Genomic DNA, 43,949 nt, shown 5'->3' with positions numbered 1-43,949 from the left:
TCATGTTGAAGTTAATCGTATTATTAGTAATTGGAGCTATACTCAAGAACACATTTAAATACATCTCATGTTGAAGTTAATCAGACATGCAGCAACAACTTAAAGTAAAGAGAATTATATTTAAATACATCTCATGTTGAAGTTAATCCAGTAGTGTTAGCATTAGTATCTAATTGTAAGGCATTTAAATACATCTCATGTTGAAGTTAATCAGTGAATCCTATGAAGGTGTAAACCATTCATATATATTTAAATACATCTCATGTTGAAGTTAATCTAAATACATGGTTAAGGATAAAGTAAAGACGATTGAATTTAAATACATCTCATGTTGAAGTTAATCAGATAATGTTCCATCATACCCCTGGTTATCTGCCGCATTTAAATACATCTCATGTTGAAGTTAATCACTACTGCAATTCCAATCATCATATCAGTTTTTACATTTAAATACATCTCATGTTGAAGTTAATCTAAAGAATTTATTTAAGTAGAAGGGACAAAGTTTTAATTTAAATACATCTCATGTTGAAGTTAATCAACGAGATATTTAGACCACCTTGCCTTTCTCAATCTATTTAAATACATCTCATGTTGAAGTTAATCGTCGTTCCTGTAATTCCCATTTCAGTTTGAACTGCAATTTAAATACATCTCATGTTGAAGTTAATCCAAAAGCACCTTCTAGGTCTGATAGCCTGTAGGGATTTAAATACATCTCATGTTGAAGTTAATCCTATTCTTAATTGCATTTCTAACTTCCTCGTCCATCATTTAAATACATCTCATGTTGAAGTTAATCTTTACTCCTCTTGGGTGTAGTAAGAAGTGTTGTCTATATTTAAATACATCTCATGTTGAAGTTAATCATGTAGTTTGTGCTGATGGACTCTCATTTAACTCTGATTTAAATACATCTCATGTTGAAGTTAATCCTTCATATGCAGGAAAAGTACACACACTAACTTCAATTTAAATACATCTCATGTTGAAGTTAATCCTACTGGATTTAAAAATGAAATATCTTATACTGTATTTAAATACATCTCATGTTGAAGTTAATCAAGAAGGTGGTTAAAATTATGAAAGACATTTGTTTATTTAAATACATCTCATGTTGAAGTTAATCATTAGATAAGCCAATTAAAGAAATATCTCAAGAATGATTTAAATACATCTCATGTTGAAGTTAATCGAACATCTGTACTCACGCAAAACGTGCAAACCCTATTTAAATACATCTCATGTTGAAGTTAATCTAATATTGAAAATGTTGAACCGCTCGACCAATTCTAATTTAAATACATCTCATGTTGAAGTTAATCATTGATAAATGTAATACTTCTATGTATATTAGAACATTTAAATACATCTCATGTTGAAGTTAATCCATCAATGGTGGTTGTTTCGATGTCGAATGACGCATTTAAATACATCTCATGTTGAAGTTAATCATGTTCATATTCAATATTTCTATTCCATTCATCCAATTTAAATACATCTCATGTTGAAGTTAATCTTCCTTCTCGTTCGTCAAAGTCATCTTGTATTCGCATTTAAATACATCTCATGTTGAAGTTAATCGTTAATATAAGACCCAAAATGACAGATAATAATATAATTTAAATACATCTCATGTTGAAGTTAATCCATTTTCATTTTCAAAAGTTCTTTCATTAGTTGTATTTAAATACATCTCATGTTGAAGTTAATCTTAAATATGGCTCTAAAGAAAGCATAATTAATTCATTTAAATACATCTCATGTTGAAGTTAATCTTATCACGCCTTTTATATTTACGGCTGTTTTAGTATTTAAATACATCTCATGTTGAAGTTAATCCTAATATTTTAATTTCATATTTCTTTTCTATATTCATTTAAATACATCTCATGTTGAAGTTAATCATTAAGACAAGCCTTTTTATCATGGCAAGGAATTACATTTAAATACATCTCATGTTGAAGTTAATCCAGGATTACTCAACGCCATTGCTGAACCAAGCATATTTAAATACATCTCATGTTGAAGTTAATCTAACATCTTTGTCAGCAAAGCCACTTGAAACTATATTTAAATACATCTCATGTTGAAGTTAATCATAATCATTCCCCGCAAAATTTGCTTGTGGTAAATCATTTAAATACATCTCATGTTGAAGTTAATCAGAAATATATTTCTCTAAAGTAGCAACAGAGCCACATTTAAATACATCTCATGTTGAAGTTAATCAGGATGGCAACAACACATATCAAGTAATTTTATCTGAATTTAAATACATCTCATGTTGAAGTTAATCACAAGGATTCCTCACTAAAAATTTGATTATGGAAAAATTTAAATACATCTCATGTTGAAGTTAATCGCAACTTTAGAAACGGAAACAAGAGCCAATATGTAATTTAAATACATCTCATGTTGAAGTTAATCAAGTATATAACAAGACTAGTTTTAGTATTTTTGATTATTTAAATACATCTCATGTTGAAGTTAATCTAGCACTTTTCAAAGTGAGTGCTACGATAAATGAGGATTTAAATACATCTCATGTTGAAGTTAATCAGGAGATCAAGTATACCTTAGATGATATAATAAAGTATTTAAATACATCTCATGTTGAAGTTAATCGCCCATATAAGTAGTACTGGAAAGTATTCTTTGGATATTTAAATACATCTCATGTTGAAGTTAATCGCAACAGTAACTAAGGGGCAGTTCTTAAAGCAGATATTTAAATACATCTCATGTTGAAGTTAATCTAAAATCTCATTTGTAAACATTACTATCCTCCTTTATTTAAATACATCTCATGTTGAAGTTAATCCATTTCGACAATGTCAACTAAGAGAATATATGAAAATTTAAATACATCTCATGTTGAAGTTAATCTAATTTATCAGTCCTCTATTCAGAGTTAGATATGTAATTTAAATACATCTCATGTTGAAGTTAATCGTTATCTGCTTACTTTTTTAATGCATTTATATATATTTAAATACATCTCATGTTGAAGTTAATCGTAAAATGGATAAAGATAGTTACGGATCTATTTGAATTTAAATACATCTCATGTTGAAGTTAATCTAGGTGCTAATGTTTCTAATATAATGCCACCAACCTCATTTAAATACATCTCATGTTGAAGTTAATCCATTAAAACTCATTTTATATCTATTTATCGCTAATATTTAAATACATCTCATGTTGAAGTTAATCGAAGCATTAATGGCCAATGCTGACAATATGAGTGCATTTAAATACATCTCATGTTGAAGTTAATCACTATTGATTGATAATATCCACCATTTTCATTTCATTTAAATACATCTCATGTTGAAGTTAATCTAGACAAGCTGAATGGAAAGGTAAGGATCCAGCACATTTAAATACATCTCATGTTGAAGTTAATCCATTGTAATCAAGCCATTGTCTAAAATAAATATATTCTAAACTCCTTGTAAAATCAAGGTTCTAAAATATTTTACCAGCCAAATTTATTTTATTGATATATTAAAAAAAAATTAGTATAAGCTATTGAAACTACTAGACTTTTAGAAATTAATACAGTAATTTACCTGGTAAATTATATAATTAGGTCTTCTCCTGTATTGTTTCTTTGATTGCCCAATATTTCTTCTCCATATACATTGTCATTCATAAGTTTTATTATGCATATGAAATCCTCATCCTCATCTATTATCTTATTTAAATCCTTTTTTAATAATATCAATTTAGATGGTGTAAGTTCTCCCCTAAAAACAGAGTTTTGAAAGTGTGATAGATATTTCTTACACACCTTAAAGACTTTATTTACCCTTTTCTCATTTACATCATAAAATAAAAATGCATAATTGTAATTTAAATTTTTAGCTATATTAAACACCTTCCTTTAGATTAAATGGAGTAAATTCTTTATCCTCCATTATAAACTTTATTAGTTTATAAGCATCCAATTTTATTGCAGTTCTATAACTTACCTTTCTTTTAAGTTTTGGATGAATAAATACACTTTCTAGTCTTTCCTCAAAGGCCTTGATAAAAATGTTTCTTCCCTCTTCATTTAGTAAACAATAATTAACCTTTTTATCAAAATGCTTAGATACCTGCAGTTTTTTATTATTAACAAGTTCAAAAATAGTTTTATATACTATAACCGGTTTAAATACTTCACTTAAATCCAAGCTTAAGGAGAATCTTCCTTCTGAAGGTTCATGTAAAAAACTTATCCTTTGATCAAGGTGAGTTCTATAAATTCCAGAAATAGTTTTAGTATAAAGAAGAGAATTACCAAAGGATATAAGGGCATTTATAGGATTATCTGGCGGTCTCTTCACACGTTTATTCAGTATAAAATCTTCTGGTAATATATTTTTAAATTCACCATAAAATCTTTGCCATACTTCTCCTTCTACAGCCATGAGTTCTTTTATTCCTGGAGCATTATCTACTCTAACCTTAAAATCACCTCTTATCCAATCAATGGTACCTTTTACTTCTTTTTTATCATGTTTATAATAATGATATAATACTTCACTTATATTTACTCCAATAGTTCTTACTATGGATTTAGCTATAGTAAGTCTATTATTATTAAAAGCTTCTACCTGTTTTATAAGTAGTTTCCCGCTATTGTATTTATCTTTTGGATAGAAGGTGCCGCTATATCCTTCATAATAATTGAAAAAGTGAATTACTATGTTATTACTTGAAATAAAGTCTAATAATTTAGTATTAATAGTTACTTCGGATAAACAATATATCTCAGTGGTATTTTCCACTGGAATATAGACGTTCTTTCCATTCTTTCTAAAACAAAGTGAGTTATCTTTTCTTGTTAGCTCCCCCATAGATGTTATATATCGTGTACTTCCCATTTCCCCCTCCTAAATATAACAATACTCATAATAAGCACATTTTTTGCAAGTAGACTTATTAATTGCACTTGGTATTTCTTCCTTATAAATCAAATCTTCTATAGTTTTTACAACATTATCTAACTTAATTTCTGATTCCTCATCCAGTTCCACATATAAGGTTTTATTTTTGCTTTTGTTCTTTTCAACAAACTCCAATTTTCCTTTTCTATCTATACCCTTTCCTTTTAGTATTTTTAGATAAAGTAATAGCTGCCACTTTGATGCTTCTACATCTGCATCTGACTTTTTAACTTCTACTAGATATTCATTAGTTAATTTATCAATCTTTACATTATCTATTGTTAACTCTGTATTTTTCCCTTGTTCTGCCTTTTCTTCATGGATAGCTTTTCCTATCTTTACTACTTCGCTATTGTCTTCTAAATTTAATCTATTACCATGAAGCCAGCATTGCCTCTTACAATGAAAATAATAATTAATCAATGTTCCATTAACTTTCATATCTTTCTCCTATATAAAATCACCAATACCTGTAATTAATTTTTCTTTATCTATTTTTCCATCCTTAAAATACTTCTCTCCATCTTCAATATAGTAAAGTTCACCAAGTCTATCATTATATATAATATCTGATTTCTTTACCTGATATATAAAGTAATTAAGAAGAGCCCTTATTTCTGATAACTTTACTTCCTTCTCAGCGTAATCCAATGAATTATCACTAAGCAATGGCCTATAACTTTCCCAAATTTCTCTTCCATCTAAAATAGTTTTATTTTGTGTTTCTAGCTCTCTAGCAATAAATACAGAAATACTCCACATATCATCACTGATAAGCTCCATTCTCTTTTCTATTTCAAGAAATCTCAATTTACCTACACTATTTTTAAAAAAGTCTTTTAAATTACTATCACTAAAGGACTTATTATATTGTTCTCTTATTCCCTTCAATACTGGTTTGTAATATTCACAAAAATTCTTATCTACTAAAATTTTTTTCATTCCCTCATTTAATAAGCTATAGTCCTTATTTGCTCTAACATCATCCCTGTAAATTCCTTTAGTCTCATCATAATTAAAGAAGTAAACTATACCATCCTTTTTACAAGAACGATTAATCCTTCCCATAAACTGTTCATCACTATCCAGCTTTGAAATATCTTTATATCCTATATCCATGTCAATATCTACACCAGCCTCAATAACTTGCGTTGCAACAAGAATTATGTTAGGAGTCTTAGTGACCAATTCTAGAATTCTCTCCCTCTCAATTGCATTATCATCACCTGATATTAGTTCTACTTTGCACTGTATCTCTTCATCCTCCTTTAATCTATTAAAAAAGTCATAAGCAGATTTTTTCTTAATGAACTCAACTAAAAGCTTCTTTCCTTCTAAACTTTTATTTTTCACATGATTATATACTTCATCAATGCCTTTATCCATAAGCTCATAACTAATAGTTACTCTATTTTTAAATAATGGATTACTAAAATATTTTTCTCTATCTTTAATTAAGTTACAGGTATTTGTACTGCTTCCTGTTAAATAATTCAAATCTGGTAACGTCGCTGACATTATAATAACCTTCATGTTTAATATCTTTGCAAACCCCTTTAAGAAAGTGATAATTTCACTCCAGATTATATTTTTATAGCTTTGTATTTCATCTAAAACCACTACACTATTTGCAAGTTGATGAAAGGCAAAAGAAGATTCCTTGGATGAATTAAACATGGTATTAAATAAACTCACATGAGTAGTTAAGATCATAGGATAATTTAAAAATTGCCTATTTAAAAGTGCCTTCGAATAATATTCAATTTTCCCGTCCTCATCCTTATCATCCATTATTTTTTCTTCCATCTTAACAGGAGTTATTGAGTTAATTACTGCAACCTTATTTGTTATTTCACTTTCTTTACCAAAGATTTTTTCCATGGATATCTTATTTTGTTCAACTAATGTATTGAAAGGATACACATAATAAATTTTTCTAAGACTGTTCCTGTCTTCCAGAAGCTTAAAACTTAAGTTTAAAGAAACATTACTCTTGCCACTACCCGTCGGTGCCTCTAAAAAGAATATGTTATTATCAATATTTTTAATTAATTCCTTTTCTGCATCTAGAAACATTTCAGTCCTTAAAACATTGATATTCCTCTCCTTTAGTAAATCCTTTGATTTTTCATACTTATTATTCTCATAACTTCTAATGGAATTATATACTTCTGTTTCTTTATATTTATTATAAAATTCATCTATACCATGTATTTCTCCAAAATTCTCTAACTTAGTTCCACTCATAAATTCTGAAGTTGCATAGAAATCACTAGCTACTAAAAGTGAAAATACAAGTTTAACATATATGTAGGTGTTAATAGCGCTTTCTAAATCCTTTTCACCTTTTAAGAACTTAACTATTCCTTTAAATTTTTTAATGCCCATCTTATATTCTCTTTTATAGAAATCTATATTATTATTTGAAAAAATTTCAACACATGCCTCAGCTTCATCTCCACTATCCTCTAAGAATCTATCCAAAAACTTTTCAAAGCTATCTAAACCACCATGATGGCGTGAAATTACATAAGCATTTAAAAATAAATACTCAATGATAATATTTTTACTAACTCTATCCAGTTTTTCAACATCACTGATAAAATAATCAATATATAAAATAGCTGATAAAATTGAATGCTTACTATGCACATCTTGAAACATATTAGTATTTCCTATATCATTTGTCATTTTTCTAAGCTGAAAATTTGGATTAATCTTACCTATATCATGGAAGTTAAAAGTATTAATAAGTAACTTTCTAAATACTTTCTTTCCCTCCTCACTTAAATCTTCTAGACAATTCTCCTCATAGTTTTCAAATATCTTATCTATATTTTTTGCATTAACTATTTTCTTAAGATACTTATTTACTAGATCGGTATGCTCCTTTAAAGTTTCCTTTTTCTCATCTTTTAAATGGGCATAAAAAGTATATTTATCAATAATCAATGATGAAATTTCTATTAAATTACTATTATTAAAGTATGTCATAAAATCCTCCTATGTTTAAAGGAGGGCTTCCCCTCCTTTTTAAAAGAAAACAATATTCTTATTTTTAACTCTATAAATATCCTTGGATTTTATATCTTCCACATTCATATTGCTGTAGATAAAACTTTTCATTTCATAGAGATTAGTATCTTTATTTAATGCAAAAGGTAAGCTTTCTAGGTACTTAAATACTTCTTCAGCCTCATATTCATTGCCCCACTCTTGTTCAGGTATTGATAATACCACCTCTTCTCTAAAGCAAAGAGAATTAATTTTTTCTACCTTATCTGCTTTAATACAATCTTCATATAATTCAACCTCAGAAATATTTGCATAGTGATCATTTTTACCTAGATATGGCTGATATACTGCCTTATTATTTAAAATATAATCTGCAACCTTCTCTGCTTCCTCGTTGTCAATAAGTATATAAATATTCCATGATGGATTCTCAAGCCATTGTTCTTTTACAATAAGGTTTCCACCCATTTCCTTTGAAGCATATCCTACAGAATTATTAAATACTTGAACTTTTTTATTTATTACTGCACCTTCACAAGTCGGCTCTATAGCAACCTTCAAGCATGCCAGTCTTTCATAAAATTCTGGATATTCATTTTTTATTTCCTTATGGTTACGTTTTTTAAAATCAAATTGATTATATCCTCTATATCCAACTACAGCTCCAAGTAACCCCAGTAAGGCCACCTTATGAATATTTCCATAAGTAAAATATAAATAAGTATTTACCTCAGGCTTTTTAAAAAATGCTGTTCTTCCCCATAATCTAAACTTTAAAATTTGCATATTCTACACCTCTTTTTGTGTGAATATATTATATTCCTTAACTCCTTCAATTTCTGATTTAATTATTGTAGTATATGGATTGTAATAAATCTCTACTTTTTCTACTCTATCTTTAAGAGAATTAATTAAATCTGAGCATTTAATTTCAATGATATTTTTTTCTTCACCCTTAGTAAAAACAATATACTCAGAAAGATTAGGAAGATATAAATCACTTTCAGTTTCAACAAATAGTGCAAATTCATTTTCACATCCAACTTTTGCATTGGTAGCAAAGGATGTAGCTGAAACTAATGCACCTTCTTTAAACTTATTATAATCCTCTTCTGTATAACCATCAGTAACTTTTAATTCAACAAATTCCTTGTAGGCTAATGGATTTATAGTAAACGGATAAAAATAATGTGCTTCATTACTAACTATCTTTGTTCCTAAAGTAGAGTTTTTAGCTTCCTCTGAATCTGGTTTTGCATTATCCTTTGAACCATCTCTAAATGGTGAAAGTATCTGCTGCTCTTCTGGATTTGTATACTCATACTTATTAAAGCCTTGACCTATTTGAACAGCTCCTGTAATTGAAATGTTATTTCCTTCTTCTGCAAAGGTAGCTCCAAAATTCTTTACATCTACTGCTTTAAATAAATTAGTTAAAACCTCTGAGGTATTCTTACACTCCTTTAAATCCTTAATTCCAAATAGATATTCATATCTTTCTTTTAAAGATCTAGGAACAACCGTAATTTCTCCTTTTTTACCCTCTGAAATCTTCATAGATTTTATATATAAAACTTTATTACCTTGATTTTCCCACATCTTTTTCATTGGATATTTTAATGCCTTATCACTACCAAAAGTGCTTCCATCCGAAGTTGTTTTTGGATATCCTGTAAAATCAGCATTCCAATTTGCCATCTTTGAAGAAATTCCAATAACCCCATAAACTCTCTTATCCATTTTATTTAGCCTCCTCTTCTTTCTCATATACTAAATTGCTACGTAGATATCCTGCTAAAATCATATCTTGATTTACTTTTCCCTCTGGTTCATAGGAAACAATCATTCCATAAAGATTATTGAATCTCTTTGCATACTGCTCTATCGTGTAATTATACTTTAAGTAAAGAGCCCTAAGCTTCTCTTTAATAATCCCATTATTTTTAGCATTCATAAAAGGATTCAATAAAGATTGTGGTTTGCTTTTTCCCTTACTTAAAGATAAAAAATAGTTTGCCAATTGACCTACTGCAAAATAATATTCATCATCACTTTCAAATTTTCCAGTATTCTCTGCATTAATTTTAAGTCTTAATTTATTCTGCATTTCATAAACTATTTCTGCCATATCTACACCTCCATTAAAATAATTTTGAAAAGACCATCTTAAATTAAATTGATCCTTTGCTTTTTTAAAATATCCTCTTTCAATTGAGCCCTTAACTAGATTTAAGGAAACCTTACTAAGTAATTTATCAATTCCATTTTTATTACCTTTATATAGCCAATTAAATATTCCATCTCTAGATATAAGTAGATTACTTTTTAGTACCTCATTATTAATTGATATATCTCCAGCATCAGTAAAGTAATTATTGATTAAGTATTTTGAGAAATATACATTATCAATGACTTCCTGCATTCTCTTTCTATTTCCACAAGTGCCATATAATTCAAAGGACTTATCATCTAACTCATCCCCTAAAGCATTTTTAAAATTGAATTTTTTAGGTAAATTAAGTTTATAGTTAGTTATTACATCATAACCTAGGATTTCCACTTCTTTACCTTTCTTAATTCTTATAAATAATCCTTCAAAGTCTCTCTTCGGCATATCTCCACTTTTTAATGCTATTATTCCATTTTCATCTAAATATATATTTACCTTACCTAAAGTAACTTCATTCAATAAATAGTCAAAGAACTTTTTCTGAAGAATTACTTCTTCGCTATTAATTAAATAAGGCACTTTAACCTTCCTAGTCTTACTCTCTAAATAAGGCTTTTTTGAATTCATCCCCATGTTATCATTAGGCAATCCAAATATCTCACCAGAAATCTTCATATTGAAATCATTACTGTTATATATATTGGGAACAAAATATCTTTTTCCTTCTCTAATATAGTCATCTTCACCATACTCAAAGAAAATTTTCAAATAATCTTTTCCTGTATATTGATTACCAAGTTTAAAAATATTTTCTTTTATCCAACTTTTAATCTTTTCAACTAATTTCGTATCAACTTTACCAATTTCAGTTTCTAGGCTTTTATAAACGTCATGAGCCTTCACCTTTGATTTAGGATATTTAATATAAGGATTTAATAAGATATCATAATATCCATTTATAATTTCATTTGTAAGCTTGCCATTAGAAAAACTTTCTTTTTTAACAAAAAAGCTTAAGTAGTTATTACTATGAATTATTTTCTTTCCATCAATAGGCTTATTCATATCAACAAGCTTACTATTATAATCATAAGTACATAACTTACTAAAGTAATTGCTACTCTTATCAATAGTTTTAGTTTTTTTATCTAGCTTTATATTAATTACTTCTTTAACTTCATAAAAATCATCCTTAGGTGCAACAATTATATATGTACCATCTGCTGGTACATAATTATCTAAAATTAATTTATCACCTTTTTCATTTAGTTCATTTTTAAAGCTTTCTAGACATTCCTTAAGCACTTCGACTTACCTCCCTTACATCCAACGATAGTTGGCAAACCCACATCCCCTGCTATTCATTTCAGCAAGCCCTGTCCCTAAACTCATGTATGCCAACTCCTGAGATATAGGATCTTCTGAAAGAACTAAACTAATCTTATCTCCTAACAGTCGTTTCCCTTTGTACATTATGGCAATAGGCTTTTTATTTTTTATCTCTATAGCTGTATATAATTGAAAATCCTCATCAATTTTTATATCATTAATCGCATTATATTTCTTGACAAGATTTTCTTTTATTCTTCTTTCAAAGTCTTCAAAAGTTAAGGAGTTTTTCCAATATCCATCATGGTTTTTAATAACTAATGGAGTTATGTTGTAAAGCTTTTCTATATGTTTTTTAGGAATAACCCTAATGTCAGCAACTAATCCTTTAATAAAATCTGTATACTCATTAATTAAGGTTTTATTAAAATAATCGGCCAGCTCTTTATCTATTGTTCTAATCTTAATGTCATATATGTTCCCAGCTTTATATACTCCATCTTTTTCTAATGGAAAGAATGAATTGAAGCAATAATTTTTAAAACAGTTTCTTATATGAAAATCTAAAAATTTTTCATCTCTAGTTAATGACTTATCAATTAATTCTGCTATTCTCTGTTGTGACTCTTCTACTGTAATATTTCTAATTAGATACACTTTTTGAGTTATTTCATACACCTTCACCAAATCCCCTCCTTTTATTACTTAATTATACTATATTTCCATGATTTTATATATGGGTATTTGCAATATAGTATCACATCTCATGTTATGGTTAATGCATTTATATAAGCTATATATTCTTTATATAAATTAAATTTAAATACACCTTGTGTTTCTAAGATTATCTTATATTAATGTTAAAATAATTTTCTTTTTATCTTAAATCTTGGTTATTAACTTATAGCCACCATATCTTCCTCTTATTGAACTAATATAATATCCTGCTAATTCTAAATCTTGTATATAAGTTCTGATCATTCTCTTTTCTACCTCTACTATATTAGCTAACTCGTTTCCACTGTGAATTCTTCCATCGGATAATATTTTTAAGACCATCAATGCATTAGATGTTTTACTCATTTGTTATTTCCTTTCTTGTTATATCGCTTAATATATTCTTTATATATATTAATGATTATTATGGATTACATAATCATTGTTGCCAGTTTTCTATTTACTATTCATTAATTTAATTATAAATGTTAATTAGGAACTATATCTGCACATTAAAAAATACACCATAGGTAATTTTTCACTTATGGTGTATACAATATATTCTTACTAATATTATTTATTTTTATTTCATCAATAGCTATTCTTTATATATGAATATAACTCCCCTTTAAATTTATAACCTATTCTCCACCCTTACCCAATTCTGAAGAATCCCCACTTTCAATGACTTCTCCAGTAGCTTTATCTTTAAAGTTCACTATGGTTTTTGCTGTATCAAAAGATTTTCCATTCATAGCTTGATACATATTCCCAGACATATAAAATCCTACTGCTACAAAAGGTTGAAGTCCACCATAGGATGCTTTATCAACCATAATATCAAATTGTGTCAAATCATCATTATATTTTATCTCTGCAAAAGAAGGATAATTTTCTTTATCAGCTAAAGTCTCCTTAATGCTGTCGTCTACTGCCTGTTTCATGCTTGCTAATAACTCTTTGTGAGTTTTCTTATCCATAATGTAGGTTACAGAACCATCTTCATTGACTTTGACTTCATGTACCCCTTTTGCTTTTGCTTCTGTCTCTATAGTAGTTTTATCACTTCCGTCAAAAAAGGCTGCAGGCAGTGTTACTTCTACATCAAATAAATTTTTTTGTGAAGACATCTCTCCCCCGTTACTTTCCGTTTTCTTTTCTGCCTTATCTCCATGGTCTGAGTCCTTTACACCACAGCCTACCATTGTAATTGCCATTGTAGTTACAAGTAGTAATGCTAAAATTCTCTTCTTCATAGATTTTTACCCCCATATTTAGCTAATTGTAGCCTTATTTTTATGTTCTTTAACATAATTTTTATAATAACTATGTAAAAACATTATATTATTTATATTATATTTAAAATATTAACATAAATAATATTATATATCATTAATTTTACTCAAAAGGATAAATTCACTACTTATTTTTTATTTTTCTTTATCCAAAATCCCACAGAACTAATAATTAATATAACACCTAATGTTATAAAGATTACATTAGTAAAGTTTTTTGTTGAGTCTTTCTTAGTAACTGTATTATTTTCTTCAACTATAGCATTTTTGCTAGTATTAGTATCAACAGCCTCAGCTGTAGTATCCTCTTTCTTCTCTTCTGTTTTAGTTGTAGGCAAAATCTCTTTTTTATCACTGACAGCTGCAGTTTCTTTATCCAAATCTAAAGCCTCTTGTACCCTATTAGTACCATTACTTAAATTAGTATTACTATTGATATAAGAGTCAGTACCCTTACTTGCATTATCCCTATTGTTTAAATCAACATTATTATCCTTAACTTCATTGGTATTATTGCTTACATTATTATTATTACTTACGCTAGTATTAGCATTGTTACTTGAATTAGTATTGCTATTTTTATCAGTATTACCATTGGTATCTGTATTGCTATTATCCCTTGGTTCTTCATTCGAATCTTCTATAGATATTGGTGTATATCCTACCCCTACCATACCATATGCAACAAGATGCTTATCATCATAAACATTAATACCTTTCATATGTTCCTTAACAATATATTTCTTTACTAACTTATCATTCTCTAACTTAGAGATGACACCGTTGTCATTTGTCCATAAATTTCTATTGGAATCGAATGTTACTCCAATAGCCTCATCTTCAAAGCTATACTCACTCTCTAACTCAAGTATATCATTATTTATTTTATATTTCCTAACATTAAATTTTCCTTGTTTATATCCACTTTCTGTTTTTATAAATTCTCTAGTGCCTACAAACAATGTATTATCTACTCCAGGTGTTACAGATTCTATTAAACTATTAGTATCTATTGAATATTCTTTAATATTATTATCTTTTGATATCTTATAAATTTTATTATCTTTACCATATTTGAAGGATTTGCTAAACCACAAACCTTGATCTGGTCCCTTAACAAGTTGTCCATAAGTATCATAAGTTGTTTCACTATCCTGTAACCTTAAGACTTCATGTGAAAATCCTTTATCATTGTATATTATATATTTGGTATTATAATCTATAATTCTTCCTGTTGAACTATATATTGGTATATTGGCTTTTATTGCTTCAAACCAAAATACTCCATTTGAATCTATTGTGCAATTTGTTATGTATGCTTTTCCATCTACATAAGTTGGAACATCCTTTACAAACTCCATTTTATATGTATTCAGGTCTACTTTATATATAGATTTCTTTTCATTCTGTTCTGAAACTACATAAGCATTATCATTATATATTCCAATAAAATCCAGAAATCTTATAAGATCAAAATCTTCAGATTTTATATGTTTTTTCCCGTTTTCTTCAACAAAAAATTTTATATTGTTATCAAAAATAACCGCGTTATTAACAATAGTCTTATCTTTATACTGATATGCAAATCCTACAGTCTCTTTTCTTACCTCCATAAATTCTTGTACCGATGAATTATCCTCTTCTATTGCCTTGACTTCCCTTGATAAATTCGCTGCATACATGAATTGAACTAAAAGCAAAACTAAAATAATCTTACTAAATGTTTTTATTTTCTTCATCCATTACTCCCCTTTTCATTAATAAAAATCGTCAAAAAATATCTATAGACATTATTTTTGAAACTGTGCTATACACCTCCAAACATATCCATAGATATAAGTTGCATTTATTAATGTAGTGAGTTTATTTAACAAAAACACAAAAATATATACTCTAGGCGACTTGGCTGCCATAGTTTAGTAAAACCTTAGGCCCGTAGCTTTGCGTCTCTACCTTTCGATAGATTTGCCTTTATCTATGGCATAATATATTGTTAAAAAATTTTGGTCACTATGTTAAATGTTATAAAACTGTTACAATTTTGTCAAGTAATTGTGAACATTTTATTTAGAATTTAGACTCTTTTTTATATAGTTTTAAAGTTGAGCACAAAAAATATAGGCAGCATTTGCCACCTATAATATTCAATATGATACTAATATATACATAAAGTTATTTTACTAATCACTTATACATCTATATCATCAATGTCATCATCCACATAAAATTGCAGTGGTTTCAGCTTCCATAATCCAGATAAAATAGTTGCCGGAAAGCTTGCAATACCAACATTATAATAAGATACATATTCATTATAACGTACTTTAGAGTTCATTATAATATTTTGTGATTCTTCTAGCTGGTTTAATATCTTTGAAATATGATTGTCAGATTTTAAATCTGGATAACTTTCTACAGTTACCTTTAAATCTTTCAGGGAAATTACTGACCCATTGTTATCTTTCTCTTCATTATATCCTTCTTGTAGCCTTCCACTTCTTAAAGAAGTTACTGATTTTTGAATATCGCTTTCATGTTGAAAAAATTTAAATACAATTTCTTCAGCTTTAGATAATAGTTTTCTTTCCCGTTCTTTATATACACTAATATTACTTTTCAAAGAAGCAGATGTTAACTCTAATTTTTTTAAATAATTAAACTCTGATACCAATTCAAAAATTATCATTGTTAATAATGAACATGCCCAAGCCAATTTTCCCTGAAAATCTGATAATGGTTCTACACCTTCTCCACTGGCAAAAATAAATAAAAAGACAAACCATCCGAGAACTAATCCTATAATAAAGGTTGAAAACTTCTTCAAGTATGTTCTTTCTTTAATTTTCTTCATCCTTAATAAATCCCCCTGTCTATATAAAATCATGTATTTTTTCATAATTGCTACATTTACAATTATCGTTTATAAACATGTTTTCTTAAGTCTTAAGGATTTTCAAGAATATGAACCATAAAAACAAAAAAATATCTATAGACATTATTTTTGAAACTGTGCTATACACCTCCAAACATATCCATAGATATAAGTTGCATTTATTAATGTAGTGAGTTTATTTAACAAAAACACATAACCTTAATTACCCTTTTTAATATTTTCCAAAATGATTTTTGTAACCACCATAGAACAAAATAGCATTAAAACAAGTGGAATAAGATCAATAAATATTCCGCCAACTAAAGCAGTTACAAGGGCTCCAATAAAACATATTATATTAACATAACTTAAAGCAGTAACTACTTTAATTGTGAATTCTTTTTTCATCTTCATACCTCAATTTGTATTGTAATTTATCATTTTTTAGTATATTCAGAAATATCTTTATTATATACACTTTCATCTATTGGAATATTTACTTCCAAACTAGTACATTCTAATTTGTGTTTTACATTTCCATTATCATCAAAGGATAGAAATTGAAGTATTATTCCAGTTTCCTTATCCATAATTAAAGAAAACTTACCTTGTTCCATATTAGATAGTGCTGGATCAATTACTCCTTCTAGCTTATACACATCTCTTTGTATAAAAGTTGACTCTGTATAATCCCAATCTTCATAAATAAATAAAGTATGGGGAAGTGAATTCGAAGAAATAATATACTGGCTTACCCCTAAATATCCAAGGTCTGCTCTGCTTAGATCTGGTTTTAAATATAATCTAATTGGTCTTACTATTGTAGGTTTTCTCTTATTTTGAATTTCTTCAAATTCTCTATAGCTTTTATCATTATCATCAAAAACTTTTCTTTTATCATCATGATAAATTAAAGTTATAGGCTCTTTTCCTTCAGAATTATCTACACTTACAGAAGTTTTATTTTCTGTATCAACTGCAAAGGTGCATTTCATACGAGAGTTTCCACTGGACCTTTCTTCAATAAACTCTCCCTTACATGTCTTAAAATTGTCTACAGCATTAAGCATTTTATAATGTATCTCTTCCTTATCAGAATAATTAAAACTTTTTTTTATTTTTTCACCTATAGGATCTTCCTTTAACATCGCTTCTTCTTCTTGTGATAATTTTACTTCCTTGTTATCATTACTTACTTTCTTTTCCTCTTCCCATGGTATAACTTCTTCTTCCTTATTAAAAATACTAAGATTAACTCTATTTGATTTAATTTCATACACAACAAGGGATGCCGCTATTATTGTTAATACTATTGCTATTATATAACCTTTAGATTTTTTATTCATATTTTCCCCCTAAACCTTTAGTGCCTTTCTATATCTAATGCCTTCATGAAATTTTTCCTTTATTTCATTAGGATATAGCTTTGTGCCTAAATACATATACACACTCTCTTTTCCTTTTTCATATCGTTCCTTTTCAAGAGTATACACCTGTGTAACTAATAGTTTCTCTCCTGGTTGAATATTTTTCAAATCACCTTTATCTAGCTTTACAGGGCCTGCATAGGCACTATAACAATCTATTACTATTGCAGATTCTTGAAAAGTATTAGCATCTTTCACCTCAGATGTGGTGTTCACAATTTCTGAATTCACTACAAGTTCTATAAACTCTGTTCCGATTTTATTTGTAGCATCAGTTTTTCTAACTTCTGTTGAAAGTATTTTTACTTCAAGGCCTTCACAATCTGCATAATTTCCATTTTCGTAATATTCCATTGTATATTTTAAAGGAACATTATGATTAACCTTATAATAGCGATATCCAAATATTAACAAGACAATAATTAATAAAAATATTGCTATTTTACTTTTTTTCATTACTGCTCCTCCCTTAATATTTCATGATTAACAATAGAACCATTTTCTATATAAAAAATTTCATCTGATAAAACCTCTAATTCTTCTTTATCATGACTTGCTAATAAAATTAACTTATTATTATTTTTCATGTTGATAAGTAATTCTTTAATCAATAATACTGCATCTGAATCTAATGCATTGGTAGGTTCATCCAATATTATTAGCTCTGGGTTTTCCATTAGCGCCTGTGCTATTCCTAGGCGTTGTTTCATACCTAAAGAGTATTTTTTAAACTTCTTCTTATCCTCAGGATCTAATCCTACAGCTGATATAATTTCTTTAATTTCCTTAGCTCCTACTTTATTATTAATTTCAGAAATAAGCTTAAGATTTTCATAGCCGCTTAAGTTTGGTAAAAAACCAGGATATTCAATAACAACCCCCACACTTTCAGGAAATGAAATATTCTCTCCTAATACTTGTCCATCAATTTCTACTCTTCCCTCTGTGGGCTTTATTAACCCGCACAAAGCTCTAAATAACATAGTTTTTCCTGAACCATTTTTCCCTCTAAATCCGTATATTTTTCCTTTATTAAGGTTTAAATTTATATTATTAAGAATTCTTGCATTCTTTATTTCTTTAGATAGATTTTCTACCTTTAAATAATAATTTTCATTCATAAATACACCTCATTATTATATAAAATCTTTATGTTTTAATAATTTATATCCCAAAATCATCAATATAACACTTATCAATATTGTATAAATAATTGAAAATGTTATTGATAACCCAATTTCAATATTAAAATAATTATGTCTTAAAACCATAGAATGAATTCCTATAAGAAATTTATTTTTAGATACTATAGACATTGTTAAAATTACAGTTGTTATAAAAAAACAATATCTAGAATTTACTACTATTGATAGTGTACATTGCATAAATACCAACGCTATGGTTGTTAATATATATGTTGTAATCATTGACATAAGAATAGTAAAATGGGGTACTTTAATAGCTAATTCATTATCTATTAAGCTACTATTTCCTAAACTAAATCCTAAAGCTGCTCCCCCTAATAAATAGGTTAAACCCATTAGTACTAAATATACAAAAATCACATTTATAACAATCCAAGTACACTTTGATATCCAGTATAAAAAAATTTTTTTGCTTCTAAGTAAAATATAGTTGGAATCTTTTTTAATATTTTCACTAATAAAATCTCCTAAAATGAATACTAAAAAAACATTTATAATTAACCAATTTATAGGAATATCTAGTGATGTTTCATTAAACCATAAATCTTTATATATAGTGAAAAATAAATCCATTAAATTTCCATTATAATTATTTATAGTTCCTATATATCCTATATTCAAAATAAGCATGATAGCTAAAAATAATATGAGTTTTTTCTTATAAAAATTAAATCCATGAATCAAATCTAACTTTAATATATTTTTAAATGATTTTAAATTATCCATTATACTAATATCCTTTACTTATAAAATCTTTATTCTTATAAATCTCTTTACCTATTAAATAAAGAGCTATATGAAGGAAAATTAAATATATAATATTTATTAAAAAATAACTAGGATTAACCCAACTCTCTATGCTCAAAGAAAACTTGTCCATAAACAGTATGCCATTTAAAAATTCAACATCTATAAAGGGAATGACCAATACTGCTATACCTAATACTCCACTGTTATTTATAACACTTCTTAATATTAAAATAAAAAATCCTAGTATAGAAAGTCCCATGAATTTTAATATAAAGGTTTTTAAAATCACCATATATATTGGTATAGAATTTAAAATTTCAAGTACATTTAAATTTCCATACTGTGGCGATGCGTATAAGGGATCATTTTTAGGCCATAGATTTTTAAAACCACTTGCATACACCCCTCCAATACAATATCCTAAGCATATTATGAGCATAGATATAATGATTGAAAGAGCTATTACAAAAATTACATGACTATAAAATATATTCTTACGATTCTTCATCTTTATTATGAAGCTTTCCTTCTCACTACTTTTTATGTGAGAATTAATTCCAAAGAATAAAATAGGTGTATATAAATATATAAAGGCTACAGCTCCTGCCATTCCACCTTGTCCATTTAAGGTTGAAATAATACTTATTACTGCTTTATCTTCTATTGAATACATCATAAAATAAAAAGCTAATGAATAAATTAAAATAAATATTGTAACTAAAATAAAATATTTTTTTTTATTCTTAATTTCTCTTTTTAAATTATTAAATAAGCTCATTTTTCATTCCTCCATTTATAAATATGGAAAAACAAGCTATGATTAGTATAAGTGGAATAGCTATAAATATATGATTATACCCTGTAGGACTAAATAAAAATATCATTGGAGAATATCTATAGTTTAATACCATAGTGATTATAACATCCATTGCTATATAAACTATAAAAGGAATAATTGTAATAACATATTTATTTCTAAAATATATACTACCAGCTAATGCAATACTGCTAAAGGTTCCTGCATATATAAATAACAAGAAAATTCTTAAAAATACATGTAGTAATGGAAAGTTAAAGTATATATAGGGTAAAAAATCTCTTGGTTCTAAAACTGATGAACTAAAAAATACTTTCGGCTCTATACTAGGAATAAAAGATGCATATAACATATAATTTATTATCAATGGAATACTTATAATTAATCCACTGACAACAAAGTTTACCAAAAACCTATTAATTAAATACTTCTTCTTGTCATATCTTGTGATTATATTTTTTATAAAACCACTTTTTACATCTTCTAAATAAGCATCTGCAAAAGCAACAGTAACAATTAATGGAAATACCATTTGAAGCATTCGTACATACTTTCCAATATTATATAACATTAAATTATTATAAGCTCCATTTGAAAAGTCTATAAAATCCTGTGAACTTAATCTTATATGATTATTACTAAAAACTTCTAAAGAAGCTATTGTTATTCCTACTAAAAGAGCTACATAAAAGGATGTTCTTTTAAATATTCTTTTTATTTCAATCTTTATCATAAACTTCTCCTATCAGAATTATGCTATACCAGTTTTAGCTGGTATAGCATAAACTTTTTTTTTAATTTCCTCCAACTGAATCTGGACTCCATTCTCCACCAGTACTCCAAATTCCTGATGATACTGCTCCTCCATGACCTTCGCCTCTTAATTTAACCTTTACTCCATATCCTCTATCCTCATAAGCATAGTTAGGGATCCACTCTTCTGTTCCATTTGGTACATATTCATTAAAAGATCTACTCCACCAAGTTTTTGAAAAATCATTACTATTTTCATCAACCACTTTTACATGGTATCCGCCTGCACCATCTTGTATCCAACCAAACTTCATATAAGCAGAAGTTGAATCATATTTTGCTCTACGTTCTGTATGTGCAACACTACCCTTCATACTAAAATAAAATTTAAATGGTCTATCACTTATGTCTCCAGCCTCTGCATTTGTTGCAAATCCAGTAATTCCAAGTCCAGCTACTAGTAGTAGACTTAGTAAAATTTTCTTTTTCATGTAATTATTCCCCCTAATATTTTATTAATATATATTAATGTGCGCACATTATTTTTACATAATTGTTTAGCCTAGATTTAATATAACGAATTACATATTACTAACTTGTTACTATTGTATCTTATGTTAAATTTTTCTTAAACCTTTAATACATGAAAGGCTTAATTTTGTACCTAAAATTCTATATTCACCTATTTTTTTACATATGATACGAAATATATTAGGATTTTAATTGTCTATTCTTATACTTTTTTAAGAGCCTTTATCTACTGAAGCCCCAACACTCTCTGGTACTTTCCAATCCATCCTAGATTTACATTTCTCACTTCCCCATTTCTATTTTTACCTATGATAATTTCCATGATTTCCTTAGGAGCCTCACCCTCTTCCTCTTTATTTTTATCTTTATTTTCAGTGTCATAATAACTTTCTCTGTAAGGAAAGAGCACCATATCTGCATCTTGTTCTATGGATCCAGATTCTCTAAGATCTGATAACATTGGTCTTGGATCATTTCTGCTTTCTGCTGCCCTGGAGAGTTGAGCTAATGCTATGACGGTGATTTTCAAGGATTTTGCCATTGCCTTTAGCTCCCTTGATATCTTTGCAACTTCTTGTTCTCTAGATGAACTTACTCCTACAGATTCTATGAGTTGAAGATAATCTATTATTATCACATCTAAACCTTCCTTTTGCTTTAAAGTCTTTGCCTTTCCTCTTATGGTTGGAAGTGTAGTTGATGTGTCATCTATGAAAATTTTCCTCTTCGAAAGTTCTGAGGCTCCTATGATAAGTTTATTTAGGTGATCTTCTTCTAGATTTCCACTCTGTATATTTTTTAAAGAAATCAAGCATCTAGCAGAAAGCATTCTTTGTACAAGTTGGTTCTTTGGCATTTCTAAGGAGAATAAGCCCACCTTTGCCTCTTTGGAAACATGTTGAGCAAGATTTAAAGCAAAGGCTGTCTTTCCCATGGAGGGTCTTGCAGCTATAATAACTAGTTCTCCAGATTTTAAACCTGAGGTCACTTCATCTAGGTCCTTATACCCCGTGGAAATACCTTCAAGAGCCCTTTTATCCAGGTATCTTTTTTCAATATGGCTTATGGTACTCTCCAGTGTATCCATAATGGGTTCCATATCTTCCATGGCTGCACTGCTATAGGCTTTATGAATATTATCCTCTAACTCTTCTACCACCTGGTCTACAAGGAACTCTCCATGACTCTCATCAATAGCTTTTCTGCAAGCTTTTATAACCCTTCTTCTGCTTGCTTTATCCATGATAATTTCACAATAATTTCTTATATTACTTAGGTACACAGCAGAACTAGAAAGCTTAGAAAGGTATGTTATACCGTTGCATTTCTCTAAAACCTCCCTAGATTTTAGTTCCTCGGAAAGGGTTATTAAATCTATATTAATCTCCCTAGCTCTAAGATTTAAAATCCCCCTATAAATCACCTTATGATTTTCATAATAAAAATCTTCTAAGTTTAAAATATCCTCCACTTCATAAATTTTATCCTTATCGTTAATTAGCACCCCAAGGACTACCTGCTCTGCTTCTAGACTATGTGGCATCACCATATCCATGCTACATGTCCTCCTTCAAAACTATATTCTTTAACTTTTCCTTTAACTCAGCTTTATTTCTTTCATCACTAAGGACCATATTTCCCCTCTTAAATTTCCCGTCACTTTCCTTTTCTGGTTTTCTTTCTTGATTTAGATAGGTCTCAAATTTATTGCCAAAGAGAGTAGTCGGAACTAAATATTGCTGAAACTTGGTGCCTGTCCATTTATATTTCATATTATCAATAACGGTTTTAAAGTCCTCTATGGTAAAGCCTTCACTAAGCCTTGCTTTAATAAGCCTAATAGTTATCTTTGTTGAACTTCTAAAGTTTTTTCCTGTTTTCAAATTCAGATACTCTATTATTTCAAAGACACTTTTCTCCAAAAGAAGATTTTTATTTATTTTAGTAGATGAATCTTTAGTAGAGGGATTATTTGTTGTAGATTTAAATCCACACCCCTTAGATTCTTCATCCATACCCTTAGATTCTTCACCCATCATACCCTTAGATTTTTCATCAATACCCTTAGCTTCTTCACCCATATCTTTAGCTCCTTCACAGATACCCTTAGAGTTTTCCTCCTCTGCTACTTCTCTAGTTATAAGCTCCTTATAATTTTCACCTATGCCAAAAAAGGAGTATGTTCCCTTTTCCCTCACAACCAGATGAGTAAGCATTCCTGCATCTCTCAATTTAAAAAATCTAGATTGAACTGTACATTTCTTCATTCTAAAAATAGGAAACTCTCTTAGAACTGCATCATAACGAAGCCAATAATAGGTATGTCCCTCTACCTCCCTTGTGTTCATTCCATTGCTTTCTTTAAAATCAATGAAATACCTAAGAATACTTGCATCAATAATATCTAGTCCAAACTTTATTAATTTATCCTGCCTAAAACCCATAATTGTATGTTTCATAATCTTCTCTCTCCTATCCTTGCTTAATTAACTCTCTATATACTAAATAAGCAATTTAGACGAAAAGTGGAAAATTATTTTATTAAAAATAAAAAAAGTGGCATACACCACATTCCTAACGATAAAACCAATAAAACGTAAAAATCTATACTTTCCTATACATTGAAAAAGACAATCCAGAAGTTAATCCTGAACTGTCTAAAATACTTATACAATATTATTTTTTTGGCTCTGTTGAAGATTACAGTGATAGAATATACAAGCTATGTGGATATTGATGGACATCCCATAAAGATTCTAGTGAAATACACAGCCTTTTATTTTTAATAACGTGGCCGAAACCAAATTATAAAAATCTTATTTTCATTAAGTTATATTATTAAAATCTCACCTTAAATTACACCACATTTTACCTAGGAAACTAGATAGCTAGAAAACTATATACCTATAAAAATATATAAATATGGATATATAAAAATAGTTAAATTGTAATATATAGACCTAGTTAAATAGTAAAATAGTTAACTATTTGTTGTGTTCATGGGGGTTTCAAGGCTTTCTCTAATAAGCACTGTATGTTAATTACTAATTATAATACTTTCTTAAACTTTGCTAAAATAACTTACTGAGTTTTACTTTTACAATACCCCATATCTTTCAAAAGTAATGTAATAAAATATATCGCAAGCAATAAATAAGCTAAATTAAAAGCAACTAATAGGTTTCTATTTTCAATAACTTTACTAATAGGTTGATGTAATATAGCTATAACTAAAATGAAAATATTCCTACTTAATTGAATTCCTTTGGATTTCTTTTTCCTTATATCTTTCATACTTAATTCTCCTCAACTCACTAATATCAACTATTTTATTCTTCCCTTTAAAATCAAAATTCAAACCTTCAATATTTTTTAGCACAACCTCTTGGTTTCATATGCCTTAAATTTATTATAATGCATTTAATGTTTTACATTCCATAAAAATACATGAAAGTATGATTTTATTGCATAAGATTACAATTTTATATATTGAAATCCCAGTAAATATTATCCAAAAACTTTTAAAACCCTTATCTCTAGTGAATTTTCTTAATAAAAGCATATATAGTTAGTGTTAAATAATTTATAAGGAGGTTTCTCATGAAAAAAGAAAATAAAATTAATGATTCCATAGATGAATTTAATTCTGAAGAAAACTTGGAAGAATTTAATGGCATCTGTGAGGCCATCACTGGTATTTCCATATCATCCTTTAATTTTGAAAAAGATACTCCCTCTAGGGAGAATTTATCCACAGCTAACCTAACTTCTCTACCACCTTCTGTTGATAGTTTTACTGATAATCGCAAGGTTAAAACTGAAGCTCCTGGAATAACTCCACCCATAGATGGTGAATTCTTTGATACTCAGAGATGTTATAAAATAAGAAATTCCACTGCTAGAATGCTAAATGAAATTAAAGCTGTTCATCCCAACGTTAATGTTTATATGAATACCATTGTGGATGCAGCAATTAGAAATTACTATGACTTTATTTTCAATAGAGATGGAATTAATACTTTATAATTATTCATCATCTATACTTTCCACTTATTTTTCAAAATGCATATATAATCATTGAAACCACTGATAAGGAGGTGAATTTAATGGCAGTAGATAAAGTTTTAAACACCACTTCTTTTCATATTGAAGTTGAAAACGGAACTGATAAGACTGGAGCTACAATTTATAAGAAAAAAACTTTTTCTGGAGTAAAACCTAGTGTTGACCCTCAAAATGTTTTTGATGTAGCTGAGGCTATCAAGGATGTATTAAATGCTTCTACTAGAGATAGTTACTTAAATGAAACTTCAAAATTAGTTAATGCTTAATAGTATTAACTGTGACTTACCCTAGAGAAAGGAGGAAATTAAACTATGGAATATTCATTATTAATGACTTTTATTAATGCTAGTGGAGATAAAGTTAATTTATCAATTTCAGGGGTTAAGCAAGATATCACTGAACCTCAGGTATCAACTCTTATGGATACCATAATTGCTAAGGATGTTTTTCTTAGTAAGGGAGGCTCTCTAGCTTCTAAATACGGAGCACAGCTTACCCAAAGACAAACTACTAAGTTCAGTCTTGCCTAAAATAACAAAAATAACGGGGTCAGACCTGAGGAAATTTTTTCCTCGGGGTCTGACCCCATTACAAATATTTACACTTCTTCAATAAGTGATTTCATATTCTCTTTTATTGAAGATAATTCATTTTCTACAGTAGTAAGCTTTGATCTAAGGGATTTTATTATGTCCTCTACATTATATACAACGTTGCATACACTTTTTAAAGAATCACTGATTTTTGATTGTACAATCCAGTCAGATATTAATCCATCAAAAAAGTAATCTGCAAAAGTTTCAAAAGAACCAATATTTATATCTATATCCATTGCTAAATCCACATCTGCTAATTCATTTTGAAATTTCATCAGTGCAATTTTTGTATTTTGTGCATACTCTTTAGCTTTATCAATTTCAGAGTGTTTAGCTGCTGTAGCTAAAAGGCCTCCGCCTAGTATATCCCAGGTTCCCCATCCATCAGCACTTTCAAGAGAATCTACTACAAATTGAAGTTCATTTCTAGCAGCATCACCAGCAGCTATTGCTTCCTGTAACTCTTTCTTCTGAGCTTCAATAGAAGGAATCTTGTCCATAATTTCAAGTAACTTTTTAGAGTTCTCATTATTTAAACCTAATATAAACCCTTCTTTTTTCTTTAATACTGCTTCATATTCAGCCTCTGCATCAAGTAAATTGTTAAATGACACTTTATAGGATTCAAGATCCTTTTCTAACATAAGAACTGAGTTGCAACATTCATCATACTTTAACTTTGCAGCAAGGAACTCTTGTCTCTCTTTATCAAGCTGCTGATCCTTACTTCCAAGTATAGAATAAAATATGTTAGAAATACTTAATGATTCAAGCTTTTTTACATCTTTATCCTCATCTTTAAGAGCTTTTTCAAGTTCTATCTTTCTATTCACTTCTTTTTCAAGAGCTTCTTCTGTATGCCTAATCATACCCTCAAACTTCTCTTTTCTCCACACTTTTTCCTTAGTAGCTATAAGTTCTTCATTAATATACTCAAACATACTAAACTTCCTTTCTTTTTTAAGGGAGATTATATCCCAAATTTTGTCACGGGGTCTGACCCCCTGGATATTTTATACTTATTTCAAAGGATATACTAAATTCAAGTTTAATTTTTTCAATTCCTTATAATAATAATAGTTATGCTCAGCACCAACTGTACATAAAATTCTTTTATCACTATTTTTCTCTATGACTTTCCTAATACGTTCTACCATTATTTGATTTCTAGCTATCCAATTTACATTATAAACTATAGGGTCTATTGTATTTAACCATTCTTGCTTTTGCATTATTAATGCATCTAATTCAAATGAATTAAGTGGCAATATGCTTTTTTTTCCAACTTCCCATATTTTTTCATATTTTTTATCTAACTCTTTAATAATGGCTTCTTTTTCAGTTTCACTATAGCTTTGTAGATAATCAAAATCAACCAAATCATCTTCAAACCAATCTACTGGTTTAAATTCAATTCCTTCACTCTTACAGTAAGGTATAATCAATCTTCTATATTCACTTGGTCCAAGATACCCTGAATATGTATTATCATCACAATATTGGGACCAATCCTCTGGTCGTACTTCCCCACATATAATATCAGGTTTAAATCCCACTATTGCTTCTTTTATCATTTCTAATGTGTATCCCTTTTCCTGTCTAAAATCATCATCTCCATGAATTGTACCTAAAATACCTATAACTCCCATGCCTCTTCCCCCTTTTTTGCATTATTCCAAATTTTGTAACAAGGTCTGACCCCCTGGATAATATTTTACTTTATACCATTATATCTCATTACATTCATAATATATACTACCATAGCATAAACATTAAAAAGATAATTTTGCGGGGTGATTATTTTGAAAAAATCCAAGATTAAAAAGTTCTTTTCCTTTTTTAAGAAGATTAAGATTATGATTTTTATAATAGCTATAATTGTTGCTTGTTTATTTATAAATTCTTTAACTACTAAAAATAATTTAGAGAAAAAGAGTGATTTTGTATCTGAAAAACTTATATCCATATCCGAGCTAGCTACTTCCCGTTATGATTACTCTAATGTGATTTCTGTGAAGAATAGCTTAAGTTTTAAGGATATTACTATTCCTTTTACTGAAAAATCCTTTGTAATTAAATATAATGGCTATATTACTGCTGGATTAGATTTTAGTGCTGCTACTTTTTCTATAGATAAGAATATACTTACCATAACTATTCCACCTTGTTCTATCCTTACTCATAATGTAAATGAAGATGAGGTTTTTATATTTGATGAAAAGAACTCCATATTTAATAAATTAACTATGGATGATATGTTAAGTGAAATTGTAGCAGAAAAATCTAAGACTGAAGAAAGGGTAATCAAAGATGGCTTCCTTGATAAGGTTACTGTGGACACTATAGACCTTCTTAAAAATATTTTCTTGAATTGCGGCTTTGATGAAGTAAAAGTTAAGATTGCAGCATCTTAATTCATATAATATAAAAATCCTATGTTTTTTCAACATAGCATTATGACCTTATAAAAATATTGGCTTAGACCTAATATGTTCATTGAGAGGGAATGCAATGAAATAATTCACCTTATAATACTAGTATTCCCTCACTTTGGCCCTAATATAGAATGAAATTATTTTTGAATAAGGGAAACAAAATAAGAATAATATAGACACAAGAAATAATACTATGAAAATCATATATGGTAAAACTTCTATTGTCCTTGAAATATCATTAATTAAAAGAATAAATACTTTTATAATGCTATAAGAAATAATAGCTATAATAGGTAGGTAAAATGCTGAATAAGTTAAAGCCATTTTCTTAGCATTAGAAGCTTGTTCCTCCCTATTTGTATATATATTAGGTCTTTCGCCTGTGTATTCTTTACTCCATAGACTCCATTTAACTGGTAATGTTCCAACAGTATATGCAAGTTCCCATTGATCCAGTTTAAATATTTCATAATATGCAGCTGTAGGGTTATTTTGAAAATCTAATATATATCTAATTTTTCTAGGAGCTCCCTTAGTAAAATAAAATTTCATATTCCCTTTTTTAACTTTATAAAGATTAAAGCCTTTTGCTTCCATATCTTCTAACCATTTTTCTAATTTATCTGGTTCTAAAAAACTAGGGCATCTTTTCTCTATTAACTTCCTATGTTCTTGTAGGGAACCTTCCTTTTCAGATACATATTCCCCATCAAATTTAACATAATCAGAGCCTAATTCCTCTTTTATCTGCGATTCATTCTTCCTTAATCTATATAGTGGATATATGAACAGAGCTATAATACCTAGCACTTTTACAACATTTAAAATATCTAACAAAGTAAAATAAGAAGTTTCTATATGTTGTATTTTCTCAGGAGACACTTCTTTTATGAAGGTGATATCTCCAATACCTAAAAAATAAAAAATTATCATTGGAATCAAAAATATTAGGAAAATGCCAATATTTGCAGCAAGATAAATTGGAATTAATGATAAAAGAATTTGAGCTATTTTAAATCTGCTTAGTAAAGGCTCTCGAGATGGCTGGGCTTTTATATCTTCTAGATTCTTTTCATTTGCTAAGAAAAACCATCTACCTTTACTACAAGCTTTGTACCATCCATTTTTTATTAAAGAAGGTTGTAACTCTGTAATCCTCCTTTTCTCATATGAAACTCTATAGTTAATATTACTTTCTTCTCCCTTTTCAAAGATAAATAGTCTTAGAAGAAGGTTAACATCTTTCAAAATATAACCCTCTAAAGCTTTTTTACTTAACCAGTTTTCTATATTTTTAATATTTAAGCTCCAAAATGGTTTAAAAATTCTCATGAAAAATCCCCCTCATATTTTATTGCATTATCATGTAATTCTTTAATCCTCTCTATCTCTGCTTTTATTAATCTCTTTCCCAGTTCTGTAATTTCATATATTGTTTTCCTATTTTCATCAGAGTAAATTGATATAATTTGACCTTTTTCCATTTTACCTAATGTTCCATAAACTGTACCAGAACCTAACTTTATTCTTCCATCAGTAATTTTATCTACATGTTGTATTATTCCATAACCATGTCTTGGTTCTGTAAGTGAAAGAAGAATATAGAAAGCTGTTTCTGTCATAGGCATGAATGCTTTTAAAATTTTATCCTCACTCATTAAAATACCTTCTTTCTAGTATTACTATATTTTCATATGTCACGGCGTGATATATCATATTGAAACTATATCACGTTGCGACATATAAGTAAACATGCAATATAAAAAATGCTATGTTTTTTTCAACATAGCATTGTGACCTTATAAAATTATTGGCTTAGACTAAATATGTTTATTATTAATTCCTTTTTTAATTGAAATAATTGTAGTGGAATAAGTGGATTTTAGGATTAGGGAAGCATTCTATTTATACTCCATGTAAAATATTTGTAATTCTACACTTATATGATATATAATTAAGCAAATAGACAACCGTATGAGATAGTGAATCAAAGTTTACAATTAATTGTTAGGGGGATCTTTATGAGGGCTATTGATTTATATAATCAATTGGAAAGAGATTTTATTACAAAAGATATGCGAGATGATTGGGCAAGATTCATGGGTGAATTAGGTGAATACCTTTCTCCAAATTTTAAAGAAAGAAGTATGGGATTGGTTTGTGACTTCACAAATGAAATTAATTCAGTTTATTCTGCTGTGTTTCCTACTAAAGAAATTTTGCAGAGTATTATTGATGATGGAGCAACAAATGCAATGTTATTTCTACACCATCCTTCTATTTGGGATATTAGAAGATTAAAACCCTTCTATCAAATGGATAAAGAATTAATAAATAAGTTTAAAGAAAACAAAATATCAATATATAATTTACATGTACCCTTAGATAATTTCAGTGAATATTCAACAAGTAAAACTTTAGCCGATGTTTTAGATATAGAAATTGAAAAACCATTTAAGGAGTATTGCGGAACATTAAGTGGTGTAATTGGTAAAACAAAGTGCAAGAGCGTGGAAGAATTACATGATAGGTTTTCAAAAGCTTTAGGACACAATACAAGCCTCTATTTATATGGAAATAATAATATAAAAGATGGGAGAGTAGCCATTGTAGCAGGTGGAGGCAATAATATAGCTACTGTTTCTGAAATGATTGAAAATAAGGTGGATGTTCTTATTACAGGTATTACAGGTATTTCAGTGAATAACAAAAATTATTTAGAAGTTCATGAGCTTGAACAAAAAAATCATATTAATGTTTTGGGTGGAACCCATTATTCTACTGAAAAATTTGCATGTCAAAAGATGTGTACTTACTTTGAAAGGTTTGGGCTTGTTTCTACTTTTATTGAAGGAGAACCAGTATACGAGGATATGTAAGTTTGCTACATCTGTTTAATAATTGTGCATAAATATTTATGTATATTTCACACTTTCCTTAAATGTAAATTAAATAATATAAATATATTAAACACTTAAGAAATTTGTAATGAATTCCTTAAGTGTTTTAATCTATAATTAAATTAAATAAGCTAGTTATAGATAAGTTTTAAAATATAAAAAAGGCTATAACTATTTCGCCTATGGTAAATAAGCTTTGAGGAGGAACTTTTTTGAAGAAAAAAAGATTTAGTTTTAAAAAACTTTTATTTATTTTAATTATTATTGGTTGGGGTATGTTATTTATTTATTCTTTTAACAGTAAAAATCCTCATGAACAAGAAACCTTTCAGATTGAGTATAAAGATTCTATAAATAAATATTGTAAAGAGTTTGATGTTGATAAATATTTGGTGTATGCAATGATAAAACAGGAAAGCAATTTTAATAACCAGGCTATTTCTTCAGCTAAAGCAAGAGGTTTAATGCAGCTAACAGAAGATACCTTTAACTGGCTAAAACCTCAGTTAGGAGAAAGTTCTACCACCTATGATGATTTGTTTGATGCAGATACTAATATTCGATATGGTGTGTTTTTCATTTCTATCCTTCAGAAAAACTTTTCTGAGCAAAATACTGTAGTTGCAGCCTATAATGCGGGAATGAATATTACCACTGAATGGTTACAGGATAGTAATTATTCAAGTGATGGAGCAACACTAAATAACATCCCTTATAAGGAAACTGCAAATTATGTTGATATAGTGGACTATAATTATAAAAAGTATTTAGAAATATATAAAGATAAGTAACCTATAGAATATGAAATATAAAATACTCATTGATATTTTGTATTATATGTTATAATTTACTTGTATTACCTCTAGCATTATACTATGAGCAACAATTATTTATAAAATATTGTGGAGGAATTCTAAATGAATTTAAACATGTTTAGATGCGGTATCAATGAAATTTCATATATTAAAGATGCCATTATTAATGTTAAAAGCGAAGAAGATCCATGTTGTTTTAACAAGAAAGCTATAGAAAAATTTTTATCCAATGACGATAATTTGTTTTATGTTGCAGCAATGGATGAAAAAGTTGTTTCATATGCAATTGCTTATGTTCAAAGTCGTCTGGATACCACCCAAAGTATGATTTGCTTATATGAAATAGGTACATTAAAGTCCTGTAGAAAAAATGGTATTGGCAAAAGATTAATTAACAAAATTATTGAAGACGGAAAGTTAAATAATTCAATGAAAATATGGATTCCAACAAATATAAGCAACTCACCAGCATGTAAATTATATAGTAGTATTGGAGCAGAGGAACCAGAAATAAAGGATGACATTATTTATAATTTCAGATATTAATCATAATGCATAGATAAGTAAATTAAGGTGTAATAATCAAAATTAAGTGATTACTTGCAAAATACCCCATTATCCAAAATAGAATAATGGGGTATTTTTATTTTTACATAATTATTTATAATTATTTATTTCTAACTCTGCTTCCACAGGTAATTTTTCCTTTAAAATATTAATAACTTTCTGGTAATCACTGGTTTTAAAATGAAAGGTTTGCTCCATAAAACCACCAAATAGTTTAACTTTTACATCCTTTGAATTAGTTAGTTGAACTTTCTCAATCTCATTCCACAATATAATCTCTTTATATCTATACATTGATATAAAGCCTTGGGAGCTAATTCCTCCCTTAATCCAGCTGCTTATAAACGTAAAAATACATAACATTCCTATTACATAATGAATCCAAGTATTAGCATAAAAATACATAATGCCTATGAGAATAATAATACCAAACAATACAACAACAATCTCTATAAGCCTTTTTCTTATTGGTATTATTAAGGCTTTTATATATTTTAGCTGCTTTAGTATTATTAAAATTAAAAGCACTGAAATAATAATGTCATTAATCTTCATTTATATCCTCCTGTTATAAAGCCTTTGATTTAGACTTCTTTTTTGCACTTAAAGATTCATTTATGTGTATCACTTGATGTCTCGTCATTGGCATTAATATAATTCCCGCTACATTCTTTCTACCCCAAAAATCAATAAGCCAATTTGATGCCTTTACATCCAATACTGCTCTCTCGTCTAATATACGTTGCAATCTGTGTTTATCAAAGTTTCTTTTCATATCCTCAGTGGAAAGATTCTCTACTATGTATCTTGTCCTTCTTCCTACTTCAATTCTATAATTTTTTAATTCTTCCATATTTATATTTTTACTAAATTCCATAATATCATCTTCTGACATTGCATTACCAGTATCTGTGATATTGGAATTGATTTTTTCTTGCCAATTTTCCCTATTAAATATCTGTTTATCGCCTGCAACTAATAAATTCATTGTTATATCCTCTATCCTAGTACAATGCCAAATGCCATAGGCGATAGTACGTCCCTTTTGATTTTGTGAAGTTCTAAACGTATTTTCATCTAACCCTTCCCGTAATTCATCTTCAAAAGTTTTTTTATCTACTCCTGACATAATGGATAAATGGACCATTGAATGCAAACTTAAAGCCAAGCTTTTACTTTCTTGAATTTTATCTGGTTTCAATATTATCTTTCTTAATTCCTTAATATCATTGTTCCATGATTTTAAATCCACTTAATATACTCCCCTTTATTTGTTCCCTATGGTTTATAATTAATTATCAACTCTAAAATTAATTTAGTGTTTTACCTTTTTAGTAGCTACATAATCTACTAGCTTCCCCAATGCAAACCCAATAATAAGACCAGAACACACTCCTATCGATCCACGCCAAGAGTATGAAGAAAAGGTTCTATCTATGTAATATCCTATTGACATTCCAAAAAGAGCAAAAATACCTGGAGTGTATATCTTGTTACTTCTTTTATTTTTTATCAAGCACTTCACCTCTATAAATGTTATTGATTATAAAAATAACATATAAATAGCTACTCCCCCTGTAAAAATTACAGCTATAAATAACATAACTGCTTCAATTTTTCTATTATCTTTATAACTTTGTATTCCATTAAAAATATTTATTAAGGCAACTAGTAAAAGCATAATAGGAATATTGTTCCACTTACCTGTAATGTTTAATATAGCTACAATAATAACTAGAATAGTTAATAATATTTTTATTTTCTTCAATTGTGCATACTCCTTTGATATTTTTTCTTAAAGTTAATTATTAACTCTAAAATTAATTATACACTAATAAAAGTAAATTTAAAATAATTTTACCATAGACAACCTTAGTAATTATCCTGATGATTTACACTAGCATTTCTGCATTGACTTATAATCTAAATATTTTTTATCCTCAAATTGCTAAAAAACACTGCATATTCATTTCTGAATGTGCAGTGCTTTAAATTGATTAAACTTTAAACTAAGATATTATAGCTAGTTATATAAATGCTAACGATTCTAAAAGTTATTTTTTAGTTATTGGCTCCAGCAGATTTAAATAAAAATCATTTCCTTCACCACTAGGTATGTGTTCCTCAAGACATAGACGGCTTTCATCAACAGCATATGCATTATTATCTTTCAATAATCTCATTAATGTTTGCCATGAATCGTATACTTCATTAGTGCTATTTAACGATGCATATAGGCCACCTAGCAACCTTTTTTCTTCAAAATATTCTGGAATTACAACCTGTTCTGGTACAGTAATAGAAGCTGCCCATCCATACTCTGTACAACCTGGACTATATGCGGTGGTATTAAAACCAAAAATTCTAGCAGTACCCATTAAATGTTCTGACTCTGCCCAATCCAAAACTTTTTTTAGTGCTTCATCCTCTGGAGAAGTGCTTATCACATTACATACTGCTACCCTCATATCAGGTAAACTAACAATTCGTAATGCTCCTGAAGTAATTGCGTTATTTGCCATAATAATATCCTCCCATTGCTCTATCATATTATTTGTAGAAATGATTTGAAGTGCCAATGTTTCTTCCATATTCACAAGGTATTCTGACTCATTGGATGGAAGCTCCGTGGAGTTTATAATTGAAAGACATTTACTTAACAAGTTTTTTTGCTTAGTAATTACAATATTTTCTTCACTTAGCTTATTAATTTGATTTCTAATAATCTTTGAAGCAACTTTAGGGTCTGCACTGTCAATGATGATTTTTACAAATTTCAAAGGAATATCCAGTTCCCTAAGCAATGTTACAAGACGTATTCTCTGTAGTGCTTCATCATTGTACATACGCCAACCTGATTGTGGATCTCGGGTACTATAGAAAAGCCCCTTGTCTTCCCAGTGACGAAGTGTACGACTGGTTAATCCAAATTGTTCCGATACCTGATGAATTGGTTCAAAATGGCTCATTTAACCACCTCCTTTTTCAATCTATGAGGTCCTCATAAGAAAATAATATCATTTGACGCTACGTCAATTACAAGGGTATTTTAGAAGTTTTTCTAATAAGTTGCAATTATTTAATATTTTTTACTTTTTAATAATAGCAATCCAAACTTCTTGATGATTTTCTTGCATATAGCATTCAATTACAGGAAGATCAGCTAATTCATATCCTGAATTAGGAAGCCATTCACTATAAAATTGCTTATAAACCTTTTGAGTCGCATCTGGCAGTTCTCCATTAGCTTCAAAAATTGCCCATGTTGCAGCAGGGTAAGTAAACTCTTTCATTCCTTCAAGTACTGGAACATGTTTGCAGTTTGGTACATCAACATGATTTGTCACCGCTATGATGTATTCCATTTCTTCCGACTCTCCCCATTGTCCTCCTTGAGCAATTCCTAAAAAACCTGCAGGTCTATAGTCGGGAAAGTTGTCAAGGAACATTTTCATAGTTCCATCCTTCCATGAGTTTTCCCAAATCTGAGGAATTACTTCAAAGGCCTTGGCTGTTTTTACTTTATGTGATACTCCCATTACTCTAAATTCAGGCCACTGTTCAATTTGATAATTCATATGATTTTCTCCTTTTATTGAAATTTGAAAGGAGAGCTTAGGACAGGATTTCAACTGTACAGTTTCATTTCTAACACTTGAAGGTAGTACTCCATGAAACTTTTTAAATGCCCTGGTAAATGAATCTTGAGATTCATATCCATACTTTAAAGAAATATCAATTATTCTTTCTGTGCTATTTAATAAATCAAAGGCTGCCATTGTTAATCGTCTGTTTCTTATATATTCCGATAAGGGCTTTTCCGCTATATATGAGAACATTCTTTGAAAATTGTAGACAGAACATCCAGCAATTTTTGAAATAGTTTCATAGGATATTTCATCATGAAGGTTTTCTTCTATATAATTTATAGACTCATTTAAATTTTTTATCCAATCCATTCTTCTCACTCCCAATTTAATAGTATCTTTATAAATATATTTACACTCGATATTTCATGCCCTATTTTGTAGCCTCATTATTATAAATTTACTTAGTTGTATTTCCCTTCTTTGAAGCTTCAATTATATTTTGAATTATTTTTTTAGATTCTAAAATATTCTCATCTGTATCAACAACTTCAAATATGATTTTTCCATCATAGTCCTTTAAGTAATTTTGAAAAATTAACCTAAAGTCAAGTTCACCTTGTCCAATAGGAAAATGTTCATGCTCTACATCAAAATGCTTATCTGCTATATGTATGCATTTAGGAAATTTCACTTTAAGTATTTCTTCCAAATGATTATAGTCATCTATATGAGCAATATCAAGGAGTAATTCAACATCTGGGTTTTTATCAAATACTACTTTTAAGTCACTTGGTGTATAGTTAATCTTGTCCATTACACTATTATTCTCAATATAAAGTTTTATATTGTTCTTTTTTAATAATTGGTTAGTCTTATAAATGTTGTCAGCAAGTAGATTTATAGTTTGAGAATTTATGATAAGACTTTTACATACGGGATGTATAATAACCTCTGTATGATTTAAATATTTTAATATCCTAATCAATTCATTATTATATTTATCATAATCATCAATATCATATACAGCATGAATTATTACTGGGAATTTTGAATTTAATACATATTCTTCTTTAGGAAATAATACCTTATCAAGTACTAATTCCCCTTTACTAAACCAAATTTGCATAAAATCAAATTTGTTTGATTTTGAAAAATCAATTTCATCTTTATAATTATTAAACCATCTTATACTTCTTCCATATTCTATCATAGTTATATATCCCCTTTTTTAATTTTCCGCACATAGCTCTAAAACTAAATATAAATTAATTGTACACCAATAAAAGTAAATACAAAACAACTTTCGTGATATAATATGTCTAATAAGTAAATAATTATAAGTTTACTGTTGGAGGTAGAAAAATGGCAGATTTAAAATTATCAGAAATTATGATCATGCAAAAGGAACTACAGGAAAAATATAAAGAAAAATGGACTCCTCTTTGTGCAGAGAATGGTCGTAACAGCTTGTTATGGATGATAGAAGAGATGGGAGAAGTAATAGCGATAATTAAAAAACGTGGAGAAAATGATATTATGAATGATGAAACAGTTAGAGCTGCTTTTGTTGAAGAAATGGTTGATGTTATGATGTTCTACAACGATGCATTGATGTGCTTCGGGATTACACCTGAGGAATTTTCAGAAGCTTTCATAAAAAAGCATTGTAAAAATATGAATAGAGATTTTGATCTTGAACATAAAAAATATCTGCTTTAATATTACCTGAATTAATCATAGTAAAATTAAATAGATTTAAAAGTATCAGATTTTTCGGCTCAAAAATAAGCTTACAACCTTAAACTATTACGAACTAAAGTCCAGTGATTTCGAATCACTGCACTTTTAAATTAAATATATTACATACCTATAATATATTATCAACACTATTTTAAAACAGAGTCAAAAATAAAAGTAGAAAAAAATATACTTATTGCAAATAATGCAAATAAGGCAAACATATTTAGAATCAAAAATACTGTATCTAAAATAGTAGCTAATTTTTTTCTTTTTCTAACATGCTACTCTTTTGTATCAAAGGAAATGCCACTAAGCTACCAACTATATAAAATATGTTAATTACTAAAAGATTTATAGCTACTGGAACTTCAAAAAAAATTTTGTAATAAATTCTATATAAATCACCTCCTGATATAGTTGACTATACAATATTTGATAAATAATTCAACATTGGATTTCTTTTCTTATCTTTCTATTCTAAAGCTTAATAATAAAATTAAAAATTTACTTCTACAAGTCTTTTCTTATCTTCGTCTTCTTTTCTGGTTGTGGCATCTTGCCTTTCAATTACAAGCCGCCCTTTATTAGTTTTTAATGATTGATCTGGAATTATGAATATAAGATCATAAGTATATTCTACTGATGGCTCAAACTCTGTTCTAAAATAATCTTTTCTCTCAAAACCATCTAATTTACTTGAAGAGACGCATTCACTATAATCACATTCATTAGTACTATTATTTTTATATACTACTAATCCCATACTATTTAAGTAGAGCTCCTTAACTTCTTTTGTATTATTCACAATAGTTAAATTAACTACTACATAAGAATTCTCTCCAGTTATGTTTCCACTTTCATCAAATGTATATCGTTCACTCCAATTTGTAGGTGCAGGAAAGTTTCCTTTTTCTTTTGATTCCATTGCTGAATTCACCTTATATGTATAAGGTCCAAAGGTAAACTCTTCTCCTACTTGAAAAATCCTTTTTTCACTTTCTTCTTTTGCTTCTTCTTTTTCAAGATTTCCTTCATCTTCTGCTACTTCTTCATTCTTCCAAACATTTTCTCCTGGAATAGGCATACCTTTAACTATAAGTATATAGATACTGCAAATAAACATTCCTGCTATAATTATTATGCAAATTACTTTACCCATTTTTCCTTTCACTTTTTACCTCCTTATATGAATATTCATTTAATGAAATTTTACTTCTACACATCTCATCTTATCTTCATATTCTTTTTCTGTTGAGGCATCTTGTCTTCTAATTACAAGCTGACCTTCATTGGTTTTTAATGATTCATCTGGAATTATAAATACAAGATCATAGGTATATTCTACTGATGGCTCAAGCTGTGTACTAAAATAATCTTTTCTTCCATAACCTTCTAGTTTACTTGAAGATAAACATTCACTATAATCACATTCATTAGTATTATTATTTTTATATACCGCTAATCCCATGCTGTTTAAGTAGAGTACCTTAACTTCTTTTGTATTATTCACAATAGTTAAATTGACTACTACATAAGAATTATCTCCAGTTATGTTGCCATTTTCATCAAATGTATATCTTTTTGAATAATCTGTAGGTGCAGGAAAGTTTCCTTTTTCTTTTGATTCCATTGCCGAATTAACTTTATATGTATAGGGTCCAAATGTAATCTCTTCTCCTATTTCATATAGCCTTAATTCACTTTCTTCTTTTTCAAGATTTCCTACATCTTCCTCTGCTACTTCTTCATTATTCCAAACATTTTTTCCTGGAATAGGCATACCTTTAACTATAAGTATATAGACACTGCAAATAAACATGGTTGCTATAATAATTTTTAAAATTAATCTCCCCATTTTTTCTTTCATTTTTTAATCTCCCAACACAATACTAATATAAAATTATATTTTTTTATAATATTGAACATGTCAAAATGTATACTAAAAACCTTCAACTTGAACACTTTTAAGATTTTCGTTAAAAAAGATTGTAAAATACAAATATATATCCTACAATCTTCTTTCTTAAATTTATCCTTAAATTATATGCTATCTGGACTCCATTTTCCAGATAAATATACCCTTAATTGATTTCCTGTCATACGAAGTTGTGCAGCATTATAACCTTTTTCATTTACATTATTAAGTAACTTTTTAGCTTGTCCCTTACCTACTAATACATTTCCATTGTAATTGCAGCATTCTTGCTGAGTTGGTCTAACAGAAGCATTACCAGCATCGTCGAAGACAGCATAGCCCCCCCATACATCAACGTAAACACTACAAGGTGAACCTAAATTAAATATATATGCTGATGAGTCATCTGACTTATATCTATATTTTGTTTCCACTATATTGTATCCAGAATAAAACTCTTTAAAATCAGTATCTACATAGTTATTTGCTTCAGCAATAGGTACTTTTACTGTCATTATTGTCATGAGTACCATTCCTAACATAATTCCTTTAAAAATATTATTTTTAATTTTCAATTGTCTTCCCCCTCTAAGAATAGGATGTCCTTTAATCCTATCTTGATAAATTTTTATAAATATAACTCAAACAATTAATCAAATCATAAGTATACTATTTTATTTTCGATATTTTATTATATACTATCTGGACTCCATAACCCTGATAAATTTACCCTTAATTGAGTTCCTGTCATTCTAAGTGATCCAGCATTATAATTTCTTTCATTTACATAGTTAGGTAACTTTTTAGCTTGTCCTTTTCCTACTAATACATTATTCTGACTAACATTACAAGAAGCTTCTTGTCCGTCATATTTATAAAAAACCATTCCTCTGCCATCTCTAGCAATTTCAAACTTACCTCTAGCACCCCATACATCAACATAAACACCACAAGGTGACCCTGAATTATTTATATATGACGAAGAGTCATCTTCCTTAGGTCTGTACTCCGTATTCACAGTATTATATCCTGAGTAAAAACCTCCAAATCCAGTGTCTGTATAGTTATTTGCTTCTGCGATAGTTAATTTAGCTGACATAATGGTCATAAGCGTCATTCCTAACATAATTCCTTTAAAAATATTTTTTTTAATTTTCAATTGTCTTCCCCCTTATTTAATAGGGTACGTTAACCCTATCTTAAACTTTTAAAATATAATTTGATTAATCATTTTAAGTTCTATGCATTTTATTATATCTTGAAAATTTTACCTTATATACGTAAAGTATTTACAAAGATAACTCCCCTAGTTTTTTTGTTATTAACTTTAACAATAACTACTTAGAGCTTATATATTATTAAATCTCAAGTTTAACATACTTTTTTATTGGATATATATCTAATGTTAAACGAAATTTTACTTCCTCAATTCTTTTCCAACTACTTTTATCATATTGAAAATCAAACATTTCATAGGGTAAATCTAATGTGATTTCTTCATTTGGGGCTAAAGTTAAGCTTGGACTTGCCTCTTCTCCATTAATTGTAATAAACATTTCATAATTTAAACCATTATGCCAATCAATAGATTCTGCTTCAAAAAAATCACATTCTATGCTTTGCTCTTTACTACTTGTATTCTTGAAGTTAACTGTTGCTACAATAGCTTTTCTTTCATCATTCTCAAAAAAAGTAGATTCTTCTAGATTCATATTTTTTATTTCATTGTCAGATATAAACTTAGCTTTTTCTACCTTTACTGTAATTCCTCTATATTCAAAGGTATCCCCTAGGTTATAAGCTTCTACAGGTGCCTGAGGATACTTATTGTTTATGTAATTATATCTTAGTCCAATTACTATAACTAAAATAAAAATAATAGCCAGTGATATTACTTTACTTTTCTTCTTCATAACTATCACCTTCCTTTTGGCGTTTATTATATGGTTTTAACCTTCCATTTTCCATAAAGAAAATTTCATCAGATAAAAATTCTAGTTCCTCACTATCATGACATGAAATAATTATTAATGCTCCTGCATCACGATATTTTTGTAATGTTTTTCTTAAAGATATTACACTACTTTCATCAAGGGCATTAGTTGGTTCATCTAGAATAATTATCTCAGGCTCTTCCATTATTGCAGCTGCTATTCCTAGTTTTTGTTTCATACCTAATGAATACTTTTTAAACTTCTTTTTTTCCTTTGGATCAAGTCCAACCATAGTTAATACTTCATTAATTTTATTATCATCTATCTTGCCTTGTATTTCTGATAATATTTTAAGATTTTTAAATCCGGAATAATTAGAAATAAAACCTGGACTTTCAATTAAGGCTCCCAAACTGTTTGGAAAAGAAATATCCTTTCCAAGAACTTGTCCATCAATTATAACTTCACCTTCAGTTGGTAAAATAAGACCACAAATAGCTCGCATTAACATAGTTTTCCCTGAACCATTTTTTCCTTTTAATCCATATATTTTACCATTGGTCATTTTTATATTTATATTATCAAGAATTAAATTTCCTGAAATTCTTTTTGTTAAGTTTCTTACTTCTATCTCCATATTCATGCTCCTTATTTTCTCATTTAAATAATTACTTTTCTAAAATATCATACCTTTTAATTTTATTTGCTCCTATAAATATGGTTGCTATTGATAATACTACACATATAACTATTCCATATACTATACTTACTCCACTGTCTCCAATGTTTAAATTACTACGTAATATCATTAAATAATTACCTATAAAAAATGAATTACAATAAAAAGGTGTTAGAGTTAAAACAGTAATGATAAACATGTTACTTATAATTGAATTAGTAAAGAGTGAAATTAATAATTGTATTAATGAAAAAGTAATGGATGTAATAAGTGGAAGTATTATTCCGACTACGAGTATTCCTTTAAAATTAAACTTTGAAATGTCTAGATTTGATAATATCAGATTTAGCTCCTTTGATAGTTCCAGTGATAATCCTCCGTGGAAAAGTGAAAAAACTGTTATGACAATGATAAAAATCGTATAATAGATTAGAACATTATATATGACCCATAGACACTTAGAAAGCCACCATGAAACTCTGCTTTTAGTTCTAATTAATACCTGAATTCCTGATTCACTTAAATCCTTCAATGGAAAATATCCAATGATAATGCTTAAATATATATTTACTAAAAACCATTGAGGCAGCTTATCTTGTAGTTCAACTGCATTTCCATCAAAAACATTCATTCCTCTAAACATAAATAATATAAAATCTGAAAAAGAGATTTCTTTACTAATCTTATTAAATTGTATAATTTTTTCAGCTCTTATTTGAAATACAAAACATAAAAATATAAATATACATAGGGCTATTGCATATCTTTTCCATCCCTCTATAGTACCTTTATAAAAATCATGTTTAATCTGTAAAAAGAAACTTCCTTTTTTCTTTTCATCACCAAATTTTATATTATTCATAATAAAATTCCTTTCTTTTTCCCAGAATAACTC

50 protein-coding genes, 1 CRISPR repeat array and 1 riboswitch (1 of these 52 cut by a window edge) are annotated in these 43,949 nt (G+C 28.4%); of the genes, 8 read left to right on the top strand and 42 right to left on the bottom strand.

The window, feature by feature from the left end; genetic code table 11:
* Positions 1-52 precede the first annotated feature (52 nt).
* Positions 53-3,410: direct repeats of the CRISPR family, unit length 30 nt; unit sequence ATTTAAATACATCTCATGTTGAAGTTAATC.
* 173 nt (positions 3,411-3,583) lie between these two features.
* The 23 genes from cas2 to B3Z56_RS01345 form a co-directional block, all read right to left on the bottom strand.
* Entirely contained in the window at positions 3,584-3,874 is a 291-nt protein-coding gene (gene cas2 / locus B3Z56_RS01455; protein WP_343825127.1) for a CRISPR-associated endonuclease Cas2, read from the bottom strand.
* 1 nt (position 3,875) lies between these two features.
* Complete coding sequence (gene cas1b / locus B3Z56_RS01450; protein WP_346878116.1) at positions 3,876-4,874, bottom strand: type I-B CRISPR-associated endonuclease Cas1b; 999 nt, start codon at positions 4,872-4,874, stop codon at positions 3,876-3,878.
* Between the two features lie 9 nt (positions 4,875-4,883).
* Positions 4,884-5,378: a CRISPR-associated protein Cas4 gene (locus B3Z56_RS01445; RefSeq protein WP_346878115.1), complete on the bottom strand. Its 495-nt coding sequence runs from the start codon at positions 5,376-5,378 to the stop codon at positions 4,884-4,886.
* Positions 5,379-5,387: 9 nt separating this feature from the next.
* On the bottom strand, positions 5,388-7,931 hold the full coding sequence (gene cas3 / locus B3Z56_RS01440; protein WP_346878114.1) for a CRISPR-associated helicase Cas3': 2,544 nt from the start codon (positions 7,929-7,931) through the stop codon (positions 5,388-5,390).
* Between the two features lie 39 nt (positions 7,932-7,970).
* Positions 7,971-8,738, bottom strand: a complete 768-nt coding sequence (gene cas5b / locus B3Z56_RS01435; RefSeq protein WP_346878113.1) for a type I-B CRISPR-associated protein Cas5b — start codon at positions 8,736-8,738, stop codon at positions 7,971-7,973.
* Between the two features lie 3 nt (positions 8,739-8,741).
* Entirely contained in the window at positions 8,742-9,692 is a 951-nt protein-coding gene (locus B3Z56_RS01430; protein ID WP_346878112.1) for a type I CRISPR-associated protein Cas7, read from the bottom strand.
* Between the two features lies 1 nt (position 9,693).
* Positions 9,694-11,427, bottom strand: coding sequence for a type I-B CRISPR-associated protein Cas8b/Csh1 (cas8b, locus tag B3Z56_RS01425; RefSeq protein ID WP_346878111.1), 1,734 nt, complete (start codon positions 11,425-11,427; stop codon positions 9,694-9,696).
* A gap of 15 nt (positions 11,428-11,442) precedes the next feature.
* Positions 11,443-12,135 (bottom strand): CRISPR-associated endoribonuclease Cas6, encoded by a 693-nt coding sequence (gene cas6, locus B3Z56_RS01420; protein WP_346878110.1) that lies wholly within the window; start codon positions 12,133-12,135, stop codon positions 11,443-11,445.
* Between the two features lie 198 nt (positions 12,136-12,333).
* Positions 12,334-12,534 carry an HTH domain-containing protein gene (locus tag B3Z56_RS01415; protein WP_346878109.1) on the bottom strand — a complete coding sequence of 67 codons (201 nt, stop codon included), beginning with the start codon at positions 12,532-12,534 and terminating at the stop codon, positions 12,334-12,336.
* A 275-nt stretch (positions 12,535-12,809) separates the two neighbouring features.
* Positions 12,810-13,424, bottom strand: a complete 615-nt coding sequence (locus B3Z56_RS01410) for a hypothetical protein (RefSeq protein ID WP_346878108.1) — start codon at positions 13,422-13,424, stop codon at positions 12,810-12,812.
* A 167-nt stretch (positions 13,425-13,591) separates the two neighbouring features.
* Positions 13,592-15,202, bottom strand: a complete 1,611-nt coding sequence (locus B3Z56_RS01405; protein WP_346878107.1) for a hypothetical protein — start codon at positions 15,200-15,202, stop codon at positions 13,592-13,594.
* Between the two features lie 154 nt (positions 15,203-15,356).
* A riboswitch (cyclic di-GMP riboswitch) is annotated at positions 15,357-15,443 on the bottom strand.
* A gap of 208 nt (positions 15,444-15,651) precedes the next feature.
* Positions 15,652-16,314: a LemA family protein gene (locus tag B3Z56_RS01400; protein ID WP_346878106.1), complete on the bottom strand. Its 663-nt coding sequence runs from the start codon at positions 16,312-16,314 to the stop codon at positions 15,652-15,654.
* Between the two features lie 240 nt (positions 16,315-16,554).
* A complete protein-coding gene (locus tag B3Z56_RS01395) occupies positions 16,555-16,743 on the bottom strand; it encodes a hypothetical protein (protein ID WP_346878105.1) in 189 nt (62 codons plus the stop codon).
* A 29-nt stretch (positions 16,744-16,772) separates the two neighbouring features.
* Complete coding sequence (locus B3Z56_RS01390; RefSeq protein ID WP_346878104.1) at positions 16,773-17,681, bottom strand: hypothetical protein; 909 nt, start codon at positions 17,679-17,681, stop codon at positions 16,773-16,775.
* 9 nt (positions 17,682-17,690) lie between these two features.
* Positions 17,691-18,218: a hypothetical protein gene (locus B3Z56_RS01385; RefSeq protein WP_346878103.1), complete on the bottom strand. Its 528-nt coding sequence runs from the start codon at positions 18,216-18,218 to the stop codon at positions 17,691-17,693.
* Positions 18,218-18,883 (bottom strand): ATP-binding cassette domain-containing protein, encoded by a 666-nt coding sequence (locus B3Z56_RS01380; protein WP_346878102.1) that lies wholly within the window; start codon positions 18,881-18,883, stop codon positions 18,218-18,220. The genes B3Z56_RS01385 and B3Z56_RS01380 overlap by 1 nt, the downstream gene beginning before the upstream one ends.
* Before the next feature lie 15 nt (positions 18,884-18,898).
* Positions 18,899-19,693 carry a hypothetical protein gene (locus B3Z56_RS01375; protein WP_346878101.1) on the bottom strand — a complete coding sequence of 265 codons (795 nt, stop codon included), beginning with the start codon at positions 19,691-19,693 and terminating at the stop codon, positions 18,899-18,901.
* Between the two features lie 4 nt (positions 19,694-19,697).
* On the bottom strand, positions 19,698-20,495 hold the full coding sequence (locus B3Z56_RS01370; protein WP_346878100.1) for a hypothetical protein: 798 nt from the start codon (positions 20,493-20,495) through the stop codon (positions 19,698-19,700).
* Positions 20,482-21,267, bottom strand: coding sequence for a hypothetical protein (locus B3Z56_RS01365; protein WP_346878099.1), 786 nt, complete (start codon positions 21,265-21,267; stop codon positions 20,482-20,484). The genes B3Z56_RS01370 and B3Z56_RS01365 overlap by 14 nt, the downstream gene beginning before the upstream one ends.
* 61 nt (positions 21,268-21,328) lie before the next feature.
* The gene (locus B3Z56_RS01360; protein WP_346878098.1) at positions 21,329-21,778 is read right to left on the bottom strand and encodes a hypothetical protein; all 450 of its coding nucleotides are present in this window, start codon (positions 21,776-21,778) and stop codon (positions 21,329-21,331) included.
* A 266-nt stretch (positions 21,779-22,044) separates the two neighbouring features.
* Positions 22,045-23,373, bottom strand: a complete 1,329-nt coding sequence (dnaB, locus tag B3Z56_RS01355; RefSeq protein ID WP_346878097.1) for a replicative DNA helicase — start codon at positions 23,371-23,373, stop codon at positions 22,045-22,047.
* Between the two features lies 1 nt (position 23,374).
* Positions 23,375-24,277, bottom strand: coding sequence for a conserved phage C-terminal domain-containing protein (locus B3Z56_RS01350; RefSeq protein ID WP_346878096.1), 903 nt, complete (start codon positions 24,275-24,277; stop codon positions 23,375-23,377).
* A 622-nt stretch (positions 24,278-24,899) separates the two neighbouring features.
* On the bottom strand, positions 24,900-25,112 hold the full coding sequence (locus B3Z56_RS01345) for a hypothetical protein (protein WP_346878095.1): 213 nt from the start codon (positions 25,110-25,112) through the stop codon (positions 24,900-24,902).
* 306 nt (positions 25,113-25,418) lie between these two features.
* Between B3Z56_RS01345 and B3Z56_RS01340 the strand changes: the two genes are divergently transcribed.
* From B3Z56_RS01340 to B3Z56_RS01330, 3 genes are all read left to right on the top strand, one after another.
* Positions 25,419-25,844 carry a hypothetical protein gene (locus B3Z56_RS01340; protein WP_346878094.1) on the top strand — a complete coding sequence of 142 codons (426 nt, stop codon included), beginning with the start codon at positions 25,419-25,421 and terminating at the stop codon, positions 25,842-25,844.
* An 80-nt stretch (positions 25,845-25,924) separates the two neighbouring features.
* Positions 25,925-26,149, top strand: coding sequence for a DUF1659 domain-containing protein (locus tag B3Z56_RS01335; protein WP_346878093.1), 225 nt, complete (start codon positions 25,925-25,927; stop codon positions 26,147-26,149).
* Positions 26,150-26,194: 45 nt separating this feature from the next.
* Positions 26,195-26,413 (top strand): DUF2922 domain-containing protein, encoded by a 219-nt coding sequence (locus B3Z56_RS01330; protein WP_035131026.1) that lies wholly within the window; start codon positions 26,195-26,197, stop codon positions 26,411-26,413.
* Positions 26,414-26,481: 68 nt separating this feature from the next.
* Here the strand turns inward: B3Z56_RS01330 and B3Z56_RS01325 are convergent, their stop codons facing one another.
* Together B3Z56_RS01325 and B3Z56_RS01320 are read right to left on the bottom strand one after the other, a co-directional pair.
* Complete coding sequence (locus tag B3Z56_RS01325) at positions 26,482-27,420, bottom strand: hypothetical protein (RefSeq protein ID WP_346878092.1); 939 nt, start codon at positions 27,418-27,420, stop codon at positions 26,482-26,484.
* Positions 27,421-27,498: 78 nt separating this feature from the next.
* Positions 27,499-28,128, bottom strand: a complete 630-nt coding sequence (locus B3Z56_RS01320) for a hypothetical protein (RefSeq protein WP_346877656.1) — start codon at positions 28,126-28,128, stop codon at positions 27,499-27,501.
* 207 nt (positions 28,129-28,335) lie between these two features.
* On the opposite strand from B3Z56_RS01320, the gene B3Z56_RS01315 reads away from it, so the two are divergent.
* Positions 28,336-28,893, top strand: coding sequence for a DUF4230 domain-containing protein (locus B3Z56_RS01315; RefSeq protein ID WP_346873536.1), 558 nt, complete (start codon positions 28,336-28,338; stop codon positions 28,891-28,893).
* 120 nt (positions 28,894-29,013) lie between these two features.
* Here B3Z56_RS01315 and B3Z56_RS01310 read toward each other — a convergent pair whose 3' ends face one another.
* Together B3Z56_RS01310 and B3Z56_RS01305 are read right to left on the bottom strand one after the other, a co-directional pair.
* Complete coding sequence (locus B3Z56_RS01310) at positions 29,014-30,246, bottom strand: DUF2812 domain-containing protein (protein WP_346877655.1); 1,233 nt, start codon at positions 30,244-30,246, stop codon at positions 29,014-29,016.
* Complete coding sequence (locus tag B3Z56_RS01305; RefSeq protein WP_346877654.1) at positions 30,243-30,572, bottom strand: PadR family transcriptional regulator; 330 nt, start codon at positions 30,570-30,572, stop codon at positions 30,243-30,245. The genes B3Z56_RS01310 and B3Z56_RS01305 overlap by 4 nt, the downstream gene beginning before the upstream one ends.
* Before the next feature lie 363 nt (positions 30,573-30,935).
* Here B3Z56_RS01305 and B3Z56_RS01300 point away from each other — a divergent pair, with 363 nt between their 5' ends.
* The 3 genes from B3Z56_RS01300 (at position 30,936) to B3Z56_RS01290 (ending at position 33,175) form a co-directional block, all read left to right on the top strand.
* Positions 30,936-31,793, top strand: coding sequence for a Nif3-like dinuclear metal center hexameric protein (locus B3Z56_RS01300; protein ID WP_346878091.1), 858 nt, complete (start codon positions 30,936-30,938; stop codon positions 31,791-31,793).
* Between the two features lie 233 nt (positions 31,794-32,026).
* Positions 32,027-32,605 carry a transglycosylase SLT domain-containing protein gene (locus B3Z56_RS01295; RefSeq protein ID WP_150844570.1) on the top strand — a complete coding sequence of 193 codons (579 nt, stop codon included), beginning with the start codon at positions 32,027-32,029 and terminating at the stop codon, positions 32,603-32,605.
* A 126-nt stretch (positions 32,606-32,731) separates the two neighbouring features.
* Complete coding sequence (locus B3Z56_RS01290; RefSeq protein WP_346847119.1) at positions 32,732-33,175, top strand: GNAT family N-acetyltransferase; 444 nt, start codon at positions 32,732-32,734, stop codon at positions 33,173-33,175.
* A gap of 111 nt (positions 33,176-33,286) precedes the next feature.
* Here B3Z56_RS01290 and B3Z56_RS01285 read toward each other — a convergent pair whose 3' ends face one another.
* The 7 genes from B3Z56_RS01285 to B3Z56_RS01255 all read right to left on the bottom strand — a co-directional run bounded on the left by B3Z56_RS01285 (position 33,287) and on the right by B3Z56_RS01255 (position 37,996).
* The gene (locus tag B3Z56_RS01285; protein WP_346847118.1) at positions 33,287-33,751 is read right to left on the bottom strand and encodes a hypothetical protein; all 465 of its coding nucleotides are present in this window, start codon (positions 33,749-33,751) and stop codon (positions 33,287-33,289) included.
* 13 nt (positions 33,752-33,764) lie between these two features.
* Positions 33,765-34,448: a DinB family protein gene (locus B3Z56_RS01280; RefSeq protein ID WP_346847117.1), complete on the bottom strand. Its 684-nt coding sequence runs from the start codon at positions 34,446-34,448 to the stop codon at positions 33,765-33,767.
* Positions 34,449-34,511: 63 nt separating this feature from the next.
* On the bottom strand, positions 34,512-34,712 hold the full coding sequence (locus B3Z56_RS01275) for a hypothetical protein (protein ID WP_346877652.1): 201 nt from the start codon (positions 34,710-34,712) through the stop codon (positions 34,512-34,514).
* 27 nt (positions 34,713-34,739) lie between these two features.
* On the bottom strand, positions 34,740-34,964 hold the full coding sequence (locus B3Z56_RS01270; RefSeq protein WP_346877651.1) for a hypothetical protein: 225 nt from the start codon (positions 34,962-34,964) through the stop codon (positions 34,740-34,742).
* A 286-nt stretch (positions 34,965-35,250) separates the two neighbouring features.
* Positions 35,251-36,165 carry a MerR family transcriptional regulator gene (locus B3Z56_RS01265; RefSeq protein ID WP_346877650.1) on the bottom strand — a complete coding sequence of 305 codons (915 nt, stop codon included), beginning with the start codon at positions 36,163-36,165 and terminating at the stop codon, positions 35,251-35,253.
* A gap of 120 nt (positions 36,166-36,285) precedes the next feature.
* Positions 36,286-37,155, bottom strand: coding sequence for an AraC family transcriptional regulator (locus B3Z56_RS01260; protein WP_346877649.1), 870 nt, complete (start codon positions 37,153-37,155; stop codon positions 36,286-36,288).
* 88 nt (positions 37,156-37,243) lie between these two features.
* The gene (locus B3Z56_RS01255; RefSeq protein ID WP_346877648.1) at positions 37,244-37,996 is read right to left on the bottom strand and encodes a sugar phosphate isomerase/epimerase family protein; all 753 of its coding nucleotides are present in this window, start codon (positions 37,994-37,996) and stop codon (positions 37,244-37,246) included.
* A gap of 152 nt (positions 37,997-38,148) precedes the next feature.
* On the opposite strand from B3Z56_RS01255, the gene B3Z56_RS01250 reads away from it, so the two are divergent.
* Entirely contained in the window at positions 38,149-38,505 is a 357-nt protein-coding gene (locus B3Z56_RS01250; RefSeq protein WP_346847112.1) for a nucleotide pyrophosphohydrolase, read from the top strand.
* Positions 38,506-39,022: 517 nt separating this feature from the next.
* Here the strand turns inward: B3Z56_RS01250 and B3Z56_RS01245 are convergent.
* The 8 genes from B3Z56_RS01245 to B3Z56_RS01210 all read right to left on the bottom strand — a co-directional run.
* The gene (locus tag B3Z56_RS01245) at positions 39,023-39,697 is read right to left on the bottom strand and encodes a hypothetical protein (protein WP_346847111.1); all 675 of its coding nucleotides are present in this window, start codon (positions 39,695-39,697) and stop codon (positions 39,023-39,025) included.
* Between the two features lie 27 nt (positions 39,698-39,724).
* The gene (locus B3Z56_RS01240) at positions 39,725-40,393 is read right to left on the bottom strand and encodes a DUF4352 domain-containing protein (protein ID WP_346847110.1); all 669 of its coding nucleotides are present in this window, start codon (positions 40,391-40,393) and stop codon (positions 39,725-39,727) included.
* 173 nt (positions 40,394-40,566) lie between these two features.
* Positions 40,567-41,016 carry a DUF2712 domain-containing protein gene (locus B3Z56_RS01235; RefSeq protein ID WP_346847109.1) on the bottom strand — a complete coding sequence of 150 codons (450 nt, stop codon included), beginning with the start codon at positions 41,014-41,016 and terminating at the stop codon, positions 40,567-40,569.
* 116 nt (positions 41,017-41,132) lie between these two features.
* Positions 41,133-41,600: a DUF2712 domain-containing protein gene (locus B3Z56_RS01230; RefSeq protein ID WP_346847108.1), complete on the bottom strand. Its 468-nt coding sequence runs from the start codon at positions 41,598-41,600 to the stop codon at positions 41,133-41,135.
* Positions 41,601-41,799: 199 nt separating this feature from the next.
* On the bottom strand, positions 41,800-42,354 hold the full coding sequence (locus B3Z56_RS01225) for a hypothetical protein (RefSeq protein ID WP_346877647.1): 555 nt from the start codon (positions 42,352-42,354) through the stop codon (positions 41,800-41,802).
* Positions 42,338-43,012, bottom strand: a complete 675-nt coding sequence (locus tag B3Z56_RS01220; RefSeq protein WP_346847106.1) for an ATP-binding cassette domain-containing protein — start codon at positions 43,010-43,012, stop codon at positions 42,338-42,340. Before B3Z56_RS01220 ends, B3Z56_RS01225 begins: the two co-directional genes overlap by 17 nt.
* 31 nt (positions 43,013-43,043) lie before the next feature.
* On the bottom strand, positions 43,044-43,916 hold the full coding sequence (locus tag B3Z56_RS01215; RefSeq protein WP_346847105.1) for a hypothetical protein: 873 nt from the start codon (positions 43,914-43,916) through the stop codon (positions 43,044-43,046).
* Positions 43,909-43,949: the end of a hypothetical protein gene (locus tag B3Z56_RS01210; protein WP_346878090.1), read on the bottom strand. Its footprint extends 724 nt past the window's final position; the window shows 41 of its 765 coding nt (coding positions 725-765); its start codon lies off the right edge, out of view; its stop codon occupies positions 43,909-43,911. Before B3Z56_RS01210 ends, B3Z56_RS01215 begins: the two co-directional genes overlap by 8 nt.

Origin of the sequence: Clostridium sp. UBA7791, from assembly GCF_002480755.1 — a bacterium.
Classification (GTDB): Bacteria; Bacillota; Clostridia; order Clostridiales; family Clostridiaceae; genus Clostridium_J; species Clostridium_J sulfidigenes.
Note: the sequence above shows the minus strand (reverse complement) of the source record. Positions and strands in the feature narration are given on the sequence as shown.

Bases quoted from the DNA above. Each gene is read 5' to 3' on its own strand.
- B3Z56_RS01445 (WP_346878115.1), bottom strand. From the start codon at position 5,378: ATGAAAGTTAATGGAACATTGATTAATTATTATTTTCATTGTAAGAGG.
- B3Z56_RS01340 (WP_346878094.1), top strand. From the start codon at position 25,419: ATGAAAAAAGAAAATAAAATTAATGATTCCATAGATGAATTTAATTCT.
- B3Z56_RS01215 (WP_346847105.1), bottom strand. From the start codon at position 43,916: ATGAATAATATAAAATTTGGTGATGAAAAGAAAAAAGGAAGTTTCTTT.
- B3Z56_RS01220 (WP_346847106.1), bottom strand. From the start codon at position 43,012: ATGGAGATAGAAGTAAGAAACTTAACAAAAAGAATTTCAGGAAATTTA.
- B3Z56_RS01370 (WP_346878100.1), bottom strand. From the start codon at position 20,495: ATGAGCTTATTTAATAATTTAAAAAGAGAAATTAAGAATAAAAAAAAA.
- B3Z56_RS01250 (WP_346847112.1), top strand. From the start codon at position 38,149: ATGGCAGATTTAAAATTATCAGAAATTATGATCATGCAAAAGGAACTA.
- B3Z56_RS01365 (WP_346878099.1), bottom strand. From the start codon at position 21,267: ATGATAAAGATTGAAATAAAAAGAATATTTAAAAGAACATCCTTTTAT.
- B3Z56_RS01300 (WP_346878091.1), top strand. From the start codon at position 30,936: ATGAGGGCTATTGATTTATATAATCAATTGGAAAGAGATTTTATTACA.
- B3Z56_RS01325 (WP_346878092.1), bottom strand. From the start codon at position 27,420: ATGTTTGAGTATATTAATGAAGAACTTATAGCTACTAAGGAAAAAGTG.
- B3Z56_RS01345 (WP_346878095.1), bottom strand. From the start codon at position 25,112: ATGAAAGATATAAGGAAAAAGAAATCCAAAGGAATTCAATTAAGTAGG.
- B3Z56_RS01430 (WP_346878112.1), bottom strand. From the start codon at position 9,692: ATGGATAAGAGAGTTTATGGGGTTATTGGAATTTCTTCAAAGATGGCA.
- B3Z56_RS01405 (WP_346878107.1), bottom strand. From the start codon at position 15,202: ATGAAGAAAATAAAAACATTTAGTAAGATTATTTTAGTTTTGCTTTTA.
- B3Z56_RS01400 (WP_346878106.1), bottom strand. From the start codon at position 16,314: ATGAAGAAAATTAAAGAAAGAACATACTTGAAGAAGTTTTCAACCTTT.
- B3Z56_RS01395 (WP_346878105.1), bottom strand. From the start codon at position 16,743: ATGAAAAAAGAATTCACAATTAAAGTAGTTACTGCTTTAAGTTATGTT.
- dnaB (WP_346878097.1), bottom strand. From the start codon at position 23,373: ATGGATATGGTGATGCCACATAGTCTAGAAGCAGAGCAGGTAGTCCTT.
- B3Z56_RS01410 (WP_346878108.1), bottom strand. From the start codon at position 13,424: ATGAAGAAGAGAATTTTAGCATTACTACTTGTAACTACAATGGCAATT.
- B3Z56_RS01360 (WP_346878098.1), bottom strand. From the start codon at position 21,778: ATGAAAAAGAAAATTTTACTAAGTCTACTACTAGTAGCTGGACTTGGA.
- B3Z56_RS01255 (WP_346877648.1), bottom strand. From the start codon at position 37,996: ATGATAGAATATGGAAGAAGTATAAGATGGTTTAATAATTATAAAGAT.
- B3Z56_RS01350 (WP_346878096.1), bottom strand. From the start codon at position 24,277: ATGAAACATACAATTATGGGTTTTAGGCAGGATAAATTAATAAAGTTT.
- B3Z56_RS01385 (WP_346878103.1), bottom strand. From the start codon at position 18,218: ATGAAAAAAAGTAAAATAGCAATATTTTTATTAATTATTGTCTTGTTA.
- B3Z56_RS01290 (WP_346847119.1), top strand. From the start codon at position 32,732: ATGAATTTAAACATGTTTAGATGCGGTATCAATGAAATTTCATATATT.
- B3Z56_RS01390 (WP_346878104.1), bottom strand. From the start codon at position 17,681: ATGAATAAAAAATCTAAAGGTTATATAATAGCAATAGTATTAACAATA.
- B3Z56_RS01380 (WP_346878102.1), bottom strand. From the start codon at position 18,883: ATGAATGAAAATTATTATTTAAAGGTAGAAAATCTATCTAAAGAAATA.
- B3Z56_RS01315 (WP_346873536.1), top strand. From the start codon at position 28,336: ATGATTTTTATAATAGCTATAATTGTTGCTTGTTTATTTATAAATTCT.
- B3Z56_RS01240 (WP_346847110.1), bottom strand. From the start codon at position 40,393: ATGAAAGAAAAAATGGGGAGATTAATTTTAAAAATTATTATAGCAACC.
- B3Z56_RS01305 (WP_346877654.1), bottom strand. From the start codon at position 30,572: ATGAGTGAGGATAAAATTTTAAAAGCATTCATGCCTATGACAGAAACA.
- B3Z56_RS01375 (WP_346878101.1), bottom strand. From the start codon at position 19,693: ATGGATAATTTAAAATCATTTAAAAATATATTAAAGTTAGATTTGATT.
- B3Z56_RS01335 (WP_346878093.1), top strand. From the start codon at position 25,925: ATGGCAGTAGATAAAGTTTTAAACACCACTTCTTTTCATATTGAAGTT.
- cas1b (WP_346878116.1), bottom strand. From the start codon at position 4,874: ATGGGAAGTACACGATATATAACATCTATGGGGGAGCTAACAAGAAAA.
- B3Z56_RS01320 (WP_346877656.1), bottom strand. From the start codon at position 28,128: ATGGGAGTTATAGGTATTTTAGGTACAATTCATGGAGATGATGATTTT.
- B3Z56_RS01260 (WP_346877649.1), bottom strand. From the start codon at position 37,155: ATGGATTGGATAAAAAATTTAAATGAGTCTATAAATTATATAGAAGAA.
- cas5b (WP_346878113.1), bottom strand. From the start codon at position 8,738: ATGCAAATTTTAAAGTTTAGATTATGGGGAAGAACAGCATTTTTTAAA.
- B3Z56_RS01415 (WP_346878109.1), bottom strand. From the start codon at position 12,534: ATGAGTAAAACATCTAATGCATTGATGGTCTTAAAAATATTATCCGAT.
- B3Z56_RS01265 (WP_346877650.1), bottom strand. From the start codon at position 36,165: ATGAGCCATTTTGAACCAATTCATCAGGTATCGGAACAATTTGGATTA.
- B3Z56_RS01225 (WP_346877647.1), bottom strand. From the start codon at position 42,354: ATGAAGAAGAAAAGTAAAGTAATATCACTGGCTATTATTTTTATTTTA.
- B3Z56_RS01285 (WP_346847118.1), bottom strand. From the start codon at position 33,751: ATGAAGATTAATGACATTATTATTTCAGTGCTTTTAATTTTAATAATA.
- B3Z56_RS01310 (WP_346877655.1), bottom strand. From the start codon at position 30,246: ATGAGAATTTTTAAACCATTTTGGAGCTTAAATATTAAAAATATAGAA.
- B3Z56_RS01330 (WP_035131026.1), top strand. From the start codon at position 26,195: ATGGAATATTCATTATTAATGACTTTTATTAATGCTAGTGGAGATAAA.
- cas3 (WP_346878114.1), bottom strand. From the start codon at position 7,931: ATGACATACTTTAATAATAGTAATTTAATAGAAATTTCATCATTGATT.